Source organism: Bacillus sp. WMMC1349 (genome assembly GCF_013155385.1).
GTDB lineage: Bacteria > Bacillota > Bacilli > Bacillales > Bacillaceae > Bacillus.
In genome coordinates, this window is sequence record NZ_JABJUQ010000007.1 from 240343 (window position 1) to 298013 (window position 57671).

Consider the following 57671-nt stretch of genomic DNA (forward strand, 5'->3'; position numbering starts at 1 on the left):
ATGGGAGTGCTGGCGGGAATTATTGTGACAGTTTTGATTCAAAGCAGTTCTGGTACGACCGTTATTACTGTTGGTCTCGTTAGTGCTGGATTTATGACGCTCCGTCAGGCAATTGGAGTGATTATGGGTGCAAATATTGGAACGACAGTCACAGCGTTTATCATTGGCTTTGATGTAGGTGCATATGCACTGCCGATCATTGCGATTGGAGCGTTTCTGTTGTTCTTCTTTAAAAATAAAAAGCTTCATCATCTAGGCCAGATCATATTGGGTTTTGGTGCCCTTTTCTATGGTTTGGAATTGATGAGCAGCGGAATGAAACCATTACGAACGGTTGAAGCGTTTCATGATTTAACCGTTAGCATGAGCGAAAACTCAGTTCTTGGTGTTTTGGTGGGTACCCTGTTCACAGTGCTTGTCCAAAGTTCAAGTGCAACAATCGGTATTTTACAAGGGTTGTTTGCTGATCACTTAATTGATTTAAATGGTGCTCTCCCAGTATTATTCGGAGATAATATCGGAACAACGATTACCGCTGTACTGGCATCTCTCGGTGCTTCTGTGGCAGCAAAACGAGCAGCGGCTGTTCATGTGTTGTTCAATTTGATCGGAACAACTATTTTCTTGATTTTACTTAAACCGTTCACAGCATTGATTTTAATGCTTCAATCATCATTGGGATTGGATCCTAAAATGTTAATTGCATTCGCCCACGGAATTTTTAATACAACAAACACGTTAATTCAACTCCCGTTTGTTGCGGTGTTGGCGTTGATCGTTACAAAACTGATTCCTGGGAAAGATACAGTTGTAGATTACAAAGCAACACACCTTGATCCGATCTTTATTCAACAATCACCTTCAATTGCTCTTGGTCAGGCAAAGGAAGAAGTGTTGCGTATGGGTGAGTTTGCGATAAAAGGACTTGAGGAAACAAAGGCATATTTAAAAACAAAACAGATCAAACATGCACAAGGCGCTTTTCAAATCGAAGACGCAATTAACAATCTTGATCGGAAAATCACCGATTATTTGATCGAACTGTCAGCAACGACTCTTTCTGAACAAGAATCTGCTGAACACCATATGTTAATCGATACAATTAGAGATATTGAAAGGATCGGCGATCATTTTGAAAACTTGGTGGAATTGATCGAGTACCAGCAATCAAACCGAGTGAAAATTTCTGAAGCGGCAATGAAAGATTTAACGGAAATGCTTGATTTGACAATGGCAACAGTTGAACAATCACTGTCCGCTCTGAAGGAAAAAGATGAAGAAGCCGCAAAGCGTGTTGTCGAAAAAGAAAATCAAATTGATAAAATGGAACGAAAGCTTCGTAAAAAGCATATACTTCGTTTGAATGAGGGACTGTGTAGTGGTCAAGCTGGTGTGATTTTTGTTGATATTACTAGTAACTTAGAAAGAATTGGTGACCATGCTGCCAATATTGCGAACGCTGTTTTAGGAGAAGAAAAGTAATCAAACCGGGGGGAGCCCCGGTTTTTTTAGGTCTATTTTCTTAGAGTGGGGCGAAATTACTAAATTGTATGTTATGGAGATGTTCTTCTTCTTTTGAGAAGTTAAATCAAGTATAATAATGATATCCATTAGGAGGTATCAAGATGCAGAAGTACAAAAAAAGAAATACTACGGCATTTACAGTCATGTCATATTTCACATTTTTCGCGGGGGTATTTTTATTCAGTATTGGTCTTTACAATGCTGGTGGTTTAGAACTTCATGAAAAAGGTTACTACATAGCTGTGATGATTTTAGTAGCTGTAGGTGCTATCCTGACACAAAAAGTAACAAGGGATAATGCTGAGGATAATGAGATGATTGCTGAACAAGAAAGAAGATACAACATCTCTAATCAAGATTAATGCACCCATAAGGCATCATCGATTTGTAAAAGCGATTAAAGAACATAGGGCTGTCCAATAAGTCGATTTTTTGACGATTGGACGCCCTTTTTATGTTTTATAATTTTTCTCTTTTCGTTTCGACAGCCTTGTAGAGCTGTAGTTATTTATGCTGATAACGGCTTTAAATTTTTCATATTGAAAGCCTTTCAGAAGCATGCTCATGAATTTATACAATTTTAAATTCCCTTGTAAACGGATTTTTTCGTCTATTCTCTTTAAAATTATGATGATCCTTTTTTGTCATCGAATAGGTTTACAATCCAAAGAACTATAAAAGAAAAAAAGATCCAACCAATTAAGTAGAAAAAATTTTTCGGTACAAACATGCTGTAATAATAAGAAAAAAGCGTAACAACAGTAAACAAAATCGTATATTTCAATACTTTTTTCATAATGAACACCTCAGGAATTCTTTCGCGTTCTACTATGTCTATTATCCTATAATCCCCCTTTTCTAATCATTCTAAACACACATTTAAATCTTTCCATTTTATTGGTTTATCATCTAAAATTCACTTTACTTCGACAAGAAAAAAAAGGTATTGTAAAAATAAATGGAATCGATATACCTTAGATTCCATATAAAGGGATAGGAGGTGTTAGGAATGAGTCATAATAGCAAGGAATGGGAATCTGTTAAACAGAATAAGCTTGGTAAACCAGCTGGAACATCACTTGTGAAAACTGCTGGGTGTATAGGATGTTGGGCTTCTAAAAGTATTCAAATGACACGAGTATGCCCGCTTCCGCATCCTGCTATGAGAGCAATCTAGTTTATTGTAAAAAATGGATAGAGGGCAAGGGGTTTCTAGGCTCTCTATCCTTTTTAAGGGGGATTTTATGAATCAACATTTTGCGTTACCACCGGATCTTGCCATACATTTTCAACCTCATGGGGTTGTGCTTGTTGATCGTCATAGCATGGTTTATTTCAGGTTAAGTGGACGAGGTGCACAATTAGCCTTTTTATTGGCAAAGCATCATGATATTCATAAAACAGCACAGATTTGGCGGTTAACAACAAAAGAGGAGATTGATGCTGATCAATTAAAAAAAGAGTTAAGTGAGCATCCATTTACAGCTGCTTGGACAGAAGGGTTTTTTAATAAACCATTAATGATCAGCGGTTCTATCCAATCTTACTTACCGCTAAGTTGTACATTACAGTTAACTAACGCCTGTAATTTGAATTGTTCATTTTGTTATGCAAGTTCTGGAAAACCATATCCAAATGAACTGTCAACTTCACAATGGCTAGAAGTGATGCAAAAGCTTGCTGCCCATGGTGTGTCTGATATTACACTAACTGGAGGAGAGGCAAAACTGGTCAAAGGATTTAAAGAGGTGATGACAGCGGCGAGTTGTTTTTTTAACAATGTTACGTTGTTTAGTAATGGACTGAACTGGAAAAGTGATGAAATTGAACTTTTAAGTCACTTAGGAAATGTTTCGGTACAAATCAGCATTGATGGTCTACCAGAAACTCATGATCAATTAAGGGGACGGAATGACGGTTTTCATGAAAGTATGAAAAATGTCAAACGTTTAACGCAAAACACTGTTCCTGTTATGATCGCCATGACAGTTAATCCGCAAAATGCACACCAAGTTTATGATGTGATTCAAGCATGTGCAGAAGCAAATGCCTCTATTTTTAGAGTGGGAAAAACACTTGCTTTAGGAAGGGCAACTGATGACACGATTGCCTTACCTAAAGACATGGAAAATGCAATCAAACAACAGCTGAAAGATGCAATTCATAAGTGGGGCGATCAAATTGTTATTGTGGATTGGGAAGAAGATAACAAAACAAAATTCAATGATTTTTGTACACCAGGTTTTTTGTCATGGTACATTCGCGCTGATGGTTCTGTGACACCGTGTCAAATAGAGGATACAACGATTGGGCATATTTTAAATGATAGCTTGTTAAAGATTGGTGATCCTAAAAACTTATGGCAGGCAAGGTGTAATGCTAAGCAATGCAGATGTATCAAGAAAATTGAATTCTCTGAGCCTGACCTGCCTTTTGGACTAAACGAAATAAACGAGGTTACGATATGATTGGTTTGTTATGGATCGTCCTTGCTCTTTTAGGGTTATATTTGTTTTTTCGCTTTAAGCCGCCTGTTTATCAATCTTTACTGCTTGATAAAGAAACTGCACGACAGAAATCAGCAGAATTTATTAGAACACATCTTGGTGTTGATGTGAGTAAATGGAAATCTTTTGCTGTGTATTGGTATGACCATGATACAGTGAATAAGCTACATCATGTTGGTCTTTTAAATCAGACTCGTCAAGTCCTCTATAACTGGGGATTACTAGAATCGTGGAGAATTCGATTTGTCAGTCAGAATCAATCGATTATCACAGGTGTAAATGCAAAGGGTGAAATCACTTTTTTTCATGCTGATGTTCGCAAGAAAAATCTGCAGACAACCGGTCTGGGGAGGGTTTCTCTAGAACAATTAAAGGAGGATCTCGCTGTTGATCACGAGGGATTGTGGGCTCAGGCGAAAGCGACTGGTTCTGGAGAAAAACAAGAAGACTTAGAACAAGTGACAACTTATTGGTATATGGCAGAGTCAGCTAATATCAGAATGAAAATGGCAGTTGAGTTATATAATCAACATATTATCAGTCTTCAAACAGAACAAGAAATACGAACTGAAAACATGAACAAAGCTGTTCAAAAGGAACAACTTGAATCAACACTGGGGATCACAGGAGTCTTAGGTTCTTGCATTGCTGTGGTAGCAGCAATTATCGTTTTAATTCATTTGGATGTTCGTGCTGATATGACTGTTAGCATGATCATGGGCAGCATACTTGCCGTTTGTAATTTATTTTCGATAAAAGAAGATATCCAATTGACGATAGTAAATGCTTATGACTCTAGGATGAGCTTAAAAATGGTAAGCAGTTTGGCAATATTGTCAGCTGTTCTTGCAGGGATATTGATAGGGTTTGTTGTATTTATATGTTCATTGGCAGGAAACTCTTTGGGAGAAAATTTACATTGGCCAATTTGGGAAAAAGTAGGGAATCAGTTGCTGAGTGGGGGATGTGCGGGAATCATTTGCCTCGGTCTATCTGCTGTCTTTTTTTCGGTTTTGGAAAAGAAAAAATGGCTTCGAATTTCGCCTGAGCTCTCAAATCGAACCATCTATTTATCAGGTTTTACATTTAGGCAAGGACTAAATATGAGTCTGCAAAGTTCTTTGGTTGAAGAGACTGTCTATCGTCTGTTGATGATACCTGCCATTTGGTTTGTCAGCCATAGCGTGTTCATCACTCTGTTGGTTTCCTCTGGATTATGGGCGATCATGCATCAAGGTACTGGATATCATCCTAGATGGTTACGTTGGATACACCTGTTTGCCTTTGGCTGTTTTTTAGGTTTGTTGTTTATAGAATCTGGTTTTCTAGCTGTTTTTGCCGCTCACTTCATTTATAACTTCATTTTATTTTGTATGCCTCTATGGAACTACAACATTCAGAGAAAGCTAAACTTTAAAAAAACTTCTAAACAATCTTCATTCTAAAACTAGGAGAAGATGTCAATGAAAATGGTGGAAGTTCGTAACTTGGAGAAGAAATACCAGAATGATGAGGGAGTCGATCAATTATCATTTTCTCTTTATGCTGGAGAAATCGTTGCTTTGCTCGGTCCGAATGGGGCGGGCAAAACGACGACAATTCGCTGTCTGACAGGATTGCATAAACCGGATAATGGATATATTCGGATAGGGGGACAATACAAGCCTGGTGATACAAAAATGCAACAAATGGTCTCCTTAATCCCTGATCAACCTCATTTATATCCAACATTAACCATAGCTGAACACTTACAGTTTCGGGCAAGAGCATTTAAGATCAATAAAAAATCGCTGCAAGAAAAGGTGCTTGCAGCGTTACAAGAGGTGAAACTGAGGGAAAAGGCAGACCAACTGACAGGACACCTGTCAAGAGGTCAAAAGCAACGGGTCATTTTGGCTGGCGCTATTGTTCAAAATGCATCGATATATATGTTGGATGAACCGACAGCAGGTTTAGATATCCCATCAAAAAAATGGCTCGCCGAGTGGCTGATTGGAAAGGCGAAGCTGGGATGTGCCGCCCTTGTCTCGACACACAGTCTTGACTTTGTACTGGAAACGGCCCACCGAGTTTTGTTAATTCGAGAGGGATGTCTTATCTGTGAAATGTCTGTGCCGCATAATCAGGAAGAATATTCTGATTGGAAGCAGGAAGTCATTCGTTTATTAGGAGAATGGTCAGATGATTAACATCGTTTCAATGCTGTATCTTCAGACGAAGAGACGACTGTTGAGCCAGGCGCATGAGAAAAGATTTCCTATTTTGCTGTCCATGATCCTTTTGCTATTCGTTGTGATCCAAATGGAGTGGATTGCAAAGGCGGAGGAATGGGACATCACGTTGACCGGTTGGGTGGTGGCCGGTGTATTGCTTGCATTTACATGTTTCGGTCTATTTTCAAATCGGATTCCAGGACAGATGGAGGATGTCATCTGGCTTTACACAGCACCATATCCATTATACAAGATAATTTATTCTGTCTGGATTTGGAATATTGCTTGGAAAAGCCTGCTGTGGTTATGTTCAGGAATATTAGCTGATTTGTTTTTATTGCTGTTCAGACAACAGGATCCTCAACTAACGGTCAAGGCACTTCAGTTTGTTTTATTCATCATTGTGCTTGAAGCTTGGGTTTTAGCGCTAACATCTGCAAGAAATCTTAAAAATTTAAAATTGATATTAACTGTCACTTTATTATGCTCTTTCGCGGTCTATGGACTCACTCTTTACTACTACTTTCTCACCCGGAGTCATTCATTATGGTGGGATGTGCTTGGCAGAGAGATTGGGGAGATCGGCTATATTATAAAAGGAAACTATTCGTTGACAGCCTATATCGTACTTACTGTTTTCTTGGTTTTATCATTTATCATCATCCGTTTTACTGCCAATCGACTGGAATGCAAAGAAAAATTGGTGAAAGAAGCTGAATTTTGGTCGGAATTTCGAGAACAACAAATCGGTATAGGTCAATTGAAAGAAAAGCAAACTTGGTGGGGGATGAAAACACTAAACGGTATTTTTTCTTTTTTATGGGTGGAAATGTTACTTGTTAAGAAAAACTTGGTTTTTCATACTTCGCATTTTATTGCTTTATTATTGATTTTTTACTATTTAATTTCAGTCAATCTTGATTGGTTTTATATATTCTTTACGATGATTGTTTTGACAGCCTTTTTAAGTTCTTACTACTCGAGTTTAATTAGACATGCAAAATCCGGTGACTTGTTTTTGCTTCCAGGATCACTATGGAAAAAAGCCATTCTTTTAGAATTGGGCAACACATTATGGATGTTTTTTCTGTTTGTTTTATCTCTTGGGATTTGTCAATTGATTGTGTTTATTCCGAAGGGGGAAATGCTTCTCCTTTTCATTTACGGACTGGGAAGTTATGTTTTCATGTTGGCTATTCGCTGGGCTGTTTTCGTTCAAACGTATGCATTGAATCCCAAGCTTCCTTTCGTCCTATATTATAAAGTGTTTACATTAACAAGTATAGTAAGTTTTCTCTTTGTTTTCATACTTCATAAAGCGGCACAACACGGACCGGCAATTCTATTGCCCATTCTTTTCATTTTATCTGGCGGCTGGATTTGGTTTTTATTCTGGAGGTATAAATCGCGTATTCGCTTAGTATATCTTTGGGTAGGAACGTTTCTGTTTCCTATACTATTATTTCTTATAAGCGGAATACGATAAGTTATGTAAGAGGAGGCAGACATGCAGTGGAATCAAATGAGAAATTATCTCAATCTGTGAAAAACCTTGTCCATAAAAATGAAGTTACGATTGTAAATGCAATTGGTGAACTAAAGGAGTCTGGTCAACCAGCTATACCTATATTAATCAATGCGTTAAAGGAAGAAGGTTCCCTCCGCAACATTGCAGCTGCTGTGCTAGGCGAATTTGGTTCTGAAGCAAGTGATGCAGCCCCTGCTCTTGCTGCTCTCTTGAAAAGTGAGAGTGAAGACACAAGAATGGCGGCAGCTCTCTCTTTAATGAGAATTGGTCATGGCAGCCTTCCACATCTACTTGATGTTGCCCGAAATACTGAAGGACCAGCTTGCTTTTGGGCATCATGGGCCATTTCATGGATTGAACCTTCAAAAATTGATCGCCATATGTATGAATGTTTGAAAGATGTTCAGGAAAATTCTTCAGAAATAGTAGCACCGTTTGCCGCTGAGGAAGCGATAGGAAAAATTATTGCCATGCAATTAAAAAAATAAATGAGGTGAGATTTTATGAAAAAACAGGATGTAAAAATACCGAAAATCTCGCAACAGCTGCCTTGGATAAATGCTCCAAATAAAGAAGCTGAATTGGACAGCAAGGATTATCACCTCCTCTATTTCTGGTCTGTCAGCTGTCCGAATTGTGAAGAATTGGCTGATGAAATGTTAAAAGAAACAGAATCGCTTCAAAAGCTGAAAATGATCGCCGTACATATTCCTTACTCAGAAGAGGAGAAATCCATCAATATGGTCAAAGAAAAAATAGTAGAAAAAGATTTTCGTTTTGCCGTTGTCATGGATCAAAACTATGAAATTGCTCAAGCTTGTCAAATTCAAGCCATACCCAGTTTTTGTTTGTTCAATCCAGAAGGAGACTTGGAGCTCCATTCAATGGGCGATCTTGGGTTTCAGAAGCTAATGAAGCGGGTAAAAAAACAAGGTTGTTTACTGTAGATTCATTCACCAAGTCCTTCTTCAATTCAATAGACCGTCAAGCAGTTTCCACATCAATTCTCGCCGACTTCTTGTTCCTGTTTTTGCAAATACCGATTTCAAATGATCTTGAACAGTATAAACTGAAATATGCAGATCATCAGCGATACTTTTTGTAGAAAGCCCGCGAATCACGCAGTTTGTGATGTCTTTTTCTCGTTCAGATAAGGCATAGGCTTCTGTCATCAGTGTGATAGCCTCTGTTGGGGAAGCGGGCTCAAATAAAACGGCAATTTGTTTTGCTGTGTCAAAGCGATCAAGGCGGCTTGCTGTTATCGAAAGATAGTCTTGCTCTGGAATGGAGACAACAGTTTTGGCTGTTGCTGGACCAGTTTCTTTTAGAACACGGGTGCAAGCAGCTCGGATAGGTCTTGGCAGTTTTCTGCTGTCAAGTTGTTCCCAGTTACGCAAGACTGTCAGCCAATGAAGTGCCGTTTGATTACAGGATAAAGGGCTGAGTTCTGCTGATAAAATCAAAATACCGCCGACATGTTTCATATGAAACATGTCTTTTTTTGGTAGTTTGTGTCTGAAGTATCGTAAATGTTCACCGATTATGGATGCCAAAGAAGTGAGTAAAATACGTTCCTCTATTTTGAATAATGGCTGTCCATTTTTGCGAAATAGTGTGAGATATCCCCAGCATTCTCCTTTGTAAAAGAGAATAACCCGCATTTCATCAGCAAAGCCAGCTGGTTCGAGAACAATTTGATACCGTCTAGACTGTCTTAATGCTCCGTTTGTTGTTTCACTTAAAATGGCTGCTGTGTTCCGAGTTTTGAGCAACTGTTCATATTGATTGAGATCATCGTACATATATTCACATTTAAATAACTGCGGATGGATCGCTTCAATTTCCTGATCTGTAACACTTCCGATTGAAAGGAGGTTGTTAGGGTCGATCGCTGTGCAACATGAAGCATCAAAGGGAACAACACCTTTTAAAATAGGAATGATTGCTTTCATGTAGTCCAGTGAAGTTTTAGTTTTGTTTTCATGGAATTTATTCTTTAACGAACGTTTGATCAGAATCCCTCCTTTAAAAATCCCATGTTTATGGGATAGTGCTTTTCCAGATCTATTTTTATAATTGAGAATGATTATTAATACAATTATTTTACTAAAAGGAGAACAGATTGTCATGAAAAACATGAATATGGACTGGAATCATTCCGATGTCTTTCAATATGAAAAAACGATAGGTTTGAAAATCCCCTGCTATGAAATGTTGTACGACATGATGGATCGTTTACTTTCTGTTCAGCTGACGAAGAAGGAAGCAGACATCTTGATTGTTGGTGCAGGTGGGGGACAGGAATTGCTGACTTTAGGTGAAAACCATTCAAAATGGACATTTACAGGCATTGATATATCAGCAAACATGCTTGATTTGGCACGGAACAGGCTAAAGTCGGCAGGTGTTGAGGCAAAAGTTCAGTTCATTGAAGGGGAAGTGGATCAACTTGGACAAGAGTGCCATTTTGCGGGAGCAACATGTATGCTTGTCCTTCACTTCGTACGTGATAAACGGGCATTTTTACAAAGAATTGCCGACTGTTTAGTAGAGGGAGCACCGCTTTTTATCGCATCAATCAATGGTGATCCTCACTCTGAACCATTTAACTGGCAGATGCGGGCCTGGAGGGAGCATATGTTGGCAAACGGGATAGCTGAACAAGATTGGGAAAGATTTGCCGCTTCGATTGGTACACATTCCTACCCAATTCCGGCAAGAGATGTGGAAGATTTGTTAAAAGAATCAGGGTTTATCAGTGTAACAAGGTTTTTCAGTGCTTATTTAATTGATGGTTGGTTTGCAGTGAAAGGAGATTGTAAGTGATAAAAGATCAAATCGTTGTAATTGGTGGATACGGTCATGTTGGCGGACAAATTTGCCAAATGCTTGGAGAAAAATATCCAGGGTATATCTATGCGGCGGGGAGAAATATCAATCGTGCTGTCCGCTTTTGCCAGACAACAGGTGGAAATGTAAAGCCCCTCAATCTATCCACTGATTGGAGTTGGCTTGAACAGACAAAATTGGTCATCATCTGTATTGATCAGAACAGTACGGCTTTGGCAGCAGCTTGTCTAGCGAATGGCACACATTATATCGATATCTCAGCAAACGGCTCTTTTTTGAATCAGTTAAAAAACTTGAATGGCGGATTATGCTTGGGAACAGGTATCATCAGTGTCGGATTGGCGCCAGGTATGACCAATTTACTGGCACAAGAAGTGCGGAAAGCTTTTGATGAAATGAACCACATTGATATTTCGATTATGCTCGGATTAGGAGATACCCATGGGAAAGCAGCGATAGAATGGACGGTCGATCATTTGAATACCATGTTTACTATCATTGAAAATGGCCATAACAAACAAGTTAACAGTTTTACAGATGGCAGACTGGTTGACTTTGGCGATCGTCTGGACCGACGGAGGGCTTATCGTTTTCCATTTTCTGATCAAATTACACTCCCACATACATTAGGAGTGCCAAGCGTTGCCACACGGTTATGTTTTGATTCAAAATGGGTGACAACTGGGCTTCATGGCCTTCAAAAAATTGGAGCAATGCGTCTTTTAAAGTATCCCGTGATGCGTGCTGGTCTTGTGAAAATGCTCGGTTCACTCAAGATTGGTTCCTCAGAATATGCTGTAAAAGTGGATGGTAATGGAACCAAAGCTGGCCGCTATGAAGAGGTAGGGGTTTCATTGTACGGAGAAAATGAGTCATTGATGACAGCTCGTGTTGCATTTACTGTAGCGACTGCTCTTTATCGTGGACATTTTCCAAATGGGGTGTTTCATATTGATGAATTATTTGAGCTAAAGCGAGTCGATCAATCTTTGTATTTAAAACGGAAAGAAACCGGAGAACAATTTGTGGTCTAATTTGACAAATTTCCAAATGAAGTGAGATGATAAATGTTAGAAAATGCCACGCGGTTTTAGCAGATCAGGGGGAATTGCGAGATACAGTGAGCCAGGTTCGGGGATCGCCCGCGGAAACTGTGAAAATTCCCCCAATTTACCCTCGAAAAGATTATAAATGATAACTTCTGACGTGTTAAAAAGCGTTAAGAAAATTGTCATTATTTAGACGGAATTGAGAAAACTTAGGAGGTTTTCATTCATGATCATGAAAAGAATTTCTTGCAAGGTAAAAGAACAGCAAAAGGAAAATTTTTATGAACACCAAAAACAATGGAAATCACTTCGCACGGTAAAAGGTTTTTTAGGCCAAATTGGCGGTTGGAATACAAAAGAACGATTAACTGCTTGTATTTATGCCTTTTGGGAGAGCCTAGACGATTATCAAACATTTATGGATGAACACCATGACCAAATCTTTGTCGATTCAGGTCAAGAAAATACATATGAATCGATTGATGTTTGCTTATATCAACAAATATTCATGATTGCTGGGGAAGTTGTGGATTTTGTTCATACAAGTCAATATATAAGAGTTGCCTCCGCAGAAGTGAAAGAAGATAGAATCAATCATTTTGTCAATATGCAAAAAACGGTTTGGAATGCAGGTATGCAAAAATCAGCAGGCATGCTTGTGGGCATGTTTGCAAACTCTCAAAAACAAAAAAATGAGTTTCTCGTATTATCAGGATGGGAAAGTGAGGCACATCATCAAAACTATGTAGAACAAACCTTACCTGAATTATTAAAAATAGCAAAACCTCAACATGATGTACGCGTACTTACTGGAGAACAATTCAAAGTTGAAGAAGCATGGCGTGTCTGCCCATCTATCAAGCAATTGTGAATGAGAACCTGAACGGAAGGCAGTTTGATAGATTAGAGAAGGGTTGACTTGGCGCAAGGTTCAGGCTGGAATGAAGACAAGTTGACTATATCCGTTAGATTTTGCAGGGCTCACAAACTGTTGAATGTCTTTGATTTAAAAATAAGGTAAACTTGTTAAAATTTGATATTCATCTCTATCTTTCGTAATATTGCAATATAGGAGTAAATGCACAAAAGATCGGATTTTGTCTCGATTTTAGGCATGGACTGACTTACAATTTGCTAAAACAAATCGGAAAGATTATTATAATATGAAAGAAAATGATTCCAATTGTTAGTTATGTAAAGGAAAAACGACTAAGAATGACTCACATCCATCAAGATGGACTAGTGTTAGAGTAAAAGTCGCTTTCAGAGAAAAGCCGAAACAAAAAATTAGCAAGTGGAGAAACACAACTCATGTTTCTCACTTGCTTTATTTTTGGACTTATTGGACAGCCCCTTTCTCTATCTCAGTAATCCTAAGCTTCCAGTCAATCGGCTGACTTTTTTCTGTTCACCGCAAATGCCAACTCCGAAGTATTGATAGTCTGAAGCGGTGGAAGCCTGGAACTTTTTCATATAGGCTTCATACGTATGACAGCTCTGTGCCACATCGGTGAAATCAACCGTTAGAATATCGCTGAATTCCTCAGTCATCAGTTTTTTTCTTAGTTCAGAAAGAAGCGCAGGGTTCCCTTTTAAAATTGGGAAGGGGACGGTGACAATTCCTAAGTGTTGAATCTGGGAGCCGTCCGTCACATTCTCACCAAGCAGTTCGGGTTTGTTTTTGCCAAGAGCCGCTCCTAAAATCGCAGCTGTATTTGCGATCAGTCCGCGAGGCAGGTTTTCATCGATAATCAGGGCGCATTTTATTTGGTTCATGAGTTTTGTTCCCCCTTTTTGGTTTCATTTCTGAAATATAAAGACCTGTTAATGTCAGAGCTCCTCCAAAGAACGCAATCCATGTCATTTTTTCATGGAGAATGATGATGGATGCGACAATTGTAATGACGGGAACCATGTAAATGTAGGCACTCGTTTTCACTGCTCCCAAGACCCCGACTGACCAGTTCCATGTGACAAAGCAAAGGGCGGATGCCCCAGCCCCTAAGAAAATCAAATTGAACAGATTGATTGGAGATGTGAAAGGTTGAACGTCAAAATGGAAATCGGATAGAAATAGTACTGGAACCATAAATGCGAGTCCATATAGAAAGATCCGCTGTGTGCATTGGGTGGTATTGTAACCAAATGTGCTGATTTTCTTCATTAAAATGGCGTATACAGCCCAAACGAAAGCGGCGGTACAAGCAAATATATCACCGATCGGTTTTAACTGAAGCATAATACTTCCATTAAATGAAATGAGGAGAAGACCGGTAAAAGCAGCTGCAAATCCAATGAAGAAGCGGGACTGTAATCGTTCACCTGTCAGCAGAAAATGTGCCAATATTGCAGTGATCATAGGAATAATCGCAACAATCATCCCGACATTTGAGGCATAAGTATAGGTGAGGGCGATATTTTCAAGCAAAAAATATAGAGTGACACCGCATAATCCTGCCCCAGCAAATAACGCTTCTTGCCTCCAGCTCTGCACTTTTAGAACATTCGGGTGAACCATGATTAAAACGATCCATCCAAGCAAAAAACGATAAAATAAAATGTCTGTTGCTGAGAAATCCTCTAATAGCACTTTCGTCGAAACAAATGTCGTACCCCAAATGAAAATTGTTAATAGTGCAGCCAAATGTCCAGTGGTCTCACATCGAGTTTTCATTTATTCGTCACCTGTCTATCATCTTGAAAAATCTTCATATATTGTTTTGGTGTCAGTCCAACCTGCCGTTTAAAAAATTTGGTCAGGTGGCTTTGATCGCTGAAACCCGTTCGAAATGCAGTCTCAATTGGTTTTACACCATCTTCCAAAAGTGTTTTCGCATGGTTGATACGCACGGTCTCTAAGTAACTGTAAGGTGAAAGACCTTTTTGTTTTGTAAACGACCGCAGTAAATGGTATTTGCTCCAGCCGGTTAGTTCGCTGAGATTGTCAAGTGTAATGTTTTTTGAATAATGTTCTTCTAGATAACTGCACACGACTTTGACCTGATTAGATGGTTCAGGTGCTTTTTCTAAGAAGGTGAGATCTGAATATGTCCTGATCAGCTCCTCAAGAAGATTTAGAAATAATTCCTCTTTCTGAAGTGCTTTTTCTTTTTGCAAAATATAGACATGTAGTTCCTGTAAACTGGAGGTCAGTTCATGGTGAAACAAGACGTTTTTTGTAAAGTACGGTAGGCTTGCGGTACCTGTTATCTCCTTCACAGCTTTTATCATGACATCTGGTGTGATATTGATACAACGGTAATCAAGTGCTTTCCCATCAATTTGCTCACAACTATGTGTATCGTGCGGATTGAACAGTACTAGATCACCATGATTGATAATGTATTCCTGCCCTTGACAAAGCAAAAGGCGCTGCCCCTTTTCAATGAAGCCAATCACATAATAGTCATGAAAATGATTTGGGAATTTTTGCATAACACCTTTAAAGCGATAAGCTTCAACTTTCAGGTCGGGATCAAGAAAAAGGGTACGGGTTTCGTTTGGCATGTTGGACCTCCTGTCGGTGTGATGATGTTTAAGTTTAGCATGTTTTTGAATCATTTCTTGTATAATGTTGCTCTCTCAAAAAATTCTCGAACAAGACTTTTAACTTATACAAAAACAAGGACTTTTTATCTATAATTTATAAAAATATTCCAAGCTCTGCCGATATAAACAATAAATCTATTATAAAAAGGGGGAGCAATGTGAAAAAATTAAGTTGGAGAAATATTGCAATTGGAAGAAAATACGGCATCATTTTTTTTATCATGTTAGCTGCGTTTTTAGGATCTGTTTTTAATACATATGGTCTTTTAAATGATACTAGCGAAATTATCGAAGATACAAAAGCAAAAAATGACACAGCCGTACAATCGGCAAAATTGATGTCGCTTTACCAAAATAAATATTTACATATTCCTGAATATATCATTGATGCAAAAGACGAGAGATTGTCAGATTATATGGGATATAGTCAAGAGTTTGCTGAAACAGCCACAAAACTCAAAAAAGAGTTGCATACGAACGAACAAGTGGAGATGTTTAATCAAATTATCGAAAACAATCATGCTTTAGATGAATATTTCTTCAGCAAAATTGTTCCAAATGTCAAGCAGATTCAAACGAAAACATTTACGGAACTGCAGAAGAAAGCAACTCAATTGAAGAAAGAGACAATGGATTTAGGAGATAAGCTGAAAGAAAACGCTATCAAAACAAATGTTGAATCAATTGGAAATGCTAAATCCAATATTTCTAGAACGATCTTTATTTTAATCCTATCTATTTTGATTTCAGCAGCTGTCTCTGCATGCCTATTATTCCTAATCAGTCGCCAGATTAAGAAACATTTGCGAAGGGTTGTGACAGCAAGTGAAGAAATTGCCCAAGGACAGTTGAATTTTACAACGCTTGACTACCAAGGAAATGATGAAATCGGACAGCTTTCACAATCGATCAATCATATGGGAGAAAGTCTCCGTGAGATGATTGTTGAAGTTTCTAATATTGCCAAAGAAGTTGATCAGCAATGTTTGACATTTACAAATGTATCTCATGATGTAAAAGAAGGAAGCAGCCAGATTGCGGTGACGGTTGAAGAACTGGCGAATGGAGCTAGTAATCAGGCGAATGAAGCAGCCAATATTTCTGAACAATCTCAAGAACTAACGGGTCAAATCCAAGGTGCTAACCGAAATGGTGAGACATTAGCTCAATTTTCTTCAGAAGTGTTAACAGTGTCGATTGATGGTGACAAGCAAATGAAACAATCATTAAAGCAAATGCAGGTCATTCATGAAGTCATGGAGACGTCTGTCAAAAAAGTCAATATGTTGGAGGGGCAAACTCATTCGATTCATAAGTTGGTTGAAATGATTACAAGTATAGCTGATCAGACGAATTTACTCGCCTTGAATGCATCGATTGAGGCAGCCCGGGCCGGTGAGGCTGGGAAAGGTTTTGCGGTTGTAGCAGGTGAAGTCAAACGGTTGGCTGAAGAAGTGAAAAACTCTGTTGAAAATATTACAGACATTGTGAGTGCGATTCAGACAGAAACATCAGCAGTTGCTGAAGATTTAAAAGCAGGTTTTTCTGAGGTCAGTCAAGGTAAAGCTCAAATTGAAACGTCAGGTCAATACTTTACGGAAATTAAAGATAAAATGACAGACATGGCTGAACGTGTTTCCGATATTTCTTCTGCATTATCGTTTTTCAAATGTTCAAGTGAAGAAATTAACGGTTCGGTAGAGCATATTGCGGCAATATCTGAAGAAAGTGCAGCTGGATCTGAAGAAATTTCGGCTTCTGTTCATGAACAAAGCGGAGCCATTGAAAAAATGGATGAAAGTGCCCGGTTATTGGGAGAGATGGTTGAGCGGATGAATGGCATGATCAAACGGTTTAAGTTTTAAAAGGAGGGTGTTACTTTGTCAACATACATGAAAAAAGGGCTGTTTTTCCTGATGGCATTCAGTTTGTTGTTTCTCATAACTGGCTGTATGTTTAAGGAAGCGGAGAAAAGCGAAAAAAAAGAAGCAAAAACAAAACTGATCAGCAAACCAGATCAAGTGTATGTCGGCTTTGCTATTGATACACTAAAGGAAGAGCGCTGGTATAAAGATAAAGCAATGTTTGAGAAAGAAATCAAAAACCTTGGTGGAGAAGTGAAAACGTTAGCTGCAAATGGAAATAAGGATGTGCAGCTTCAGCAAGCAGAGCTTTTCATTCAAGAGGGTGTCGATGTACTTGTCGTCGTCCCAACAGATGCAGATGCTGCAGCTAAGATCGTCGAAATGGCGCATAAAGCCAATGTAAAGGTGATTTCTTACGACAGGCTGATCCGAAACGCTGATGTTGATTATTATATTTCTTTTGATAATGAAAAAGTTGGGCAATTACAAGCTGAAGAAGTCGTCAAAAAGGCGAAGAAAGGAAACTTTGTTTATATTGGCGGATCTTCACTAGATCATAATGCGGTATTATTTCGCAATGGTGCCATGAAGGTGCTTGATCCTTTGATCAAGCAGGGGAAAGTAAACCTTGTCTTTGATGAATACACAAAAGATTGGCTTCCAGAAGTTGCGAATCAAAACATGAAAAAAGCGTTGGATAAGCACAAAGATATTGATGCTGTCATTGCCGCAAATGACGGCACAGCAGGCGGTGTGATTGAAGCATTAAAAGATGCCGGTTTGGCTGGAAAGGTGCCGGTAACAGGACAGGATGCCGAGCTTCAAGGTGTTCAACGAATTGTGAAAGGTACACAGACGATGACAGTTTATAAACCAATTAATACGATCGCCAAAAGAGCGGCGGAAATGGCAATGCAGGCGGCAGGCGGTGAAAAACTTCAAACAGATACAACTGTTGACAATGGTAAAACAAAAGTACCCGCCATTTTACTTGAACCATTTGCTGTGAGGAAAAATAATATTGAAGATACTGTGATTAAGGATGGTCATTTGACAAAAAAAGATATATATAAATAATATTGAGGAGCTGTCTAAAAAGTCCTTTTTCAACATAAATCAGGGGGAATTGCGAGACTCCTGCGGAAACAGCGAGCCAGGTGAGACCCAAGAGGAGCAAGGAACGAGCTCCGAGGAGGCTCACGGATCGCCCGCGGAAAGCGAGCAAATTCCCTAATTTTTATTCATCCACACGACTTTCAGGACAGCTCCTTTTCTATGAAGCTAGTCCTGCATATAGGATTGTCCACCGGTAAGTCGTTATTTTATATGTTTGATATCATAGCCATAGATTTCAAAATCCTTCTTAAAGATTTCCTGTACCAACTCTTTTGTTTCCAAATTATAAAAACTTTCATAAGTAGGGAAAACCCAGTTGAGCGATGACATTGTCAGAACGGTATTCGCAAATTTTCCTTTTTTCGTCATCAAGTCTGATAGATGGTGTGATGATTTAGAAAGCTGTGAAAGAGGTGATTTTAACAACATGTACTTATTTTCAATTTCCCTTATTTGCGAACAGATTTGTTCGAGATAAATATAATTTTCCACGACTTCTTCTTCACCCTCTATATACTGGCAGCCGACATGGCGGTCGAGTGAATCGATTTCTGAACCTAGATCATGTAGATGATATAAAAACTGACTAAACGATAATCCGCTGTGGATATCCCGATGAAATAAACAAATAAACTGCGGAGAGCAAATGGTTGCTAAAAATGAACTAACTGCTCGTCTGAAAGGGTTTCTTACCAGTTTGTAAGTATCTTTTCTTCTGTCTAAGAGATCTTTTGTAAGGGCTTGTTGATCATTTTTTGTTTTTGTATATACAAAATTTCTGTAGCTGTGGACATCTCCGGCTGATTTTTTCTCCACATCATCGAGCAAGCCGTTTTGGAAAAAGAACCAACGATTTAGTATCGTACAACCGCTCTTTGGAATCCAAAACATAATGATGGGAAAATCTTTTGCATAAAGTGGGGTATAGGGAGAGATGACGTTTTCTAACCATTTTTCTTTCATCATAATTGAACACATCCACTTCAAGTTTAAGTTGCCCCTGTTCCATGTGAGCGCAAGAAAGGCAATCCATACTAAAGTATGTGAGATTTTTTTGATTGGAAGGGCAAATATATGAATTTTTGTTGAATCTGCTAGCGTATATTTTGAAAAAAACTAAATATTAAAAAGGAGATCTACTGATGAAAAAGTTAATTATCAATGCAGATGATTTCGGTTTTTCAAGAGGTGTCAATTATGGAATTATTGATGCATATCAATGGGGGATCTTAACATCAACGACTTTAATGACCAATATGCCTGATGCAGATCATGCTGTCCGGCTTGCTGGTGAATCTCCCGGATTGGGAGTGGGGGTTCATTTAGTGTTGACATGTGGCAAACCATTATTATCAGGGCATCGGACAATTGTTGATGTTAAAGGGAATTTTCGTGATCAAGCCTTTTACAAAGGCACGTTTACGGTCGATCCAGATGAGGTCTATCATGAATGGAGGGCGCAAATTGAAAAATGTTTAGCATATGGTGTGGAGCCTGATCATTTGGACACGCATCACCATATTCATCGTTATCACGGTATAACAGACGTCTTTGTGACTCTTGCAAAAGAATATCGTTTGCCTGTTAGAAATCACCTTCTAGAAACCGAAAACATGAAAACGACGGATTGTTTTTGTCCTTTGCTTGAAAACGCTTTAAAAGATGGAGAAACGATTACCCAGTTATTTGAAGAATACCAGTCAATCGAAGTGATGACCCATCCAGCATATCTTGATAAAAAACTGTTGTCCAGTTCTTCATTTACTTATCCACGAGTAGATGAGTTGGAATTTTTAACAGACCGAAACATCATACATTTGTTGACATCGTTTGAGGACATAGAGCTTGCAACATTTAAACAGTTAATATAGGGGAGTAACGGAATGAAATCTTTTCTTCAATCATTAGGAAAATCACTGCTCATTCCAATTGTGGTACTTCCGATAGCAGGGCTGTTGTTGCGTCTTTCAGCGAAGGATATGCTTGATATCCCGCTTTTTCAAGCTTCAGGAGTTATTTTGAACCATATGGATGTATTAATTGCAATTGGTATTGCAATGGGGCTTTCGAACACGAAAGATAGAGGAATACCGGCACTTTCGGGATACTTGGCGATTGTTATTTTAAAAGAAGGTATCCATATCATCAACCCGGATATTGACATGAGCGTGTTTGGCGGGGTTATTGCTGGCTTGTGTGCTGCATTGATTTATAATAAATTCCGACATGCACGTCTTCCGAGTATGTTCGCTTTTTTTGGTGGAGAGAAATTTCCGATCACCATGATTGTGTTGGTGATGATTCCAGTGGCAGGTTTGTTTTCTATCATCTGGCCTTATGCAGAAGCATGGATTGATACTTTCAGCCAAACGCTTGTTGGATTAGGTGCTATTGGTGTATTTATTTTCGGATTTCTCAATCGGTTTTTGCTGCCGTTTGGGCTTCATCATGTTATGAATACGTATGTATATTTTGGTTTAGATCGATATGAAACTGCTTCTGGAGAAGTCATCACAGGCGAAATCAGCCGGTTTTTAGCTGGTGATCCAACTGCAGGTTATTTTCTTGGTGGGTTTTTTATAACGATGATGTTTGGAATTCCAGCTATTGCACTGGCGATAGCCAAGACAGCCAAAACAAAGAAAAAGGAAACGAAAGCGCTCATGTCGTCTGGAGCAGCAACATCATTTGTGACAGGTATTACCGAGCCAATCGAATTTACCTTTTTGTTTACTTCTCCTTTGCTGTATGTGATCCACTCCATCTTTACTGGATTGGCAGGGATGGTCCTGTATATTCTCGAGATTCGGCATGGTTTTTCATGGGGAGCAGGTATCATTGATTTTACATTAAATTTGAATTTGTCAGATCGTGGATTATGGATCATTCCAGTTGGTTTGGTGTTTTTTGCTCTTTATTACTTCACTTTTTATTTTTTGATTAAAAAGCGAAACATCCCTTTGATCGGAAGAGATATTTCTAAAGGTGCTGACATGGCTGAATCGATCCTTGAGCATATCGGTGGAAAGGATAATGTCGTCAAGTGTGAAAACTGTATGACACGTCTAAGATTAAAGTTAGTGACCTCCCAAGTTGTTGATGAAGCCAATATTAAACAGGCAGGTGCGCACGGCGTGATCAAGCTTGATCAACATCATATTCAGATTGTGATTGGACCTCAAGCCGCAAATGTAAAACAAGAATTGTTGAAATTGCTTTAATGTAACAGTTCAGGTTTCATTTTTGATGTTTCCTGATGTAAGGAAACATGCAGTTCATGGTTTTGATTGACAGAAGCGAAAAAAACGTCATCTAGTTGGGTAATGCCTTTTAATTGTAGTTGGTTGTTCAACCATTCAGCACTTAAATCTAATTGTTGAAGAACAGAGCGATGCATTGTGCCATCTACGATCACCGGGTAGAAAAATCCACCTGGTTTCTTTTGAATACCCAGATCTTCTGCGGTGACTTCAGATTGATTCGGTTTTTTGTAGACCGTTAAATTGCCATTTGCTTCAACAAACGCCATTTCAACGACCCTAACATCAAAAATATCTTTTTCCCGAAGTAATTGTAAAATATTATCGGCAGAATATTTGATGCGTTTCAAATTGTTGTTTAGAAAAGTGCCGTTCTTGATGACGATCGTTGGTTCAAATGTAATCAGCCTTCCAAGCAAGCGACTTTTTATCATCAATTTTGATACGGTTTTTTGTAACAAACCAATACCGATAATGGCAAGCGCGGTATGTAGATGTTGTATTTCCGGGTCTGCTATATCTGCACCAACAACAGAACCTAACGATATAACGATTAAAAAATCAAAAACGGGCATTTCCCCAACGGATCGTTTACCCATAAACAAAGCAATGATTAATAAAAGCGGTAAGATCGTAATGATACGGCCGTATACGATTAAGATTTCTTTAACGGTTTCCATTGATTTACGTCCTTTTGAAGATTTCTCACTAACTAGTCTTTTCGTAAATGGCATATTTTATTTATGATTTTCTGTTCGCATATGACACCTGTTCCAATGCCGAGCAAATAAGCAAGTAAATCACTCCATAAAAAGCCATATCCAAGGATTAAACCACCAATGGTCGTGTTTCTTAGTTGATCAATCCAGGGAGCATGGTACAGCTGACTGAATTCAATGGTATAACAAAAAAGCAATGCAGTAAGTGCAACAATCTTTGTAGGGGATTTTCTAAGTAAAAAACCGAATCCGAAGAAAATCATTAAGGCCCAAAGCGCATCGCCTAAATACGCATTGACCAGATCAGGAAGGAGATGTGCCATCTTTCTTGAGAATATCCCAGTTACCATGACTGTAATCATTAGAATGGCATACAATAGTCGTTTTCGTAGCATCATGTGGAGCCTCATTTCTGATAAACTGTCAAAAGATATTGTAAAGCTTCTAGAGATGACTGTCTATTGCTAGGAATGAAACCACTGAGAGGTCTGATACGTAAAGATATAAAAAAGGAGTATTGTATCTATGTCTATCAATTTGCAAAAGAAAAGTTTAGATATCGTTCTTGAGAAAAAACAATTAACAAAAGTGACAGCTCGGGTCGGCTTAGTATTGGATATAACGGGATCAATGAGGTCGTTATATAAAAATGGGACCGTTCAGAAGACAGTTGAAAGAATGCTGGCTGTCGCCGACCGCTTTGATGATGACGGTCAGCTTGATGTTTGGGTGTATGATAACGAATTTTCACGATTAAAATCAGTCACAGAAAAAGATTTTTCTGGATATGTAAACCGCGAAATCATCGAAAATGATCGTGTTCATAAGTTTGGGAGAAATGATGAACCACCAGTCATGAAAGATGTTTTAAAAAAATACTTAGCGGAAGAACAAAATCCATATCCTGCATTTATTATCTTTATCAATGATGGAGGCTGCAAAAAATCGATTAAGTCGATCATTGAAAGCTCATCAGATAAGCCATTGTTTTGGCAATTCATCGGAATCGGTAATGGAAACTTTGATTTTCTCAAAAAACTAGATACATTGGAAAACCGTTATTTAGACAATGCAGGTTTTTTACAAATTGAAGATATTGAGAACATCTCTGATGATGAATTGTATGATGCGATTTTGCGAGAGTTCCCAAATTGGTTATCAGATGCAAAACAAGCAGGGATTTTAGCAGAAGTTCCTTCGGTTTCCAAGCCGAAAAAAGGGTTTTTCAGCAGGTTGTTTGGAAAATAACGTTAAAGGTGCATGGCTTATGAAAAAAAGGTTGCTCATATTTTTTACACCCATTATTCTTTTTATTTTGTTGCTAGGTAGTTATATCATCTACATCTACTCACATCAAAATAAAAATAAGCCTTTGTTTGAAGGTGAAAGCGATGACAGAACATGGAAAGTCATGATGACAAAAAGTGATAAAACGTCGATAGGACCTAATGAATATCTTGATGTATATTGGCAAGGTCATAAAGAAGAAGAGAAGAAAACAATTGTAACAAAAATCATCTTAAAAGTTGACGGAAAAATGTACAGGGATGGAGAAGACTACGAGCTTTCAGATTATACAGGAGAGGAACTAGACGGGGGCGGAAGCAAACCTGATCATATTTCCACTTTTGACTTTATTCCTGAAGATGAGATAAAAGGTCATGATTTAACAGTGCAAATCAAATGGACTGACGGACATCGTGAACAAACAGCGAATATTAAAATGAAAGAAAATAATTGATTTTTAAACTGGGAAAATAGCAGGCTCAAAACACCTGCTATTTTTATTTGCAATTGTCACTTATTAATCCAATCTTTTTTTAAAAGTGAGAACATATACACATCAATCAAAACCCCTTTTGCTTTCTCATACTCTCTTAAAAGGCCTTCTTTTTGAAAGGACAGGTGTTCAAGTAATTTAATTGATGGTGCGTTTTCAGGTTCAACTTTCGCTTCGATCCGGTTAAGTCCCATCTTTGTGAAACCATGGTGGATCAGTGTTCTGACTGCTTCGGAAGCAAAGCCTATTCCCCAGTGGCTCCTACCCAAATCATACCCGATTTCGGCTCTCATATTTTCATTGTCAATCATATTAAATCCGCATGTACCGATGACTTCATTTGTCTCTGTTAACACGATTGAGAACCGGTTTGCTTTACCTTCTAGACTTAACTCATTAATCATTTGAATCATAGCTTTCGCTTGGTCTGTGTTTTGAAAAGGCGAGATATTCATATATTTGGTGACATCTCGGTCTGACCAATAATAATAAAGAATTTCCGCATCTTCCAGTTCCATTTTTCTTAACATTAATCTGTCTGTATGAAGTGTTTCCACGGTCTTACCTCCTAATAGGTTGATTGGAAAGTGATTGTGAGAAGACCATGATCCATCTGTGCATCATTCATTCCTTTCTATCCATTAGTTTCTTTATTTTACCATGAAGAAATTGTGAAGAAAACTAGGAAAATAGCTGTGAGAGATGGACTCACCTATTGTCGAAACCATAGGGTAAGAGATTCAGTTATGACAATATTCGACATCTACTTCAACATACGGCTCGACCGTTCTAATTTTTGATTAACAAAGCTTTACAGAATGTTAATAAATGTCATCTATAATAGAAATTGATCAATCATTTGATAGGGGGTAATCGAATGACACATGAAGGGCAATTTGAGGAATGGATGAAGAAGTTGGATGAGGAGAGTTTGAAAGGCAATACATTTGACCGTCGCCGTTTTATTCGGGGAGCCGGCAAAATTGCTGGACTTTCACTTGGACTAGCAGTTGCGCAATCGATGGGGGCAATGGAAGTCAATGCAGCACCGAAATTTTCTGACTATCCTTTCACACTCGGTGTTGCTTCAGGCGATCCACTTTCAAATAGTGTTGTATTATGGACAAGATTGGCACCTGATCCGCTTAATGGGGGCGGCATGCCGAATGAAGCTGTCTATGTGAATTGGGAGATTGCAAAAGATCAATATTTCCGCCATGTTGTCAAACGGGGCAAAGAGAAAGCAACACCACACCTTGCTCACTCTGTCCATGCTGAAGTGCATGGCTTAAAGCCTAATCATGTGTACTATTACCGCTTTAAATGCGGGAACCAGTTAAGTCCTGTAGGAAGAACAAAAACGCTTCCATCACCGGGAGCAAATATTGAAAAATTAACGTTTGCTTTTGCTTCGTGCCAGCAGTATGAGCATGGTTACTACACAGCTTATCATCATATGGCAAAAGAAAACCTCGACCTTGTTTTTCATCTAGGAGACTATATATATGAATACGGTCCAAATGAGTATGTGTCAAGAACAGGAAATGTAAGAACACATAATAGTGCAGAAATCACCTCTCTTTATGACTACCGTAATCGTCATGCTCAATATCGTACTGACCCGAATTTAAAAACTGCTCATGCCAAGTTCCCATGGGTTGTCACTTGGGATGATCATGAAGTAGAAAACAATTATGCAAATCTTATTCCTGAAAAAGGTCAATCTGTCAAAGCATTTGTCAAGCGGAGGGCTGCTGCATATCAAGCTTATTATGAGCATATGCCGCTTCGCCGCAAATCACTGCCGAAAGGTCCTGATATGCAATTATACCGGAATTTTTCTTATGGTCAGCTAGCTGATTTCAATGTGTTGGATACACGGCAATATCGTGATGATCAGGCAAATGGAGATGGTAATAAGCCGCCATCTGATGAATCAAATGATCCAAAGCGAACACTCCTTGGCACCAACCAAGAAGCATGGCTGTTTAACAACCTGAGCCGTTCAAAAGCAGAATGGAATGTCCTAGCTCAGCAAATTTTCTTTGCAAGATGGAATTTTGGGACAAAGTCTGCACCAATTTACAGTATGGATTCTTGGGATGGTTACTCAGCGCAGCGTCAGCGAATTATCGATTTAGTTAAAGCTAAAAATCTCAACAATATCATTGTATTAACCGGGGATGTTCATGCAAGTTGGGCCTCGAATCTGCATACTGATTTTGACAATCTAAAATCAGATATTTTTGGGGCAGAATTTGTCGGAACATCAATCACTTCAGGGGGAAACGGTGCTGATAAAAGAGCGGATACCAATCGGATTTTATCACAAAATCCGCATATCCAATTCTTTAATGATTACCGCGGTTATGTTCGTTGTACAGTGACGCCTGACGAATGGCGAACCGACTATCGCGTGATTCCGTTTGTGACAGAGCATGGTGCTGCCATTTGTACAAGGGCTTCATATGTTTATCATAAAGATCACACAGGGATCAAGCGGACATCTGCCAATGTTGTGCAAGGTGGCGTGAAAAAATCTAATGAAGTTGAAGAGGATCGTTTCACCGCACACACAAAAGCACATCAAAAACAAATGAAACTGCAAAAAAAAGTGACTCAATAATGATGAAAGGATGATTTGTAGATGTTTTCAAATATCGGAATTCCAGGGCTCATCTTAGTACTTGTGATTGCGCTGATCATTTTTGGTCCTTCAAAACTTCCTGAGGTCGGACGGGCATTTGGCAAAACATTGACCGAATTCAAAAGTGCGACAAAATCGTTAGTGTCTTCAAGTGATCAAGAACCAGAGCTAGATTTGAAGAAAAAACATGATCAATCGGCATAATAATTCAAGCGGACGGGGAAACCCGTCTGCTTCTTTAAAGAAAGCGAGGGCAGTGACATGAAAAGCAGAGAAACTCATTTGCTTGATCATTTAGAAGAGCTGCGTCGCAGGATCATTAAAACTCTTCTCACATTCATATTGTTTTTGATTGTCGGTTTTATATTTGTTCAAGATATTTATGACTGGTTGAGCAGAGATTTTGACTCTAAGCTGGCTGTACTGGGACCAGGTGATATTTTATGGGTCTATATGATGATTTCAGGGGTTTTGGCAATTGCAGCAACGATACCAGTGGCTGCTTTTCAAACCTGGCAGTTTGTAGCACCTGCACTGACCCAAGTTGAACGAAGGGCAGCACTTTTTTATATTCCTGGTTTATTTATTTCGTTTATTTTAGGGATCTTGTTTGGTTACTTTATCTTGTTTCCGTTAGTCCTTCAATTTTTAATCAGTCTTTCCGCTGGTCATTTTCAAACGATATTTACAGCGCAGCATTATTTTCGTTTTATGCTCAACTTAACGGTGCCATTTGGTTTTTTATTTGAAATGCCTCTTGTCGTCATGTTTTTAACGAGTTTGGGCATTCTCAATCCTGCAAGACTTGCCAAGATGAGGAAGATATCTTACTTTGTGTTGATCGTGATATCGGTCGTTATCACGCCCCCCGATTTTATTTCAGATGTGTTGGTGATCGTGCCGCTCCTTGTACTATATGAATTAAGTATTTCTTTATCAACTTTTATATACAGGAAAAAAATCGCCAGTAAGGTAGAGGCTGAAGCTCAAGGTTGACGGACTTGGTTGTCTTCAGCCTATTTTTTAGTTTGTATTTTACTCTGTCAATGGGCAACAAGGGTTGTGCTATACGTTACAAATGCTAGTATTACATAATGAATACAATCCTAATAAATTACAACTTTTTCCTGATCAGTAACAGTGATTTGATGAGGAGAATCGGGAAGGAAGTTTTAATCGATAAGGACAAGGGCTTGTATGAACTGAGTAATAATATATTTACTAAATACCTTGTGAAAAGATGATATTTTTAAATTATAATAAATGCAATGATTAGTAGTTTTTATTTTATAAAGTTGGGTGACGAAATGCAGCGCATATTATTAGTTGAAGATGACCATTCGATCAGCGAAGTGATTCATCATTATTTAACAAAAGAAGATTTTCAGGTCGAACTTGCTTTTGACGGAGAAGAGGGGATTCGGCTCTTTCAGCATAATTCTTATGATTTGATCTTGCTGGATCTCATGCTACCAAAGCTGAACGGGATTGATTTTCTAAAATTAATCCGTGAACAGAGCAATATCCCAGTTTTAATTATTTCTGCAAAAGATGGTGATGTAGAAAAAGCGTTAGGATTAGGATTCGGTGCGGATGATTATATTGCCAAACCGTTTTCGATGATCGAGCTGACAGCGAGAGTAAAAGCTGCAATTCGGCGGGCAACACAATATTCGAGCAGTGAACCGGCTGAGGAAAAGGTATTACAAGTTCATGATCTCACTATTGATATAGAAAATGTATCAGTACTTAAAATTGGGAAACCACTTCAGTTGACGTCAACGGAATGGCAGTTGCTTAAGTTGTTTGCAACAAACCCAAAAAAGGTATTTACAAAAGAACAAATTTATCGGTCGGTGTGGAATGAAGACTACTTTGACGACCAAAATATTATTAACGTCCATATGCGGCGTCTTAGAGAAAAGATAGAAGATGACCCTTCTTCTCCACAGTATATTAAAACACTTTGGGGCATCGGTTATAAATGGGGAGAATTTTAGAATGACAATGGTATGGATTGGTATCATCATCATTTTAGCGTCTTTCAATTTGATTCAATATAACATGAAAAAGAAACGGGACGACAGCTTAAGGTATATATCAGAAAAGCTAAAAACGAGGCTAGAAGGACATTCAGCGGATCAAATTTTACTGGGAACGGATGATAAAGTATTGCGAGCTTTGCTCGTGCAAATCAATCTTTTGGCTGAGGATCATCAACATATCTCGGCCAGATTTGTAAGAACAGAGCAATCAATGAAACGAATGCTGACGAATATGTCTCATGATATAAAAACACCGCTTACTGTTGTTCTTGGCTATATCGAGGCGATCCAAAGTGAAGCAGATTTGAAGAATAAGGAGCAGGCAAGGCTTCTGGAAAAGCTCCATCAAAAAACATGTGAAATTATTCACTTGATGAATTCATTTTTTGATTTGGCTAAGCTAGAGTCAGATGATAAACAAATCCCAATCAGTAAAATACATATTAATGAAGTATGTAAAAAAAATATTTTACAATACTATGATGTGATTCAGACAAAAGGTTATCAAGTGGTCATTGATATTCCTGACAGACCGTTGTATGTGCATGGGAATGAAGAAGCGTTGAACAGAGTTCTTCAAAATCTTTTATCAAATGCGGTTCGGTATGGTGCAGATGGTCAGCTCATTGGATTGTCGCTATCATATGGAGAACGGTATATCGTGATCACCGTATGGGATCGTGGGAAAGGGATCAGTGAGCATGATCAACAAAGGGTATTTGAAAGACTTTACACCCTTGAGGAATCAAGAAATAAAGCGTTCCAAGGAAGCGGACTTGGCTTAACGATTACAAAAAGACTCGTTGAGAAAATGGGAGGGAAAATCTCTCTCAAAAGCAAGGCATATGAACGGACAGCTTTTTCTATCAAATTAAAACGGACAACTTACTAGTAAAACGTAAGATTTTCTTAAGAAACTAGACATAAAAAAGATAGTATCAACCGCTAAAATAGATTCGTAAACAAGAGACAGGAAAGGAGAAATGGTATTGACTTACATCGTACAATTAAACGGGCTGACCAAAACATTCCAAGGAAAAGAAGTTGTCTCCAATGTATGCATGCATATACGAAAAGGGGAAATCTACGGTTTTCTTGGCCCGAACGGAGCTGGGAAAACGACCATCATGAAAATGCTAATGGGTCTCATAAAACCGACAAGCGGTGAAATCAATATTCTTGGGCATAAGCTGACAAATACATCATATAAAATTCTCGGCCATATTGGAAGTATGATTGAGTACCCGATTTTTTACGAAAATCTGACAGCTTTAGAAAATTTAAATCTTCACTGCGAGTATATGGGATATCACAATAAAGCGAAGATTCAAGAAGTGCTGGACATGGTCAATTTAAAAAATATTGACAGCAAGCCAGTCAAAACGTTTTCGCTTGGTATGAAGCAACGCCTTGGAATTGCACGAGCGATTCTCACTAAGCCTGATTTGCTGGTATTAGATGAACCGACAAACGGTCTTGATCCTGTTGGAATCAAAGAGATCAGGAACTTATTTCAAGTGCTTAGCAAAGAGTATGGAATGACATTGCTGATTTCCAGCCACATCCTAAGCGAGATCGAACAAGTTGCGAATACAATCGGAGTCATAAAGGACGGCAAGCTTATTAAGGAAGTATCAATGGAAAACGTCAGGGAACAGAACACAGAATATATTGAGCTTGTAACCACAAATCAACTAAAGGCTTGCTTTGTGCTTGAAAACGAGCTTCACATGACTAATTTTAAAATATTAAATGATAAAACAATCCGAATTTATGATGCTGATGCCTCTCAAACAGCTATAACAAAAGCATTGGTATTGAATGATGTAGAAATTGAATTGATAAATAAACAGTTTACGTCACTTGAGGACTATTTTTTCAGATTAATTAACGGCGATACCATCAGTTTGTAAAGGAGGCTGAAACCTTATGGTAAATTTGATTAGAATAGAAATTAAAAAATTAAAGCTGGGCGGGTATGTACGTGGAGTTATCATTGCAAACTTAATCATTATCGGTCTTCTATGGATGATCGGCTATTCAGAAAAAGCAGAAGTCGAAGATGCATTCCGCAGTATTGATGAAACATTTCTTGTCATCGGCACCTTCGTTAGAGCAGTTTTTATCATTTTTGGTGCAGTATTGCTTTCAAGATTAGTCATTTCTGAGTTTAAAAATAAAACAATACTTGTGTTGTTTACATACCCGGTGAATCGCAAAAAAATAATGGCTGCTAAGCTATTAATCGTCGGCATATTGACATTTGTCACTATTTTGATATCAAATGTCTTCATTGCCACTATTTTCTTTATGCTAAATTCGTTCTTTCCTGTTGTTCAAGGAGAAATCACAGCCGATATCGTTTATGATCAGGTTCTAAAAATTGTAATTTTTGCATTCGGTGCTGCCGGAACCAGTTTAGTACCAATCTATTTTGGTATGCGTAAACAGTCCATTTCGGCAACGATCATTTCCTCAGTCATCATTGTGATGCTGATCAGCTCTACAAACCCAGTATTTTCTTTGTCTTCGATCATTTATATTCCCCTATCTTTGGCAGCTGTCGGAATCGTATTATCATATTTGACTGTCAGACAGATAGAAAAAAAAGATGTACTTTCATAACTGAAATTGGACAAGAGACTTATTACAGGGGAATTGCGAGACCCCAGAGGAGCAGTGAACGAGCTCCGAGGCGGCTCACGAATTGCCCGCGGGAATCGGGGCAAATGCCCCGATTTTCATTCATGCACCTTTTGAGCTCAATTAGTGAGCGGATTGAAGAGGTCATATATCCGCATAGATAAAGCTCCTATGACTTCCACTATTGCTGTAATCTTCCTCTGTTTCTGAAATTGACGAAAGATTAGCATTTCCCTATACTTGAAGAACTGAACAATGAGGAAACAGGGTGAACAGAAGATGGATTTTGAGATTCGGTTTATTTCTTTTTACGTCATCCAAGTAGATGGCAAAGATGAACAGGCAAACAAACAGTTTAAACATTTTCAGACGCTTGATACAACAGAGTTTGAACATAGTGAACTGAAAGATTTTTTAGATGGCGAACTCAAAAAAATTGTTAAACGGAAAGCAGAACGGCATCCTAAATCAGAACAGGTGCCAACGAAAATCGGCCGCTTTATTACTGAACCTGGACATGACCTAGACTCCAATCCGAATTACAATTTGTTTCATCGGACAAAAGAAGCGACAACAAAAGAAGACTTCATTGAACTGAGTGAACAGTTTGTCCGTACATACCTTGATACGAGTGCTGTCAGAGGCGGGGTATTTTTAGTGGCTTCCGCAGTACCGCGCAAGTACTTCGATGATGCATTTGTCTTTGTGATGAAATGCGATTTCGAACCGAAAGTCGCTTCGATTGCAGATGAAGCTTCATTAATCCAGAAGGTTGAAATGGCGATTACTACGAAAAATATGAAATCAATTCAATATCCATACATGCCTGAAGAAGGCATGACAGAAGAAAGCGAAGTCAAAATTCATCAGTCTTCACACGCGCGTTATTTTGAAGATTTCTTAAAGTTTGTTGAATATGGTGAATCAATGCCGCAAATCATGAAAACACAAGTGATGAATATGGTACAGGAGCATGTATATGAAGCATTATCAGACACAAGTGAGGAGCGCCAGCAGTTTGAACATGATCTAGAAATTTGGGAAGCTAGTGAAAAGCGCGACATTCAAGAACGCCTTGACACACATCAGGTGATCGAAGCTGCTGCACAAATGATTGAACATGTTCCAGAGGCTGAACTGAAAATGAAACTAGGTGAAACAGAGATTAAAGGACCTTTAGCTGAATTTGGAGATACGATTCATCTCGCCAAGGTGAATGGTCGCTATGTGGCACTAATTGAGGCTGAGACCATTTCGTTTGAAAAAGGAAGTTCACCTGTCGAGTTTTATAAGCCTGAAGGGCTTCATCAGGTGATTGAGAGGATGACAAAGCGAAAGCATGAGGAGTAATTAATATGTGCTTGTCGACAAAGCCGTTTAAAGGTTTGATCGACAAGCTTTTTTTTATTCTTCTTCTGGAACAATAAGCCCAAGCGATTTAGCAAATCCGACAGCTTGTTCAGAAGAGACGATACAACCGTTCAGCTTATCTAGAGAAACAGTGATATGATCAAATGTACAGCTTCTTAAATCAAGCTTATTTAATTCAGTTCCTGAGAAATTTGCCTCATTGAGATTACACTTGCTAAAATCCAATTGTTTGTGTTTGATTTCGTAAAAATCGGCATTTTCGAGTGAGCAATCTTGAAAACAAACTTGTTTAAAGTTTGCAAAGCCGAATGAGCCATATTTGGCTAAACATTGATCAAATAAAACATTTCGAAAAGTTGCCTCTGAAAGATTTGCTCCTATTAGTTTACAATTGTGCAGCTCTGTTCGATGGATAATCGCACCGCTGAAGTCAACATTTGATAAATCACACGAATCAAAAACAACATCTGTCAATTGTAGGTCACGAAAGGAGACATTTTGAAACACTGATTTTTTAAAAACCATTTTTTCGAATTCAAGCTGTTCAAATATTTGATCAACAATTGAAATATCTTGAATGACACCATTGAAGTAGTGTTTTTCAGCATTGATTTTCTCATCAAACTGAATCGGAATGAAGTTTTCAGGGAGTCGTGGGGCGCTTAGCTTCGTCTTTTTGTCAGGTTTCATACAAATACACTTCCTTTATATGTATTCGAGTAGAATATGAAAAGTTTTACAGTTGATAGATCATGCATTAAAATGAAAGAGTATTAACTGTTTTTGTGAAAAATGATTAAATTTGGAGATGAGAAATGTTGAGTACACTTCAGCACTTTATCTACTATCATATGGAAAAATCAGCTGAATTGGAAGCATTGTCTGGCGGGGACAGAACATTGTCGTTTATGGAGTATCATGATCGGGTCAACAAATTGGCTCAGTTTTTGCTAGAGAAAGGTGTTCAAAAGGGAGATTGTATTGCGATATTGTGTAAAAACAATCATCATTTCCCGGTTATTTTACTTGGGGCATTGAAAATCGGTGCGGTCGTTGTTCCATTAAGCTGGCAGCTGACTACTTATGAAGTAGAGGGAATTTTGAAAAATAGTCAGCCAAGTGCCATCTTTTATGACAGAGAATTTGCTCCTGTTTTTTCACCGCTCGGTCAATACCTTCAGTCGTCACTTATGATTGAAGCTGGAATTGGAATGAATACAACAGAAGAGTTTGAAGATATTTTTATGAAGCGACCATCTCAGCTAACCATAGAGCAGGTGGCAGAAGATGATTTGGCATTATTGTTATTCACATCAGGGACGACCGGGAATCCAAAAGGCTGTATGGTGAATCATGGTAGTTTGGCTACCTATTTAACGGATCTACGTATCAATGGAAAGCAACATAGGGGTACCCGGTTTTTAGCGTGTCATCCTTTATATCATATGAGCTCACTTAATCATATTCTTCAAGGTGCCTTTGGGGGAGTTACACTGCATTTTTTATGGGAACCTAAACCAGTTGAGATTTTACAAGAAATTGAGAAAAAACAGATTCATATGATGATGGCGTTTCCATCTGTTTACACATACATGTTGGAAGAAATGAAAAAACGGCCGTTTAACCTGTCATCAATTAGCGCTTTTATTTCCGGCGGGACAAAGGTTCCGACGCGTTTGTTCAAGGAATTTAAAGATTATGGAGTGATGATGGTTCAAGGATACGGCAGTACTGAAGCATGGACAGTTAGCTCATGGAGACCTGACATGGGCTGGGACAAAGTCCATTCAGCCGGAAAACCGATTCCGCGTGTCAGTGTCAAGATCAAAGATCCAAGGACACATGAGGAGCTTCCGCCAGGTGAAGTGGGGGAAGTCGTCATTAAAAGTCCGTATGTTTTTGCAGGATATTATCAAAACCGACATGCTACAGAAAAAGTGTTGAAAGATGGGTGGTTTTATATGGGGGACTCCGGTTGTCTTGATGAAGAAGGATTCTTGCATATAACAGGTCGCTATAAAGATATTATTGTTTATGGCGGAGATAATATTTATCCTCACCAAGTCGAAGACATTATTGAACAAGTGCCTGGTGTCATTGAGTCTGCTGTCATCGGTGTTCCAGATGAGGTGTATGGCGAGACTCCAAGGGCATATGTTGTAGTAAACGAAACATATCGTCCGGGAAAGGAAGATATCATATCTTATTGTAAAGAACGGCTAGCAAACTATAAAGTACCTGACATCATATTTGTTAAAAGTCTTCCGAAAAACAGACTAGGCAAAATCGTTAAGCATGTATTACGGGGGGATTGCATCTGAGTCGGTCATATTATGTTATCTTAATGAGTCAATCTACTACAAATTTAGGATTTGCGCTTTACACAATGCTTGTCACACTCTATGTTTATAGTGTGACAAGTTCTACAGCGATAGCTTCTATAATCACCTTAATTAGTCTCCTTTTCCGAATGATAGGCAGTGCAACTCTTTCATTGTTATCAAACCGTCGATCATTTCGATTTTTATTGATCGCTTCACAAAGTGTACAGCTTGTTTTCTTATTATGTTTAGTGTGGTTATTTCGTCAAAGCTATTCAGATATGCTGACAATTGCTTTCATGTTTTGCATCGTTTCGATCATCTCGTTTTTTAATGGGTGGTTTGCCCCTATAAAAAGCACAATCATTCGCTCAGTTGTTGTAGAAAACCAAAGAGTTAAAGCGAATGGCTTAATATCTGTAACCGATCAAACGTTTCAATTAATTGGCTGGGCTTTTGGAGGAATCACCTTATCTTTTTTAGGAAAAGATTTTACATTATGGATCACGATTTCTTTAGTCGTCGTTTCACTTTCCTGTTTGTGTTTTCTACAAATCAAACAGAAGCAAGTTGCAATGGAATCCCCTTTTAATCGTTTAAAAAAGGGTTGGTCAACTTTATTTCAACATCAAGACCTTAAAGTGTTGCTGGTCATGGATTTAGTGGAATCTTGGGCAGGTATGATTTGGACGGCGTCTGTTTCGTTAGCATATGTCAGTCAAGTTTTACATAAGGAAGAAGCTTGGTGGGGATATATAAATGGTGCTTATTATTTAGGAACAATCATTGGCGGATTTATCATCTTTAAAGTTTCCGATAGACTACAAAAGAACTTACTCTTTTCTATGTTTTTAGGAGCGATTGCATATGGAGTCTTTACTGTAATATATGGTTTACTTTCAAACCCTTATGTAGCACTCATCTTTGTGCTGTTGATGGGACCTGCTTTTGTTTTGCGTGATTTATGTCAGGAAACCTTTATTCAAAATTGTCTAGACGAGAATATGTTGGCTGATATCATGGCGGCAAGGTCTACCCTCATTCAGTTGATTTATATGTTATCGATTATTGGGATCGGTGTGATAACAGATGTGGTTGGGGTTCGTTTCGTATACGTAGCTTGCGGCATTTTACTATTAATAGCCGCTTTTTATGGGACCTTTCATTTCTTTGGTAGGAGTCCTCGCCAAAAAGAGTCTCTTGATGGTTGAGGTTGTGAAATGTTTAGAAAATGTTTAAAATGCAGTGGATTTTTCTAGCTTTTTTCAATTTTGTCTTTAAAATGAATTTTTGATGCGATATAAAGAAGGGGGAGTTCCTTTTGTGGTCATCACTTAAATGGGAGGCAAGTGCAAATGAAAAAAGGTTTATGTCTATTGATATTAAGTGTTTTATTGATAGCTGTTCCTGAGTACTCAGCTGTAGCGGCCAATGTTCATGAAGACGAGTATGAACCTAATGATTCCCTTGCTTTAGCTCATGATATAGGATTGTGGAAATATAAATTGATTTCGGCAACGATCCATAGTGAAAGTGATAAAGATTACTATAAGTTTTATGCCTCAAAAGGAGATCAACTTGCTATTCATCTCAGGGAAATCCCGGCAAATACAGATTATGATCTTTATTTATTCAAAGATTCCTATCACTACCCTGCCGTAGCCTCTTCCGAAAGAACAGGCAATCAAAACGAAATAATTCGGTTTGATGTACCTGAATCAGGAAGGTACATTGCGGCTGTACTTTCTAAAAATGGAACATATGCTGGATGGGGATTTTACAGATTGGAATTCATAGATAGGATTAAAAGCGGTTACTATACCGCAAATCTGTCACCATCATCGATATCCAGTCCAGGAAAAGGAGTCGCTTCTCCGCTAGCTGTAGCGAACTTGAAAAATGTTTCAACCATTCCTGATGGAGCGATTGTAAAAAGCGTCTCAGCCGAGGGAACGATCTCTCCAAGCCTTGGTCACACCTATCGAGAAGTACTCAATCAAGAAGAAGGGGTGTGGCACACAACAGTTTCTGGGGGGACAATGTTCCGTGATATGAAAGCGGAACTGGGCTTACCTGTTAAAACCATTTGGAATGTCAGGTACTATTCACTTGCTCACAGCCGTTCTACCTGGAGATCACCACAACTGAAGATCAATTATCAATATGATCAAACATACGGTTGGTGAAATGGGTTAAAATTTGAACGATAAATAAAAATTCACTTTTAGCCATGAAAGGAGCTCCCATGACGATTAGAGAGACATGGCAAAACTTTCACTTTATACAGAACTATTGATGAACTCAATCGATAAAAACCAGTTATCAAAACATCAGGTAACAGGCGAAACAAGCGCAATGAAATGGTCACCATTGATCGACAGCGTTTAAATAGCCAGATGGAAGAGGAGTAAACTCAGAAGGGTATCAAGCTTGCCAAACATCAAAACCTTACAGCTTGTTGTGAAAAAAACATGTATGGAAATGAAATAAGGCGGTTCCCTTTCTGTTTGTAATTCAGGAGCAAGACAGGATAAAAATGAATATTTCTATGAGGGAAAAGTAGTTATTTGGAGACATTCATAATTTTCGGATTCCTCGAACAAAAAATAAGAACGGGGTTGTCGAAAGTAGTGTGAATGAATAAAAATTGGGAAATTTGCTCGTTGTACCTGCAGGAGTCTCGCAATTCCCCCTGAATTACGTTGAAACAGCTCCATTCTCACCCATGAAAAAGAAACAACATAAATCTCTGGATGATCAGTCCAGGGGAAACTAATAACAATCAATCCTCATTTACAAAAAAAGATTGAATGCAAGCTGTTGCTTTTTATTTCCCTTCCTCACGCAATAAACCATAAAATATTGTTCCTTTTCCGTCCGAAATCCTATGCGGTGAAAAGTCTATATCTTCCATAAGTTTTTATTAAGATACATAAAGAGACACTCGAACCATTAGTAAACAAGTGTTTATATTGTTGTTTTTCTTCATTGAAGGAAATATGACAGTAAAACACATTTGTGAAATCACAAATGTGTCAAGAGCCTCACTATATAGGAAACGATCTAAGGAGAATACAAATTAAGGTTGGTCATAAAGAGTGGTATGATAAAATATTCAATGTACAAAGTTTTGGCTCACTCCCGATCGAAAGGGGGTGAGAACTATGTCAACTTATCAGTGTTTAACTTTGATGTTTATGTTTGGAGTGTTTATTCTGACATTGTTGACATACCTCAAAAAGAAATAGACCACCCTTGAGACCTGGAAAGTTACAGGGGTAGTCTATTTCAAAAGAAATGATACAATTGAGCTTTGGCCGCTTTTGGCCTGCTTTGTACATTGGACTCGACTGCTGGCAACAGTCGAGTCGTATTTTTTATTTTATGCAATATTTTAGAAGTTAAACTTAATTTAATCCTATATTTATGATAACACAAAAAACAATTCTTGCAATGTACGAGATCTACAAGTCCGCATCTGGCTGGATGATTCGTTGTTAAATCTGACACCATCTTAAACATAGTTGTTGAGAAAAAGTAATGCAGGCTGTAGCTTGCTTATTTTTTTTAAAAAAAGTATTGACTCTTCCGTTACGTGATACTTTATAGTCAATAAGGAAGGGAGGACACATCATGAAAGTTAAAGAAGTTGCTGATTTAGTCGGCATTAGTGTGCGCACACTGCATCATTATGATGAAATCGGCTTGTTAACACCAGCTGAGACGACAGAGTCTGGTTATCGACTTTATTCAAATGACGATTTGGAAAAGTTGCAGCAAATCTTATTTTTTAGAGAGTTAGACTTCCCTTTGAAAAAAATTAAAACGATTCTCGAGAGTCCTTCTTATAACCGGTATGAGGCACTACAGCTACATCGAAAAATGCTGCTTGAAAAACGGAACCGAATCAATCTCATGATGACGACAATTGACAAAACGATTCAATCTATGAAAGGAGAAATTACTATGACAAATGCTGAAAAATTTGCCGGTTTTGATTTCAGTCAAGATCCGTACGAAGCGGAAGCCCGTGATCGATGGGGTGATGACGTCATTGACAAAACCAAAGCTAAAATGGCTGCTAAATCTAAACAAGAACAAAAAGCGTTCGCACAGCAATTTTCTGAGATTTACGAAAAGCTTGCCGAAGTTCGACAGTGTGCACCTGATTCAGAACAGGCACAGTCGGCGATTAAGGTATGGTATCAGTTTTTAAATCATGAAACTGGACACCACTACACGCTTGAAGCATTTAAAGGTTTGGGACAGATGTATATTGATGATGAACGTTTTACGAAGAACATCGATCAATATGGTGAGGGCTTAGCAAAATTTATGTCTGAGGCCATGACAGTCTTTGCGGAGCGGAATGAAGAGTAAATAGATAGTAGGGGCATTGTGAAAAGATGCCCCTTTCTGTATGTGTTAAGCTGCTCTTCGAAACCCCACATCCATCAAAATGAAATTTTTTACATTTAAAGCTAAATAACTTCTTTTTTACCTCGGTTTACTTTAATAACGTATGTTTTGGCTGCAAGGTCATGCAAGCCTTGTTTTTTTGTGTGAAAAGCAACTACGAGAAAAAGAAGCCTAATGAACAGCTGAATCAATAAAAAGAGAAAGCCTCTAACTACAGCCTGCCAAACTTTAATTCGTTGTCCATTTTTAGCCGAAACAATGCGAAGTCCAAAAACCACTTTCCCTATCGTACCTTGTAGCTTTGTTAAGGGAAGAAGGAAGATGTATGAAATGATAGAAACCAATAAGACGATGGTTCCATCAGTATCACTGAAGAGACTATAATCAAAAATAATAGTAGTTAAAATAACAATTAATACAACATCGACAAGAAAAGCGCCGACGCGAATCCAAAAACCTGCAAACTTCATTGTGTATTTCTTCCTTCCATTTTTCAAATAACATTATCCATCTTATAGCTTAATAACCATTTTGAAAATAGGATATTCACCCTATTTTACGACTTGCCGATTTTCCTCCCGTTCAAAGTTTTGATAGAATAAATAAGTTATAGTTTAGTATACGGAGGTTTCATTGTGAAAAAAGTAAAGAGAAATATGCCTTGCCCTTGTGGTAGTGGACTAAAATATAAAAAGTGCTGTGGCCATACAAATGCTAATTTACAAATTGTTGTGGAGCGGGAGCTGAAGCAACTGCAAAAAGATGTCATGGAATTTGCTTTTACAGTACATAAAGAGACACTTGATCAATTCCTACATCAATATTCTTTTTTAGCAGATTTAGAGGAATCAGCACAAAAAATATCGATTTTTAACTTAGGCGTATGGGGGGTCTTTTCACAGCCGTTAGCAAAGGGAGGATTGACGATTTTCGAAGATTATTTAAAAGAAAACGACTCCTCTATTCTTAGGTCACAAACGAAAGAAGCTATTCAATCATGGAAAGATCTCGTCCCAGCTTTATTAAGGGTGATCGATATAGCAGACCATGAGATGCATTTTGAAGATACTATTTCTAAAGAACCACTCATCATGAAAATGAGTATGAAGCGAGAAGGACCATTTATCGGTGATTATGTTCTTGGTTTTCCGATCAAAATTGGCGATCATAAAGAATTTTTCCTGCAATTTACCATCTATCCTAAAAAGCTGATTAAAAAGATAGAAGGGGCTTTGAAACCGTTTAGTGGAGAAACAAAGCAGTTCATGAAAGAAAAATTCCCGCAATTTTTAATGAAACTCTGTCATGCTAAAGAAGGATCTTCTCAAGAAATTGAATGGGCTAATGAGATGGAAAAAGAAACAGCGCATGTTATCGAAAAGGGATTGCTTACTGAAGGTCATTCAGAGGCATTTATTTCTTGGGCGATCGGTCTTTGGCAATCGTACTGCACTAAAAAATCGCCAATCATTAAAAAAGCTGAAGCTTTTGCTGCTGCTTTAGAGTATTTTATCCATTCGGTTTCCAAATCAGAAAAATCAGTATCACAAGCTAAGCTTGCGAAAAAATACGGTGTGAGTGCTTCAACTGTGTCAAATCGTTTTAAGGATATTGAAGTTGTCTTGAAAGAAGAACTAGATCAATATCTTGAACAGCTACCTTGTTAAAAATATATCATCGTCTGCCGACTTTAAGAGTCGGGCAGGCGGACTTAAAAAAGAGGGAAGACGTTATGCGTTTACAATCATTAAATATCATTGAGAAATTGAAAAAGGGTGATCGCTCTGTCTTACGGCAAACGGAATGGTTAAAATACCTTTACTTAACAAAACAGCAAAACGTTAATTTGGAACGTGTTCCTTCATTAAAAAAGATGCCGAGTCACCCCGTTTTCCTCTATGTTGAAAGAACACTGCACATTTTAGAGAAAGCTGATATTCCTGATCATGAACAAAAAATCATTGAAGAAGTCCTTGTCTGGAGTGAAGTAGCCAAATGTGCCCTGCCGCATCAGCGAACAGAGTGGCATAATAAGGGGTTTCAACTCGCTATTCATAATATCGGTTCCGCGCAAATTTATGATGATAAAATCACATCTGACCGAACAAGTGTTGAAGAACTCATCTATATCTTGATTTTGACACACGGTCTTGTTGGACAATATATCCGCGGAGAAACGCAATATCAGCAATTTTCACCATTGATTGACTGGCTAGAGCGTTCAAAACGAATCAATCTCAATATGAAACGAGTCCTCTATTGGCTAAACAAATGTATCATTGCCGCTGTTTCTTTAGAGCTTTGGCAATCGATTGAGGAAGATGTTAACCGGGTGATTGCACAAATTGTGAAGAGAGAGCGCAATCAGGAATGGATATTTACAGAAAGGTTAAAACGATTGCGTCAACAAGCGCTTTATATGGGAGAAGATATCAATTATTATCAACAATTTCTAAAAGAACATGAAGCAGAAAAGGTGCTGCAGGATTTTTTTAAGAAGGTAGATTTATGGTATGTTGAATCAGCACTTTCGTCTTTTACCTTTGAGGAGTTTGTTAAAATCTTTTTGCTCATCCGTCGTTCTGTCAATCTTTTATCGGTTAGGCAGATTAGTTTTGAACCGTTGATGAAAGATATTTACCGTGATTATCAGGGTGTGCGGCATACGAATATTTATAAAAAACGAATTATTGAAGCGTGCTTGAAGGAGATGTCCATTTCCGACTTACTTCAAGGAGATGTACCTGTTAATGAACATGTTTCATTGTCTATTCAGCCATTTGATCATGCTTTAGAAATCATCGGTGTCACTTTTACTTTTTCAAAGGCTGGGTTAAAGTTGATAGAGTTCTGTCAGGAAGCAGAAAAATCTCCATTATATGAACGGGCAATTGTTCTTCTGTATGATTTTTTTGATTTTCGCAAAGATTCATTTGATCGCCTTCAAAATGAACAGGCTTATTTATTTGACATGAACAGTGCTGAAGATTATAAAAAAAAGATTGCGGATTATGCGGTCGGAGAAAAAATGCTAGATATTGGTGCCGGAGGAGGCGTCATGCTAGATTTGTTGACAGAACGTCATCAGAAGGCAAAAGTCATTGGGATTGATTTGTCAGTCAATGTGATTGAAGAGTTGCAAAAAAGAAAGGTTCGTGAGCGTAAGCGCTGGGAAGTTATGCAGGCAGATGCGTTGGACTTATCGGAATATATTGACAAAGAAAGTGTTGACACCATTGTGTTTTCATCTATTCTGCATGAAATGTTTTCTTATATTCCTTATGAGGGTAGAAAATTTAACGATCGTGTCATTGCTAAAGCATTAAAAAGTGCTTTTGATGTACTGAAACCAAATGGCAGAATCGTGATCAGAGATGGAATCATGACAGAAAATAAGCAGGAAACACGGCGAATTCACTTTAAAGATTCAAGTGGAATGGATTTCTTCAAAAGGTATCTCCATGATTTTAAAGGGCGGAAAATTCACGTATTGGGTATAGAAAAGGATGCGGTGACACTTTACATTAATGATGCAATGGAGTTTCTTTATACGTATACTTGGGGAGAAGAAGCGTACCCGCATGAAGTACAGGAGCAATTTGGTTTTTTTACCCCGTCAGAATTTCGGGCTTCTATTGAAAAAGAACTAGGTGATTGTGCCAACATTCTTGTGTTTGAACATTATGTACAAGAAGGTTATGAAGAACATCTTTCTCCAAAGGTTGAGATTACTGATCACAATGGGAAGAACGTTTCATTGCCTGACAGTACTTGTTTTATTGTCATTGAAAAGAGCTGTTCTAGAAAGGTCATAAGTAAATGACCTTTTAGACAGCTTTTTCTACATTAAAATAGATACAAAAATTCGCTTTTCTTAAATGTGAGTGACCAAACAAACATGAAGAGGTGGACGTTCAACGTATCACACACAAATCAAGTTGGGTCATGCCAACGGCACTCACCGAACACCTACTAGCCGCCTTTCCGGAGTGATCAAAGAACAAACGCTCTGGCGTTGGCTTCCATAGGCTTCATTCAATTTGTATATAAGGGAACGAATGCTAAACGACTGTCGACAATCCAATCCCACAAAAAAGGTGAACCGCTCAGGGGCAGTTCACCTTTTTTAGGTACTTTTAAACAGTACCTATTCTAGTTTGTTCCATAGAAACTAGAGAAATAGTCTTCTGCTGAGTAGCCATTAACGTCAAGCTGCCATTTCCCATCTTTCGTTTTTTTCATCTTAACGTCAATAGTTTTTTCAGTTGAGGCAGTTTCTGCATGTTTGAATTCTTCAGCTAATATATCAATTGTAGGATTAATCAAATCTTCTCTAGAGATGTAATCTTTTCCGCTTTTTTTCCCGTATTCCTCTATTCTTTTCTGTACTCTCTCTTTAACTCCTGAGGAATCAATAGGTGTAATCGTTGCTTTAACAGTTGCCTCGTTATCTGTATTATTGATACTTACAGTTTCTAAATGAAGTTTAGATTTTTCCTTATAGGTTTGTTGGACAGCACTGATTAGTTTATTGAGTTTCTTTTTATTGATTGAATCACTTTCATAGATATCGAAACTTCGAGTAAATGATTTTTGAGCGCCTTCAAGATAGTCTGTGACAATTTTTCTTTTATTTTCACCTGTTAATGTTTCGAAGTCACTATTATCTTGACCGAATAGTGTAATATCTGTGTAAGCTTGTAATGCTTGTGCTGGTTCTTGAAGTTTCTTAGCAGAATCCATAAAATCATTTCCGTCTAAATTGAATGTTAATGTTTTACCTTTTTTAGTACCACGCAGAGAAGGTGTATATTCGAGTTGATATTTTTCGCCTTTGTCAACTTTATAATAAAGAGAACCTTCAATTGATTTATCAGGGTTTAGATTTTCATAGCCGATTCTGTCATCATAAGATGTCTCATCGGAAACTTTGGATTTACCTTGATAAAGGCTGAAATCATCATTACTAACTTCTAGAGGTTCTTTGCTTGTATTTTTAACTGATACTTTTACTTTTAAGATGAGTTCGTTTTCCCCAAGGTTTGTTGCTATTTTATACTCAGGAAGTGCATACTCGGTGCTGACTATTTCCACTTTTGCACCGTTTTCACCTTCTGCTGTCTTTTCATCTTTACTTGCACTTTTACTGTCACTACCTTTACTTCCGCCACATGCAGTTGCAAAAATAGCTGTGAACATCAAAAGCATGATTAAAAGTAATTTTTTGCTTCTCATGTCATTCTCCTTTTTCAATATATTTTTTCATTGTTATGTAAATGAAAATAAGTACTATGCCAAAAAACACATTTTAATAAAGGTCCAGTGTACCTTTTTTAATCGTTGTATCTTAAGTAAAAGAAACAACAACACTATTTTATAGTTTAACTGATTATTATGAAATAGGTGATAAATACTAATTTCGGACAACAAATTGCAAGTTTAGACAAGATAATAGAGTTAATGTAGTAAATAAAGACTAAAACTTTAGAATTAATATATATCCATTTTCATAGAAAAATTATCCTTGTTTTGTTATTTGAAAATGATGAATAGGACTCAAAAAAAGCATTAAATAAGGATAAAAGACTTTTTAATCTTCATAAATTGAGTGGATAGTATGTGATTCTAAAGACCTGTCTGATTATCAACCTTAATGTCAGTTTAAAATTTTGTAGTTCTAAATAACCAGTTCGGGTCAGTAGCGTGATTGAAATTGATAAGGTGACCATGAACAATCAAGTTGATAGACTATTGATTAAGGAGGGTGATGAATGAACACAGTTGAATATATGACGAATGATGCGTTGACGTTATCCAAACTTATCAAGAATCGTCAAGTATCAGCATATGAGCTATTGGATGCTGCTTTTGCCCGTTTAGAAGAAGTCAATCCACAGTTAAATGCGGTGATTCGGACAAGAAGAGAGAAAGCAGTACACGAAATTGGGCATCTTGATCTGGCAGACCAGCCATTTGCTGGCATCCCGATTCTTTTGAAAGATATTTCTCAAGCGATAAAAGGGGAGCCGCTGACAGCTGGGGCAACACTTCTTCAATCACATATTACACAGCAAGATTCAAATTTTGTTGCCAAACTGCGAAATGCCGGGTTTTTGTTAATGGGTCAAACCAATACGCCTGAATACGGATTGAAAAATATTACCGATCCGGACTTGTATGGTGCGACACGAAATCCTTGGAATATTGCCCATTCGCCAGGCGGATCAAGTGGTGGGGCAGCAGCCGCTGTCGCATCAGGTATCGTTCCAGTTGCAGGTGCGAGTGATGGTGGGGGGTCTATTAGAATTCCCGCTTCTTTTACAGGGCTTTTCGGCTTAAAGCCAACTCGTGGTAGAACACCGGTTGGCCCCGGAATCGGTCGACAGTGGCAAGGAGCAGCGATTGATTTCGTTCTTTCCCGAACTGTCAGAGACAGTGCGGCATTACTCGATATTTTGCAGACGATTCAACCAGAAGCCGCTTTTCAAACACCATTATTCCCAGAAAAATATGTTGAAGATATGAAAAAAGGGCCTGGGCGTCATTTAAACATTGCATTTTCTATAAAGTCCCCTGTTGGTACACCTGTCAGTGATGAGGCGAAAGCTGCAGTTCATAAAACTGTGGAGTGGCTCAGTGAACAAGGACACCATATTGAGGAACGAACCAATGGTGTTGACGGTCTTCGTTTAATTGAAAACTATTATTTGATGAATAGTGGTGAAATTTCTGCAATGATCTTACAAATGGAGCAATCACTGGGGAGACCGATCACAATCCATGACGTTGAGATCGTCACATGGGTGTTGAATGAAGCCGGTAAAAAAGTGACGGCTGCCGAATTTACCGCCAGTCTTGCTTCTTGGGATACAGCAGCTGCACAAATGGCAGACTTTCATAAAACATTTGATTTGTATGTGACACCTGCGACAGCTTACTCGGCTCCTAAAGTTGGTGAGCTAACCCAGACGCAAAAGGAAGTCGAAACGCTAATGAAGGTCAGTGGGATAGAAAAAGATGAACAACAGTCACTCATTTATGAGATGTTTTTGAAAAGTCTCACCTATACACCATTCACACAGCTTGCCAATTTAACTGGCCAGCCGGCAATGAGTGTTCCGCTCCACATCACTGAAAGCGGGTTACCAATCGGTGTTCAGTTTACAGCGCCAAAAGGAAAGGAGCATTGGCTGTTACGAATTGCATATGTATTGGAACAGTCGGAGTTGTGGATAGGTATGAAGGGGAATCCGATGTTTGCTTAGATGTGAATCTGCAAAAGATCAAAGGGGCTGTCCTGAAAGTCAAGAATTTGCTCGCTTTCCGCGAGCCTCCTCGGAGCTCGTTCCTTGCTCCTGTGGGGTCTCGCAATTCCCCCTGATCATGTTGATAAAGGATTTTTTAGATATTTCGATCATGAAAGAGCTATTTTTTTTCTAATCTTGCATACAGCCAATAACTGATAAAAGCTCCTAAGATGCCTAAAATGAAAACCTTAATTAGTTCAAATGGCGAATGAAGCTTTTCAATCATTAAACTTGTGAAATAAGGATTAAAGAATTGAAGATCTGCTACTAAATGAATAATAGCTAATGATTGGCCGACAAAGACAACAGATAAGCCGGCTAGAAAACTTTTAAACATTAGTGTAAACGTAATTGAGATCATAGCTAAGCTTATCTGACATAAAACCATTTGAAATCCTAAAGAAAAACTCTGAAAGAAATATTCTGATTTAAAAGAAGTATTTGCTAAAAAGAAAAACAGCAATAAAAACCCGCTGATGATAAAGAACAAGCTTGAGATGATCATCATAAAAACGGTGATTAATTTACTTACATAAAACGATGCTAACTTATAAGGGTAGGCATGATATAGGATTGTTTTTTCTTCATTGTATTCTCTTATCAAGATAACACTTGACATATATCCAAAAAGAAAAGGACCCGGAAATAAATTGATAGCAATGGTGATATAAGACATGACTCTGCTCCAGTTAGTGGAGGATAGCGATAGTAAATAAAAGGCAGTCGAAAGGAGAGTGAATATGTTCATGAATATAAAAAGCGAAAAAATTTTAGTTCTTTTTAATTTTAAAATTTCAACTAATACTAAATGATACATGACACTATTTTTCCCCTTTTATTTTCTGTAAAAAGTGACTTTCCAAAGAGCATTTTTCACGTTTTATTTCATGGACTTCTATTCTATGTTTCATCATCTCATTGAGTATTTCAGAAGTAGTTTTCTTTTGATCAAATATTTGAATACACCTGTCACCAGTCACTTTATAATGCTCAATATGTAATTGTGTTTCTAAAATAAATGCAGCTTTGCTCACATGATTGACTCTAACCAAAATATATGTGCTTCTTTTTTTCTGAATCTCACCTTTATCTAAATGATCTATCATCTCTCCGTTATGTAACAGTCCGATTCTGTTACAAAACTGTTCAATATCTGTTAAAGTGTTGCTGGCAACTAATAGCGAACTTTCATAGTATTGTGATGTAGATCGGATTGCATTTTTCAACTCTTTCGTTAGTTGAAGATCCAAACCAATCATTGGCTCATCCAATATGATCAATTCAGGATAGTTTAAGAATGCCCTGGCAAGACCAACTCTTGCTTTCGTTCCAAATGATAAATTTCTGATCACTTGGGAGGCTTGGTCTAACACGTGAAACTTTCTTAACACTTCATGAATACGTTCAGTAGAAGGGAAACCCATCAACCGACGATGAATATCTAAATTCTCAAATACGGTTAAATTGTCATAAAAATGTTTAATATTTAAAAATGAACCGACTCTGTTATAAACATCTTTGTTTTTTCTAGTACTGACTACATGACCAAAGAGTTGAATGTTTCCTGCTGTTGGTCGAATATCATTTAAGATCAATCTAAGAAGAGTGGACTTTCCAGCACCATTTTCACCTATTAATCCATAAACATCACCTTTATCAATTTTCATATTTATGTTTTTAATGACAGTCTTATTTTTAAATGTTTTTGATAAACCTTCTGTTTCTAAAACAGGTTGCACTTAAACCTCTCCTTTTGAAACCTTAGGTATACTAAATGTAAAAGCTGTCTTTTCAAATGGAACACTGCTTACTTTCATTTGCCCGCCTTGTCTTTCGACAAGCTCCTTACATATTGTTAAACCTAAGCCGGACCCACCGTTATTTCTTGATGAATCTGCTTGATACGATCTTTTAAAAATATGAGGTAAATCGCTCTCAGAAATACCTTCCCCTTTATCCCATATCTCTATCATGACATTGTCTTCTAGTTCTTTTATATTGATTCCGATCACTTTCCCGCTAGCTCCATACAACAACGCATTGTTCAGTAAGTTATTGATAATGCGCTCCAAAGATAGTTTATTAGCGAGTACGATGATGTCCGTTTTCGGTGAAGAATAATCCAGCTCTATCCCATTTTTCTCGAACTTATAATAAAATTCCAAAATCGTATTTTCAATAAAGTTGGGCAAGTGAATCTTATCAACAGATAGTGGCTGTACATTTGATTCTATCTTTGAAAAATCAAAAAAATCTCTTGAGATCATCCCCAATTTTCTAGATTTTTCATAAACAATTGAAAGATATTTCTGTTTTTCTTCGTGGGAAAGGTCATTGTGTTCATTCATCATGACTTCTAGGAACCCCATAATTGATGTTAATGGTGTACGAATATCATGTGAAATATTTTCAATAAGATCCCGTCTTTCTTCATCCATTTCAGAGACGACTTTGGTTAAATGTCTATACTTGTTAATAAATTGATTGATTGTGATGGCGAGATCTTGCAAATACACATGAGATGACTTTACTTGAACAAAGGAGAATAACTCTTGATCCATGACAAATTCCACATTTTTAGTTAATTGTTTGATTTTCAGGTTCATGTTTATTTTATCAATGATAAGGCTGATGATGATGCAACATAAAATCAAGATGATATACATCATTGTTTGTTATCTCCTGCAATTCGGTAGCCAATTCCCCATACTGTCTGAATATATTTAGGTTTTGAGGGGTTAGCTTCTATTTTGCTTCTTAATCGATTGACATGGACAGTAACAGTATTGTCATCTGTATAGTAGTCTTGTCCCCATACAATATTAAATATTTGTGACTTACTGAATACCTTTAAAGGATGCTTCATAAGCAGTTCGAAAATTAAAAATTCTTTGGCGGTTAATTCGACATTTTTTCCCGCAACTTGACAAGTGTGATGATCACAGTTAAGTTCGATATTTCCATAGCGTAGTATAGTATCTGTTGGTGAAGAATGAGCTTCATTTAAATATAGAAAGCGCCTTAACAATGCCTTTACTCTAGCTAACAGTTCTCCAACTCTAAACGGTTTAGCAAGATAATCATCTGCACCAAGATTCAAACCTAAAACTTTGTCACGCTCTGAGTCTTTAGCACTTAAAATTAAAATAGGTATATTATTCGTTTGTCTCACCTTTTCTAAAATGTCTAATCCGTTTATGTTTGGCAGCATCAAATCAAGGATGAGCAGATCAAAGGGGTTTTGTTCGAGAGCTTCCAAAACACTTTCTCCATTAAAAACCGTCATGACATGGTAACCCTCATTTGTTAAAGAACGTTTTACTAACATGCTAATGTCTAGATCATCTTCTACAAGTAAAATTGATGACAAATTTTATGCACATCCTTCCAGTTGCCTTTATTTTAGCGTTTGCATTGGAAGTTTTCAATCGATTTTCTAAAGGGTAAAAAAAACGGAAAAGCAGCATATGAAAACTATTTCATCCACTTTCTTTTTTTCCAAATGATGAGTGAGAGTGAAAAAGAACAGATCATGATGATACAGAAGAATAATGCAATCTTTGCAACATTGTCTTCATGAAAATAATCAAAAAGGAATTTATCTCCCACTATAAATAGGGCAAACTCTTCTTTTATATACATCAATGATGTAACACCGACAAGGTAGACAATATAAGACATAATGACGTTAGGAAATAGTAAACTAAACAAGCTGCTAAGTCCTAATGATGTAACCATTATCATAAAGATAAACATATAATATTTAAGTTCATAGAAAAAGGCAGCTTTGCTTTGATAGGTTAAACCATTCTTAAAATAAAATGTTGTTTCTGTTACATGGGGTGATAACATTTTCCCAACCAATCCAAGCAGCCAAAAGACTAAAACAATTCCTACAATCGTTAAAAACAATATCATCCACTTTGAAATAAGGATATTAATTAATTTGTTCGGCCGAATCGCTACCATTCTTAAACGGCCAGTTGTGTATTCACCATTTAAACTGCTAATCGTAAAGATAGGAATAAGAATCATATTAAGAACAAAGAATAACTTAGAGATGAAAAACACTGAGAAGTTTAAAGAGTTAATCTTTGTATAATGATCATAATCATACTGTCCCACCTGTAGATTGAAGAGTAAAAATAACAGGATGATTGGAAATAGAATGAGTGTGAAAATCGTAAACTTTTTATTCATCATACGTTCACATTCGCTCATACATAGATTGAACATTTTTGTGAGTCCTCCTATAAATAAAAGTCTTTTCTAGAAAAATGAATAGTTGTTAACAAAAGAAATAAAAAGATGTAGTCAGCCTGAACCAAAGTGATCCATACGAGTGCATGTATATTTGCCAGTGCTTGTGTAATGCCTGTGAATTGGATTGAAATTAACGAGAAAAATTGCGGCAATTGATTCATTTCAAACAGGTTCATTAATACACCGCGCATAAACATCGAGAAAACAATAAATCCAAGGTTGGCACTTAACGCTATCGTATTGGAAGAACTGATAGAGCTAATAAATATAAAAACAGCTGTAATAGAAATTAAAGCTAAAAAAGCTAAAGCATAATACTTTATGCCATAAATATAGCTTTCTAAGTTTGAAATCGGATTGATCTGATGAAACACATAAAGAGAGTTCGTTTCACTAAAATAAAAGTGACCAATGATAAAAGAAGATACATAGAAAATGATGAATACGCAAAATTGATAGAGAATGACAACCATTAACTTAGAGATAAAAATTTGCACAGCTGTATATCTTCTAAGCAATATGAATCGAATTTGGCCACTTCTAAATTCATCTGTAAAACTAAAAACAGTTAATAATATAGCTAAAGCGTTAAAAAACGGAATGAAAATCTCCGCTAAGCTTAGTACCGGGAAATTAGAAATATATACGTATTCAGGATTTGTAGGATCTAATGCAGCATTTTGGTTTGAATAATAACTGGCTAGCGCAACAACAAAAAACGGGACGACATAAATTACGGTAAGGAAAATTTTTTTGCTTAATAATCGCTCCCACTCGCTATAAATTAAGGATTTCATGAAGTCATCATCTCAATAAAGATATTTTCCAATCGTTGTTCTGATTTTTCGATGTTAGTGATGTTGATCTGATGACTATTTAATTTATTTTTTATCTGATTGATCTCATCTTCTGTACAGGTGATTTTTAACGTTTTAGAACTGATTTTTTGTAAATGGTAAGAGCCGTTCAATAAATGATATGCTTTTGTAGCATCTGGTGAAGTAATGGTCCAAATTGATTTTTTTAGAAGTTCTTTAATATTTCCTTGCCATTTTGTCACACCTTCATTGATCATCACTAAACGGTTACAAATAATCTGCAAATCGTCTAACAGATGACTTGAAATAAAAAAAGTAATCCCTTTTTCTCGTTGCAATGTTAAAATGAATTCTCTTAAAAACTTCATTCCCATAGGATCTAAACCATTTGCTGGTTCATCCAAAATGATAATTTCAGGGTTGCCAAGTAATGCTTGGGCAATTCCTAATCGCTGCTTCATCCCAAGAGAATATGTTCTCACCTTGTCATCTGCTCTCTGATGAAGATCGACAATTCTCAAAACTTCATCGACTTTTTCTAATCTTTTATTTTTAGCAACTGTAGGATGCAATTTAATTAGATTCAGTAAATTTTTCCTTCCGCTCATATAGTCAAAGAAAATCGGGGATTCCACAATTGCACCCACTTTGCTAAGTGCTTTTTCGCGCTCATTAACAACAGAGTGATTGAGTATCTTTATTTCACCATTAGTTGGACAGACTAACCCGGTTAAAATCCTGATAAAGGTTGTTTTACCAGAACCATTGGGACCAAGAAATCCGCATACATCACCTTGATAAAGGTCAAAGTTAATATTCTGCAACAGCTTACGTCCTTTAATACGTTTGGAGATACCTTTTACTTCAACCACTTTGTTATGCATGATTAAGTCCTCCTTGTTTAAATCAATGATATTGATATCATACAAGGTGAACATAACGAAAATCTAAACAATGTCTTAAAAAACAATTAAATATGATAAAGGTAATTAAGAGGAAAAAAAGGGGGATGCTCTTCTATTAAGACATAAACTGAGTTATTTCCCGAGAAATATAAGAAAAACCGATAAGACTGTCGATGAATTATCCAAAAAAATAGGGTGGAAAAATATGAGATATATTTCTCCGCCCGTTTTATTTAATCCCATCTATCAATTTTAATGAATCTAGTAGAAAGTTTATCTGTTACTCTTAATGTTAAATCCCAAGGATGATCCATTGAGTAGCCAATACCACACGCACTTGCTTTATCAGCATTAGCAATAGGAGTTTGGGCAGTGTATGCTTCAAGTGTTCTTCTGATAGGTCTTAAATCAGCCTTAAGCGTTTCGTTAAAGAAGCCTCTGCCTTTTCCTTCTGATAGATCCTTCACACCTTCTAATAAGAAGAAAATATGTTGACCTATAGCATAAACTGGATTCTCACCCCAAAGGTTAGGGGAAGTTGTGATCCCTCTCACCTTTACAAAGCTATTCGTTTCAACGCTCCATGAATCATTAGAAGATATATGTTGGATTACTGGTTGTTGCCCTTTTTTGTAAACGAAATCGAATACATCAGGATGACTACGATAGCCAGTGTTGCCAGCAGTACCAATGTGAGTATAAATCTTACCATTGATCTCTAATTCTACTTTATAAGGCGTGCTTCCATTTCCACGCTCAGCATAATTTTCAACAAAGAAGCGATAACGTCCTTCCGGAGCATTGCTTGTCCAGCGAATGTTTTCTACAGGAGCAGAATTACGGTGGTCTCCACCATTCATATCAATATCCAAATAACCTCCACATCTCCCGTTTTTGCTACCGTAGTAAATGTGTTCACCATATGGTGTAATGCAGTGTATATCAAGATCAGTATACCCTTCCCATATGAGGGAAGCACGAATTTCATTATTTTCATAACGTCCGCCGGCTTCCTCGACACGTCTTCTGATCTCACCATCAATACCACCGTGGTAATACCAAGAGAATGTATTCTCCCAACTTAGAATATGTGGTGCATGATCATCAGCAGCCGTAACTAAAGCCATTAATCTACTAGGGTGATCGACTAAGGCTTCAATGTTTTGTACGGTTGGTAATACAGTGCGTTTGAATTTTTCCCAAGTCATGACTGTGTTTGGAACAGTCATTTTATGAGCAGGTTGCTTTAACTCTGGGGTAATGTGGCCAAATACCCCGGCAGACTGGGGCGTTTTGCTAAACCCTCTGTTTTGCCATAAGAAAGAAGGGATTTCTTCGTACAAAGCATATCGTCTTTTTAATGATTCAGAGATGCCCAGCTTTTCAACAACTCGTTCTGCTTCAAGAATAGCACTAGCAGACGGACCTTGTTGAGAGCGCATGTAATGAGCGGGATCCATCTTTTCTTTGAAACGTCGGGCAATCAGGTCAGTTGATAAACCGTCTTCAATATCATTTAGTAATGAACCTAATACACTGCTTCGAACACTAGTGAAACCTTCAGGAGCTGTAGCTGCTAACAACCAAATAAGGGCTTCTCTTCTATGAGAACTTTGAATAGCTTCTACTTTTTCGATAGATTGTTTAAACCATTCAGCCATTGGTCTTACTCTTTCTCCGCGATATAGAGTACCTGAATGAATGAAAGTCAATGCCTTATCAACTGTATCAGTAGAATAAGAAATGAAAGCAGTTGTTAGTGTTTCAAATTGTTGTTTCTTTTCAGCCATTGCTTGATGAGCATTTTTTAGCATAGAGCGATTCGTCATCTCTCTTGGAAGCTCTAATGCAAGGTGAGTCCATTGACCGGTACGTGGAGTCCCTAATCTCTTTTCATCAGGTAAGAAAACACCATTTACTCGTGCATTTATGACTGCTTCTTTCATTGCTTTAACAGCTGGAATGAAGAATGTTGGTGTATGGTCAACATCCCAAATGACAGAGTGTGTCCGACCAGTGTCATCAATCGTAACAAGATGACCGTAGCGATTAATAAACCGGCGACATTCAGAACAAGTGTAATGCTGTCTAGCTTCAACAGGAATGTTCGCTAAGTACAAATCGTACAAATTTTTCACATCTGTTTTAAATAATTTTTTACTGCCAGCTATTGATTTAGTGAAGAATATGTTAATATCCTGTTTAAACTGTAGAGAGCCATCTCTTTTACTGTCTTCGGTCGTGTATATGTAGTTGGTCATATGATTCTCTCCTTTGAATTGACCTGAATCTCCTTATTTTAAGTGATTTTCTTAATGAAGAAAAGACATTACCATCTAGCTTGTTGATCTATGATAAGCCTCCAACAACAACTCTGCCAGATGAACAGCTCTCATTTGTTTTGAAAGACCTGCGCGTTTGATCCCAAGCTGCATCTGTAAAAGACAACCAGGATTAGCGGTGACAATAGTTGTCGCCTCAGTCGATTTAACTGTTTTCATTTTGGAGTCAAGTATTTTCATTGACATTTGTGATTCGACAATGTTGTAAATACCGGCTGAGCCGCAGCAACTGTCTGCATGATTCATTTCTCGATATTCAATTCCTTCAATACTGTGGAGCAGGCGGCGGGGTTCGGCAAATGTTTTCATCACATTTCGTAAATGGCATGAATCTTGATATGTTACAACCTGGTTTGGCAGTTGAAGTTTTTGTTCCTGAAAATTTAATTCTAAAAGGATGGAGGAAAAATCTCTTAGTTTATGAACAAACGACTTTGCACGCTGTTGCCATTCAGCGTCGGTTTTCAAGAGATGGTCATACTCACTTAAAAATGCTCCACAACCTCCTGCATTTGTGATGATATAGTCAACATGTAAGTTTTCAAATGCTTGAATATTTTGCTTTGCCAACAGAATGGCTTGTCTTTTCTCACCACTATGACCGTGTAAGGCCCCACAGCATGCTTGCTGTTTTGGGATGATGATCTCACATCCTGATATTTGTAGCAGTTTAATCGTTGCCTGATTGGTATTGAAAAACAATGTGTCCATTAAGCAACCAGTGAAAAATGCAGCGCGCTTTTTGCGCTTACCGGCCGCAGGAAGGAGTTCAGGTCGTTTTTTGACCTGTTTCATTTTCGGGATGCTGGGCAGAACACTTTCCAGTCCGGCAAGATGTTCAGGCAGAATGCGAAGAATGCCTGTTTTTCGTACGGCGGTTTGTAGGCCTGAGCGCTGATAGATACCGATCATCCCTGTCAGTGCCCGAATTCGTTGTTGATGTGGAAACAGCCCTTTAAATATAAGATGTCGAAGTAATTTTGTGGGAAATGAGTGCTTCTTGTTTTGGTTCAAAATATCACGGGTTTCCTCTAATAAATGCCCATAGTTAACACCTGATGGACATACAGGTTCACAAGCACGACAGCCAAGGCACAGCTCAAGGGAGCGTTCCACATCTTCATCAGGTTCAATCACACCATCAACGACTGCTTTCATCAGCGCGATCCGTCCGCGTGGTGAGTGGCTTTCTTGAAAGCCTGATTCTATGTATGTAGGACATGATGGTAGACAGAAGCCGCAACGCATACAATGAAGGAGTTCTTCTTCATCAAGCCGTTCCTGAAATTGCTGTTGAATGGCTTCTTTTTCTGTACTTGTTGTCATCTTGTCATCACCAGCCGTTTCCGAGATGATTTTGCGAACATCTTGCCAGGGTTCATGATATTATTTGGGTCAAAAGCATGCTTGATTGCTTTCATGGCGGCAATTCCAGATTCGCCGAGTTTCAGTTCCAAGTAAGGGGCTTTCATGACACCGACCCCATGTTCTCCGGTAATTGTCCCGCCAAGTTCAACGGCTTTTTCGAATATTTCTGCAAAAGCTAGTTCGACACGCTTCATTTCTTCATTGTTCCGTAAGTCTGTCGTACATGTTGGGTGGAGGTTTCCATCTCCTGCATGACCAAACGTACAAATGGTAATTTGATGTTTTTCGGCAATACTGTTAATTGCCGTTACCATTTTGGCAATTTCTGAACGGGGAACTGTAGCATCTTCTAAGATCGTTGTCGGTTTTAAACGGGCCAAGGCTGACAGTGCTGTTCGGCGGGCATTGCGGAGTTTTTCTGCTTCATCCTCTGTTTGTGCTGTCTCGACAGATAGTGCATGTCCTTGTTTGCATATTTCCTCAATCTTCTTAATATCGCGGTCAACTGTTTCAGCATCTCCATCTTGCTCAATGAGAAGCACGGCTTTAGCATGAACCGGAAGACCGATGTTGGAGTAATCTTCAATGACCTGAATGGTTGGTTGATCAAGAAATTCGAGTGTTGCTGGAATGATTTTCGAAGAAATAATATTTGAGACTGACTGGGCTGCGGAACCAATATTTTGGTAAAGAGCAAGAACGGTTTTCTTTGTTTGAGGAGCAGGAATTAATTTTAATGTCGCTTCAGTGATGACACCTAATGTCCCTTCAGAGCCAACGAACAAGCGTGTTAGATCATAGCCGGCTACATCTTTCGCTAGTTTTCCACCGGTGCGGATCATCTGACCGTTGGCTAGAACAATTTCTAAAGCAATAACATAATCTCGGGTGACTCCATACTTGAGACCGCGTAATCCACCCGAGTTTTCATTAATATTTCCGCCGATCGTCGAAATGGCAAATGAACTGGGATCAGGCGGATAAAATAAACCTATTTCCGCTGCTGCTTGAATGACGTCAATGGTGATGACTCCTGGTTGAACAGTGATGGTTAAGTTTTCGTCATCGATTTCTAAAATTTGATTCATATGTTTAAATAGCAGGACAATTCCGCCTTCTGTCGGACATGTCCCAGCACACAAATTCGTGCCTGAACCGCGGGGAATGATCGGTATATGGAATTGACTGCAAATTTTTACAATTTGTGAAATCTCTGTTTTGTTCCGTGGTGCGATAACCGCATCAGGCATTGATTGAAACTG

General features: G+C 38.0%; 55 protein-coding genes and 2 pseudogenes (2 of these 57 only partly in view). 36 read left to right on the plus strand and 21 right to left on the minus strand.

What is annotated here, in order from left to right; translation table 11 throughout:
- The 9 genes from HOO54_RS03785 to HOO54_RS03825 form a co-directional block, all read left to right on the plus strand.
- Positions 1-1482, plus strand: the 3' portion of a protein-coding gene (locus tag HOO54_RS03785; protein WP_172292717.1) for a Na/Pi cotransporter family protein. It extends 150 nt beyond the left edge of the window; 1482 of the gene's 1632 nt are visible here — the last part of the coding sequence; its start codon lies beyond the left edge, outside the window; the stop codon is at positions 1480-1482.
- A 143-nt stretch (positions 1483-1625) separates the two neighbouring features.
- Positions 1626-1886 (plus strand): YiaA/YiaB family inner membrane protein, encoded by a 261-nt coding sequence (locus tag HOO54_RS03790; protein ID WP_172292719.1) that lies wholly within the window; start codon positions 1626-1628, stop codon positions 1884-1886.
- A 647-nt stretch (positions 1887-2533) separates the two neighbouring features.
- Positions 2534-2701 carry a sporulation killing factor gene (skfA, locus tag HOO54_RS03795; RefSeq protein ID WP_172292721.1) on the plus strand — a complete coding sequence of 56 codons (168 nt, stop codon included), beginning with the start codon at positions 2534-2536 and terminating at the stop codon, positions 2699-2701.
- Between the two features lie 67 nt (positions 2702-2768).
- Positions 2769-3992 carry a sporulation killing factor system radical SAM maturase gene (skfB, locus tag HOO54_RS03800; RefSeq protein ID WP_172292723.1) on the plus strand — a complete coding sequence of 408 codons (1224 nt, stop codon included), beginning with the start codon at positions 2769-2771 and terminating at the stop codon, positions 3990-3992.
- Positions 3989-5476 carry a CPBP family intramembrane glutamic endopeptidase gene (locus HOO54_RS03805; RefSeq protein ID WP_172292725.1) on the plus strand — a complete coding sequence of 496 codons (1488 nt, stop codon included), beginning with the start codon at positions 3989-3991 and terminating at the stop codon, positions 5474-5476. Before skfB ends, HOO54_RS03805 begins: the two co-directional genes overlap by 4 nt.
- 18 nt (positions 5477-5494) lie before the next feature.
- Positions 5495-6220, plus strand: coding sequence for an ABC transporter ATP-binding protein (locus HOO54_RS03810; protein WP_172292727.1), 726 nt, complete (start codon positions 5495-5497; stop codon positions 6218-6220).
- Complete coding sequence (gene skfF / locus HOO54_RS03815) at positions 6213-7730, plus strand: sporulation killing factor system integral membrane protein (protein WP_172292729.1); 1518 nt, start codon at positions 6213-6215, stop codon at positions 7728-7730. Before HOO54_RS03810 ends, skfF begins: the two co-directional genes overlap by 8 nt.
- A 26-nt stretch (positions 7731-7756) precedes the next feature.
- Complete coding sequence (locus HOO54_RS03820; RefSeq protein ID WP_172292731.1) at positions 7757-8260, plus strand: HEAT repeat domain-containing protein; 504 nt, start codon at positions 7757-7759, stop codon at positions 8258-8260.
- Positions 8261-8275: 15 nt separating this feature from the next.
- Complete coding sequence (locus HOO54_RS03825; protein WP_172292733.1) at positions 8276-8719, plus strand: TlpA family protein disulfide reductase; 444 nt, start codon at positions 8276-8278, stop codon at positions 8717-8719.
- 21 nt (positions 8720-8740) lie between these two features.
- Here HOO54_RS03825 and HOO54_RS03830 read toward each other — a convergent pair whose 3' ends face one another.
- Positions 8741-9724, minus strand: coding sequence for a helix-turn-helix transcriptional regulator (locus HOO54_RS03830; protein WP_172292735.1), 984 nt, complete (start codon positions 9722-9724; stop codon positions 8741-8743).
- Positions 9725-9899: 175 nt separating this feature from the next.
- Here HOO54_RS03830 and HOO54_RS03835 point away from each other — a divergent pair, with 175 nt between their 5' ends.
- From HOO54_RS03835 to HOO54_RS03845, 3 genes are all read left to right on the plus strand, one after another.
- On the plus strand, positions 9900-10598 hold the full coding sequence (locus tag HOO54_RS03835; RefSeq protein WP_253907608.1) for a class I SAM-dependent methyltransferase: 699 nt from the start codon (positions 9900-9902) through the stop codon (positions 10596-10598).
- Positions 10595-11656: a saccharopine dehydrogenase family protein gene (locus tag HOO54_RS03840; RefSeq protein ID WP_172292737.1), complete on the plus strand. Its 1062-nt coding sequence runs from the start codon at positions 10595-10597 to the stop codon at positions 11654-11656. Before HOO54_RS03835 ends, HOO54_RS03840 begins: the two co-directional genes overlap by 4 nt.
- A gap of 241 nt (positions 11657-11897) precedes the next feature.
- A complete protein-coding gene (locus tag HOO54_RS03845; protein WP_172292739.1) occupies positions 11898-12542 on the plus strand; it encodes a DUF4937 domain-containing protein in 645 nt (214 codons plus the stop codon).
- Between the two features lie 488 nt (positions 12543-13030).
- Here the strand turns inward: HOO54_RS03845 and HOO54_RS03850 are convergent, their stop codons facing one another.
- From HOO54_RS03850 to HOO54_RS03860, 3 genes are read right to left on the minus strand one after another with little or no spacing between them, the layout of a single operon-like run.
- Positions 13031-13447, minus strand: coding sequence for a DUF2000 domain-containing protein (locus tag HOO54_RS03850; RefSeq protein ID WP_172292741.1), 417 nt, complete (start codon positions 13445-13447; stop codon positions 13031-13033).
- Positions 13413-14345 (minus strand): DMT family transporter, encoded by a 933-nt coding sequence (locus HOO54_RS03855; protein ID WP_172292743.1) that lies wholly within the window; start codon positions 14343-14345, stop codon positions 13413-13415. Before HOO54_RS03855 ends, HOO54_RS03850 begins: the two co-directional genes overlap by 35 nt.
- Positions 14342-15178, minus strand: coding sequence for an AraC family ligand binding domain-containing protein (locus HOO54_RS03860; protein ID WP_172292745.1), 837 nt, complete (start codon positions 15176-15178; stop codon positions 14342-14344). Before HOO54_RS03860 ends, HOO54_RS03855 begins: the two co-directional genes overlap by 4 nt.
- Before the next feature lie 263 nt (positions 15179-15441).
- Here HOO54_RS03860 and HOO54_RS03865 point away from each other — a divergent pair, with 263 nt between their 5' ends.
- Both HOO54_RS03865 and HOO54_RS03870 read left to right on the plus strand, forming a co-directional pair.
- Positions 15442-17085 carry a methyl-accepting chemotaxis protein gene (locus tag HOO54_RS03865; RefSeq protein ID WP_216664823.1) on the plus strand — a complete coding sequence of 548 codons (1644 nt, stop codon included), beginning with the start codon at positions 15442-15444 and terminating at the stop codon, positions 17083-17085.
- A 27-nt stretch (positions 17086-17112) separates the two neighbouring features.
- Complete coding sequence (locus HOO54_RS03870; protein ID WP_172299310.1) at positions 17113-18162, plus strand: sugar ABC transporter substrate-binding protein; 1050 nt, start codon at positions 17113-17115, stop codon at positions 18160-18162.
- A gap of 240 nt (positions 18163-18402) precedes the next feature.
- Here the strand turns inward: HOO54_RS03870 and HOO54_RS03875 are convergent, their stop codons facing one another.
- On the minus strand, positions 18403-19179 hold the full coding sequence (locus tag HOO54_RS03875; RefSeq protein ID WP_253907745.1) for a sulfotransferase family 2 domain-containing protein: 777 nt from the start codon (positions 19177-19179) through the stop codon (positions 18403-18405).
- 164 nt (positions 19180-19343) lie between these two features.
- Here HOO54_RS03875 and chbG point away from each other — a divergent pair, with 164 nt between their 5' ends.
- Complete coding sequence (gene chbG / locus HOO54_RS03880) at positions 19344-20072, plus strand: chitin disaccharide deacetylase (RefSeq protein ID WP_172292749.1); 729 nt, start codon at positions 19344-19346, stop codon at positions 20070-20072.
- Positions 20073-20084: 12 nt separating this feature from the next.
- Entirely contained in the window at positions 20085-21422 is a 1338-nt protein-coding gene (locus tag HOO54_RS03885) for a PTS transporter subunit EIIC (RefSeq protein WP_172292751.1), read from the plus strand.
- Here HOO54_RS03885 and HOO54_RS03890 read toward each other — a convergent pair.
- Positions 21419-22141 (minus strand): DUF421 domain-containing protein, encoded by a 723-nt coding sequence (locus HOO54_RS03890; protein ID WP_172292753.1) that lies wholly within the window; start codon positions 22139-22141, stop codon positions 21419-21421. The two genes, HOO54_RS03885 and HOO54_RS03890, sit on opposite strands and share 4 nt — an antisense overlap.
- Positions 22142-22173: 32 nt before the next feature.
- Complete coding sequence (locus HOO54_RS03895; RefSeq protein ID WP_172292755.1) at positions 22174-22578, minus strand: ribosomal maturation YjgA family protein; 405 nt, start codon at positions 22576-22578, stop codon at positions 22174-22176.
- A gap of 127 nt (positions 22579-22705) precedes the next feature.
- Here HOO54_RS03895 and HOO54_RS03900 point away from each other — a divergent pair, with 127 nt between their 5' ends.
- Together HOO54_RS03900 and HOO54_RS03905 are read left to right on the plus strand one after the other, a co-directional pair.
- Positions 22706-23428 carry a vWA domain-containing protein gene (locus tag HOO54_RS03900; protein ID WP_172292757.1) on the plus strand — a complete coding sequence of 241 codons (723 nt, stop codon included), beginning with the start codon at positions 22706-22708 and terminating at the stop codon, positions 23426-23428.
- A gap of 19 nt (positions 23429-23447) precedes the next feature.
- Positions 23448-23921: a DUF4944 domain-containing protein gene (locus HOO54_RS03905; protein ID WP_172292759.1), complete on the plus strand. Its 474-nt coding sequence runs from the start codon at positions 23448-23450 to the stop codon at positions 23919-23921.
- Positions 23922-23977: 56 nt separating this feature from the next.
- Here HOO54_RS03905 and HOO54_RS03910 read toward each other — a convergent pair whose 3' ends face one another.
- Entirely contained in the window at positions 23978-24517 is a 540-nt protein-coding gene (locus tag HOO54_RS03910; protein WP_309244858.1) for a GNAT family N-acetyltransferase, read from the minus strand.
- 320 nt (positions 24518-24837) lie between these two features.
- Here HOO54_RS03910 and HOO54_RS03915 point away from each other — a divergent pair, with 320 nt between their 5' ends.
- The 8 genes from HOO54_RS03915 to HOO54_RS03950 all read left to right on the plus strand — a co-directional run bounded on the left by HOO54_RS03915 (position 24838) and on the right by HOO54_RS03950 (position 32645).
- Positions 24838-26586 (plus strand): alkaline phosphatase D family protein, encoded by a 1749-nt coding sequence (locus tag HOO54_RS03915; RefSeq protein ID WP_172292761.1) that lies wholly within the window; start codon positions 24838-24840, stop codon positions 26584-26586.
- Positions 26587-26607: 21 nt separating this feature from the next.
- Positions 26608-26811, plus strand: coding sequence for a twin-arginine translocase TatA/TatE family subunit (locus HOO54_RS03920; protein WP_172292763.1), 204 nt, complete (start codon positions 26608-26610; stop codon positions 26809-26811).
- A gap of 57 nt (positions 26812-26868) precedes the next feature.
- Entirely contained in the window at positions 26869-27603 is a 735-nt protein-coding gene (tatC, locus tag HOO54_RS03925) for a twin-arginine translocase subunit TatC (RefSeq protein ID WP_172292765.1), read from the plus strand.
- Between the two features lie 311 nt (positions 27604-27914).
- A complete protein-coding gene (locus HOO54_RS03930) occupies positions 27915-28607 on the plus strand; it encodes a response regulator transcription factor (RefSeq protein ID WP_172292767.1) in 693 nt (230 codons plus the stop codon).
- A gap of 1 nt (position 28608) precedes the next feature.
- Entirely contained in the window at positions 28609-29544 is a 936-nt protein-coding gene (locus HOO54_RS03935; RefSeq protein ID WP_172292769.1) for a sensor histidine kinase, read from the plus strand.
- A 97-nt stretch (positions 29545-29641) separates the two neighbouring features.
- The gene (locus HOO54_RS03940) at positions 29642-30565 is read left to right on the plus strand and encodes an ABC transporter ATP-binding protein (protein WP_172292771.1); all 924 of its coding nucleotides are present in this window, start codon (positions 29642-29644) and stop codon (positions 30563-30565) included.
- A gap of 16 nt (positions 30566-30581) precedes the next feature.
- Complete coding sequence (locus HOO54_RS03945; protein ID WP_172292773.1) at positions 30582-31277, plus strand: ABC transporter permease; 696 nt, start codon at positions 30582-30584, stop codon at positions 31275-31277.
- Between the two features lie 297 nt (positions 31278-31574).
- Positions 31575-32645, plus strand: a complete 1071-nt coding sequence (locus HOO54_RS03950) for a DUF3900 domain-containing protein (protein ID WP_172292775.1) — start codon at positions 31575-31577, stop codon at positions 32643-32645.
- Positions 32646-32699: 54 nt separating this feature from the next.
- On the opposite strand, the gene HOO54_RS03955 is transcribed toward HOO54_RS03950, so the two are convergent.
- Positions 32700-33356 carry a pentapeptide repeat-containing protein gene (locus HOO54_RS03955; protein WP_172292777.1) on the minus strand — a complete coding sequence of 219 codons (657 nt, stop codon included), beginning with the start codon at positions 33354-33356 and terminating at the stop codon, positions 32700-32702.
- Positions 33357-33484: 128 nt separating this feature from the next.
- On the opposite strand from HOO54_RS03955, the gene HOO54_RS03960 reads away from it, so the two are divergent.
- From HOO54_RS03960 to HOO54_RS03980, 7 genes and pseudogenes are all read left to right on the plus strand, one after another.
- Positions 33485-34987 (plus strand): class I adenylate-forming enzyme family protein, encoded by a 1503-nt coding sequence (locus HOO54_RS03960; RefSeq protein ID WP_172299316.1) that lies wholly within the window; start codon positions 33485-33487, stop codon positions 34985-34987.
- On the plus strand, positions 34984-36198 hold the full coding sequence (locus HOO54_RS03965; RefSeq protein ID WP_172299318.1) for an MFS transporter: 1215 nt from the start codon (positions 34984-34986) through the stop codon (positions 36196-36198). The genes HOO54_RS03960 and HOO54_RS03965 overlap by 4 nt, the downstream gene beginning before the upstream one ends.
- 144 nt (positions 36199-36342) lie before the next feature.
- Positions 36343-37173, plus strand: coding sequence for a PPC domain-containing protein (locus HOO54_RS03970; RefSeq protein WP_172292779.1), 831 nt, complete (start codon positions 36343-36345; stop codon positions 37171-37173).
- Positions 37174-37249: 76 nt separating this feature from the next.
- A complete protein-coding gene (locus HOO54_RS24660) occupies positions 37250-37375 on the plus strand; it encodes a hypothetical protein (RefSeq protein ID WP_301539270.1) in 126 nt (41 codons plus the stop codon).
- A gap of 602 nt (positions 37376-37977) precedes the next feature.
- Positions 37978-38070, plus strand: a pseudogene (locus HOO54_RS03975) (helix-turn-helix domain-containing protein); the annotation flags it as partial.
- Positions 38071-38151: 81 nt separating this feature from the next.
- Positions 38152-38235: a putative holin-like toxin gene (locus HOO54_RS25090; RefSeq protein ID WP_375335819.1), complete on the plus strand. Its 84-nt coding sequence runs from the start codon at positions 38152-38154 to the stop codon at positions 38233-38235.
- A gap of 385 nt (positions 38236-38620) precedes the next feature.
- Positions 38621-39367 (plus strand): MerR family transcriptional regulator, encoded by a 747-nt coding sequence (locus HOO54_RS03980; protein WP_172292781.1) that lies wholly within the window; start codon positions 38621-38623, stop codon positions 39365-39367.
- 101 nt (positions 39368-39468) lie between these two features.
- On the opposite strand, the gene HOO54_RS03985 is transcribed toward HOO54_RS03980, so the two are convergent.
- A complete protein-coding gene (locus tag HOO54_RS03985) occupies positions 39469-39876 on the minus strand; it encodes an RDD family protein (protein ID WP_172292783.1) in 408 nt (135 codons plus the stop codon).
- A 165-nt stretch (positions 39877-40041) separates the two neighbouring features.
- Between HOO54_RS03985 and HOO54_RS03990 the strand changes: the two genes are divergently transcribed.
- The gene (locus tag HOO54_RS03990; protein WP_172292785.1) at positions 40042-41073 is read left to right on the plus strand and encodes a YecA family protein; all 1032 of its coding nucleotides are present in this window, start codon (positions 40042-40044) and stop codon (positions 41071-41073) included.
- A gap of 65 nt (positions 41074-41138) precedes the next feature.
- Positions 41139-43229, plus strand: coding sequence for a class I SAM-dependent methyltransferase (locus tag HOO54_RS03995; RefSeq protein ID WP_172292787.1), 2091 nt, complete (start codon positions 41139-41141; stop codon positions 43227-43229).
- A gap of 329 nt (positions 43230-43558) precedes the next feature.
- On the opposite strand, the gene HOO54_RS04000 is transcribed toward HOO54_RS03995, so the two are convergent.
- On the minus strand, positions 43559-44641 hold the full coding sequence (locus HOO54_RS04000) for a DUF5105 domain-containing protein (RefSeq protein WP_172292789.1): 1083 nt from the start codon (positions 44639-44641) through the stop codon (positions 43559-43561).
- A 536-nt stretch (positions 44642-45177) separates the two neighbouring features.
- On the opposite strand from HOO54_RS04000, the gene HOO54_RS04005 reads away from it, so the two are divergent.
- The gene (locus tag HOO54_RS04005) at positions 45178-46671 is read left to right on the plus strand and encodes an amidase (RefSeq protein WP_172292791.1); all 1494 of its coding nucleotides are present in this window, start codon (positions 45178-45180) and stop codon (positions 46669-46671) included.
- 160 nt (positions 46672-46831) lie between these two features.
- On the opposite strand, the gene HOO54_RS04010 is transcribed toward HOO54_RS04005, so the two are convergent.
- The 10 genes and pseudogenes from HOO54_RS04010 to glcD all read right to left on the minus strand — a co-directional run.
- Positions 46832-47530, minus strand: coding sequence for an ABC transporter permease (locus HOO54_RS04010; RefSeq protein ID WP_172292793.1), 699 nt, complete (start codon positions 47528-47530; stop codon positions 46832-46834).
- A 4-nt stretch (positions 47531-47534) separates the two neighbouring features.
- Entirely contained in the window at positions 47535-48452 is a 918-nt protein-coding gene (locus tag HOO54_RS04015; RefSeq protein WP_172292795.1) for an ABC transporter ATP-binding protein, read from the minus strand.
- Positions 48453-49382 (minus strand): sensor histidine kinase, encoded by a 930-nt coding sequence (locus tag HOO54_RS04020; RefSeq protein ID WP_172292797.1) that lies wholly within the window; start codon positions 49380-49382, stop codon positions 48453-48455.
- Positions 49379-50083, minus strand: coding sequence for a response regulator transcription factor (locus HOO54_RS04025; RefSeq protein ID WP_216664707.1), 705 nt, complete (start codon positions 50081-50083; stop codon positions 49379-49381). Before HOO54_RS04025 ends, HOO54_RS04020 begins: the two co-directional genes overlap by 4 nt.
- A 104-nt stretch (positions 50084-50187) precedes the next feature.
- Positions 50188-50949 (minus strand): hypothetical protein, encoded by a 762-nt coding sequence (locus HOO54_RS04030; RefSeq protein WP_172292799.1) that lies wholly within the window; start codon positions 50947-50949, stop codon positions 50188-50190.
- A 14-nt stretch (positions 50950-50963) separates the two neighbouring features.
- Positions 50964-51773: a hypothetical protein gene (locus HOO54_RS04035; RefSeq protein ID WP_172292800.1), complete on the minus strand. Its 810-nt coding sequence runs from the start codon at positions 51771-51773 to the stop codon at positions 50964-50966.
- 230 nt (positions 51774-52003) lie between these two features.
- Positions 52004-52678: pseudogene (locus tag HOO54_RS04040) on the minus strand (ATP-binding cassette domain-containing protein); the annotation flags it as partial.
- A 254-nt stretch (positions 52679-52932) separates the two neighbouring features.
- Positions 52933-54960 (minus strand): YfaP family protein, encoded by a 2028-nt coding sequence (locus HOO54_RS04045; RefSeq protein WP_172292804.1) that lies wholly within the window; start codon positions 54958-54960, stop codon positions 52933-52935.
- Positions 54961-55035: 75 nt separating this feature from the next.
- The gene (locus HOO54_RS04050; protein WP_172292806.1) at positions 55036-56367 is read right to left on the minus strand and encodes a (Fe-S)-binding protein; all 1332 of its coding nucleotides are present in this window, start codon (positions 56365-56367) and stop codon (positions 55036-55038) included.
- Positions 56364-57671 carry the 3' portion of a glycolate oxidase subunit GlcD gene (glcD, locus tag HOO54_RS04055; protein WP_172299322.1) on the minus strand. It continues 105 nt past the right edge of the window, so the window shows 1308 of its 1413 coding nt (coding positions 106-1413); the start codon falls outside the window, past its right edge; it ends in the stop codon at positions 56364-56366. Before glcD ends, HOO54_RS04050 begins: the two co-directional genes overlap by 4 nt.

Excerpts from the sequence above, each read along its gene's own strand:
- HOO54_RS03790 (WP_172292719.1), top strand. The coding sequence starts at position 1,626 with ATGCAGAAGTACAAAAAAAGAAATACTACGGCATTTACAGTCATGTCA.
- skfA (WP_172292721.1), top strand. The coding sequence starts at position 2,534 with ATGAGTCATAATAGCAAGGAATGGGAATCTGTTAAACAGAATAAGCTT.
- skfB (WP_172292723.1), top strand. The coding sequence starts at position 2,769 with ATGAATCAACATTTTGCGTTACCACCGGATCTTGCCATACATTTTCAA.
- HOO54_RS03805 (WP_172292725.1), top strand. The coding sequence starts at position 3,989 with ATGATTGGTTTGTTATGGATCGTCCTTGCTCTTTTAGGGTTATATTTG.
- HOO54_RS03810 (WP_172292727.1), top strand. The coding sequence starts at position 5,495 with ATGAAAATGGTGGAAGTTCGTAACTTGGAGAAGAAATACCAGAATGAT.
- skfF (WP_172292729.1), top strand. The coding sequence starts at position 6,213 with ATGATTAACATCGTTTCAATGCTGTATCTTCAGACGAAGAGACGACTG.
- HOO54_RS03825 (WP_172292733.1), top strand. The coding sequence starts at position 8,276 with ATGAAAAAACAGGATGTAAAAATACCGAAAATCTCGCAACAGCTGCCT.
- HOO54_RS03830 (WP_172292735.1), bottom strand. The coding sequence starts at position 9,724 with ATGAAAGCAATCATTCCTATTTTAAAAGGTGTTGTTCCCTTTGATGCT.
- HOO54_RS03835 (WP_253907608.1), top strand. The coding sequence starts at position 9,900 with ATGAAAAACATGAATATGGACTGGAATCATTCCGATGTCTTTCAATAT.
- HOO54_RS03845 (WP_172292739.1), top strand. The coding sequence starts at position 11,898 with ATGATCATGAAAAGAATTTCTTGCAAGGTAAAAGAACAGCAAAAGGAA.
- HOO54_RS03850 (WP_172292741.1), bottom strand. The coding sequence starts at position 13,447 with ATGAACCAAATAAAATGCGCCCTGATTATCGATGAAAACCTGCCTCGC.
- HOO54_RS03855 (WP_172292743.1), bottom strand. The coding sequence starts at position 14,345 with ATGAAAACTCGATGTGAGACCACTGGACATTTGGCTGCACTATTAACA.
- HOO54_RS03860 (WP_172292745.1), bottom strand. The coding sequence starts at position 15,178 with ATGCCAAACGAAACCCGTACCCTTTTTCTTGATCCCGACCTGAAAGTT.
- HOO54_RS03865 (WP_216664823.1), top strand. The coding sequence starts at position 15,442 with ATGTTAGCTGCGTTTTTAGGATCTGTTTTTAATACATATGGTCTTTTA.
- HOO54_RS03870 (WP_172299310.1), top strand. The coding sequence starts at position 17,113 with ATGAAAAAAGGGCTGTTTTTCCTGATGGCATTCAGTTTGTTGTTTCTC.
- HOO54_RS03875 (WP_253907745.1), bottom strand. The coding sequence starts at position 19,179 with ATGTGTTCAATTATGATGAAAGAAAAATGGTTAGAAAACGTCATCTCT.
- chbG (WP_172292749.1), top strand. The coding sequence starts at position 19,344 with ATGAAAAAGTTAATTATCAATGCAGATGATTTCGGTTTTTCAAGAGGT.
- HOO54_RS03885 (WP_172292751.1), top strand. The coding sequence starts at position 20,085 with ATGAAATCTTTTCTTCAATCATTAGGAAAATCACTGCTCATTCCAATT.
- HOO54_RS03890 (WP_172292753.1), bottom strand. The coding sequence starts at position 22,141 with ATGGAAACCGTTAAAGAAATCTTAATCGTATACGGCCGTATCATTACG.
- HOO54_RS03895 (WP_172292755.1), bottom strand. The coding sequence starts at position 22,578 with ATGATGCTACGAAAACGACTATTGTATGCCATTCTAATGATTACAGTC.
- HOO54_RS03900 (WP_172292757.1), top strand. The coding sequence starts at position 22,706 with ATGTCTATCAATTTGCAAAAGAAAAGTTTAGATATCGTTCTTGAGAAA.
- HOO54_RS03905 (WP_172292759.1), top strand. The coding sequence starts at position 23,448 with ATGAAAAAAAGGTTGCTCATATTTTTTACACCCATTATTCTTTTTATT.
- HOO54_RS03915 (WP_172292761.1), top strand. The coding sequence starts at position 24,838 with ATGACACATGAAGGGCAATTTGAGGAATGGATGAAGAAGTTGGATGAG.
- HOO54_RS03920 (WP_172292763.1), top strand. The coding sequence starts at position 26,608 with ATGTTTTCAAATATCGGAATTCCAGGGCTCATCTTAGTACTTGTGATT.
- tatC (WP_172292765.1), top strand. The coding sequence starts at position 26,869 with ATGAAAAGCAGAGAAACTCATTTGCTTGATCATTTAGAAGAGCTGCGT.
- HOO54_RS03930 (WP_172292767.1), top strand. The coding sequence starts at position 27,915 with ATGCAGCGCATATTATTAGTTGAAGATGACCATTCGATCAGCGAAGTG.
- HOO54_RS03935 (WP_172292769.1), top strand. The coding sequence starts at position 28,609 with ATGACAATGGTATGGATTGGTATCATCATCATTTTAGCGTCTTTCAAT.
- HOO54_RS03945 (WP_172292773.1), top strand. The coding sequence starts at position 30,582 with ATGGTAAATTTGATTAGAATAGAAATTAAAAAATTAAAGCTGGGCGGG.
- HOO54_RS03950 (WP_172292775.1), top strand. The coding sequence starts at position 31,575 with ATGGATTTTGAGATTCGGTTTATTTCTTTTTACGTCATCCAAGTAGAT.
- HOO54_RS03955 (WP_172292777.1), bottom strand. The coding sequence starts at position 33,356 with ATGAAACCTGACAAAAAGACGAAGCTAAGCGCCCCACGACTCCCTGAA.
- HOO54_RS03970 (WP_172292779.1), top strand. The coding sequence starts at position 36,343 with ATGAAAAAAGGTTTATGTCTATTGATATTAAGTGTTTTATTGATAGCT.
- HOO54_RS24660 (WP_301539270.1), top strand. The coding sequence starts at position 37,250 with ATGGCAAAACTTTCACTTTATACAGAACTATTGATGAACTCAATCGAT.
- HOO54_RS25090 (WP_375335819.1), top strand. The coding sequence starts at position 38,152 with ATGTCAACTTATCAGTGTTTAACTTTGATGTTTATGTTTGGAGTGTTT.
- HOO54_RS03980 (WP_172292781.1), top strand. The coding sequence starts at position 38,621 with ATGAAAGTTAAAGAAGTTGCTGATTTAGTCGGCATTAGTGTGCGCACA.
- HOO54_RS03985 (WP_172292783.1), bottom strand. The coding sequence starts at position 39,876 with ATGAAGTTTGCAGGTTTTTGGATTCGCGTCGGCGCTTTTCTTGTCGAT.
- HOO54_RS03995 (WP_172292787.1), top strand. The coding sequence starts at position 41,139 with ATGCGTTTACAATCATTAAATATCATTGAGAAATTGAAAAAGGGTGAT.
- HOO54_RS04000 (WP_172292789.1), bottom strand. The coding sequence starts at position 44,641 with ATGAGAAGCAAAAAATTACTTTTAATCATGCTTTTGATGTTCACAGCT.
- HOO54_RS04005 (WP_172292791.1), top strand. The coding sequence starts at position 45,178 with ATGAACACAGTTGAATATATGACGAATGATGCGTTGACGTTATCCAAA.
- HOO54_RS04010 (WP_172292793.1), bottom strand. The coding sequence starts at position 47,530 with ATGTATCATTTAGTATTAGTTGAAATTTTAAAATTAAAAAGAACTAAA.
- HOO54_RS04020 (WP_172292797.1), bottom strand. The coding sequence starts at position 49,382 with ATGATGTATATCATCTTGATTTTATGTTGCATCATCATCAGCCTTATC.
- HOO54_RS04030 (WP_172292799.1), bottom strand. The coding sequence starts at position 50,949 with ATGTTCAATCTATGTATGAGCGAATGTGAACGTATGATGAATAAAAAG.
- HOO54_RS04035 (WP_172292800.1), bottom strand. The coding sequence starts at position 51,773 with ATGAAATCCTTAATTTATAGCGAGTGGGAGCGATTATTAAGCAAAAAA.
- HOO54_RS04045 (WP_172292804.1), bottom strand. The coding sequence starts at position 54,960 with ATGACCAACTACATATACACGACCGAAGACAGTAAAAGAGATGGCTCT.
- HOO54_RS04050 (WP_172292806.1), bottom strand. The coding sequence starts at position 56,367 with ATGACAACAAGTACAGAAAAAGAAGCCATTCAACAGCAATTTCAGGAA.